The sequence below is a fragment of the Salimicrobium humidisoli genome (assembly GCF_002295105.1).
Taxonomy (GTDB): domain Bacteria; phylum Bacillota; class Bacilli; order Bacillales; family Halobacillaceae; genus Salimicrobium; species Salimicrobium humidisoli.
In genome coordinates this window covers 57672-114921 of the sequence record NZ_NSGH01000003.1, presented here as the reverse complement: position 1 = coordinate 114921, position 57250 = coordinate 57672, and the positions used below count along the sequence as shown (strand labels likewise).

The window sequence follows — 57250 nt, the reverse complement described above, 5'->3', positions numbered from 1 at the left end:
TCAATAATGTCAGCATTCTCCGGTATTACAAGATCCTTTAAAGCTATCACCTGTTTAATTCTATTGTCTTCTATAACTACCGACATTCCTTTTTGCGGTTCTTTACCTTTTCCGTCGATCAACACACCGTTTTTTATCACCGTGATACTCATATTCCTCTCCTCCTTCTTTTATTTAAGAAATTATAAAGTTCCTACTAAAATACTGGCGACGACTATTGAACCTACCGTAACGGAAGTGAATCCTCCAATCAGCATAGGCGCCACGAGTTCATCCATGATCCGCTTCCGTTCTTCTTCGTTTCTTCCGACACTTCTGCTTACCTCCTCGACGATAAGATAATCTCCCGGAAACCCATAAAGTGCTGTCAATACTACCGGAATGGACTTGGTCGGTTTCCAGTTGAATATTTTTCCTCCAATAAGTCCGCCGAGCATCAGCCCCGCCGTTCCGATAATTATAGTTACGATTACAGCCAGTAAGGAAGAGACTACCTGGTCCCACGTAATTCCCACGAGCGAACTGATGACGACGACAATTAAAGCTACCATCGCAAGACCGGTACTGTTGGCTTTATCCAAAGCCCGGTCCGGATAGAATCGGAGCGCTGACCCGGTAACCCCGATGGCAAGAGACCATAAGCTGTAGTTGATCCCCGTCACATCTCCAAGCCACGTAGCAGCCACTCCCCCTATGAACAGCAAAAACAAAATAAAGAAGTCACTTTGCATGATCCGGTCAGGAAAAATCAGTTTTTTCGTTTTAGTACTCATCATCGGATCGGAAGACTCTCCACTTTCTTCCGCACCGTTTTGAGACAGATCATCGCGGATGGTTACAGCGTATTTACTCAGCAGAATCGATGTCAGAGGCATACCGACAAGGTTCTGAAGAGCGAAAACCACTACAGGAATAGCTGCCAGTGTAGTGAATCCGGCCTCCGTCAGTCCTTCAGCGGTAACAATGTATGCTATGATTCCGCCTGTGAGCGGGCCCGCTCCCGCTACTGCTGTATTGTAATCGAAGATCAACGTAATAAGCGTGAGCATGGTAACTACCGAAATAACAAGTCCGATAAGTGTAATGAGTACGGCTTTGTACTGTTTTTTCAGCACAGAAAGGGGAATAAGTGTGCCTAAATGTACAATCAGCACCGGTACGAGTACACTTCCGGCAGCCACAAAGGTGGACGCTTCAATATATGACTCCGGTAATACTCCTGTCTGAAGAAGTATGAAGACTGTACCTATAACTACGAGCAAAGTAGGTATTTTCGCTTTTGAAGTAATAGACAAAATTTCACCGAGGGCAATAATGGCCGTCAGTATTCCCATAATATAAATAGCTTCCATGTATTCACCTCTTTTTTAGTTATTGTCAAAATTATAAGATAATTTTAAATAATAAAAAATATAGGAAACCGACAAAAACAAAACGAAATTTTTGTCGGTTTCCTATAACTTCATTCATTCAAATAGTCATTTATTCGAAAAGCCAGCTGCAATTCAAAGGTTTTTTTTCCTGAAAGACTTTTGATATCGAGAATTTTATAAATTGTTGCCAGGCGATATTTAATAGTATTCACGTGAAGAAACAGCCGTCGTCCACTCTCCGCCATATTCTGATTAGTATCCAGATATATCTTCAGCGTATCCAGAAGCTCCGACCCATATTTTTCGTCATGTTCGATTATCGGAAGAAGAATTTCGCTTCTGTAGTTCCACAATTCATCCCGTTCCATTTTCAAAAAAAGCCGATACGGACCCAGCTGCCGGTAATTCATTATATACCTTTCCTGATAAGTGGACTGCAGGAATTCCACACATCTCTTAGCGTCGTAATAGGAATAGTGTACTTCGTTCAGTTTTGTGACTGTTCTTCCGAGTCCTATGCTTCCGCTTATCCCGGCATATGCAGCAGAATAACCCATTATCTTATTGAATATACGTCCCAGTTTTTCGTATACGGCCGTCTCCGACAGATACCCCGGAACCGTAAACATGACGTTGACTTCCAGATTCCGGTCATATACGAGAGTCCTGTATGGTAGTCTTGAGAATTCTCGGTAAAACATCCTCATTATTTTCTGCTTCTTCTCAGTCATTTTTTCGAAAGACAGCAATGGATCCCTGAAGTACAACTGAGCTATGCAATAATTGTGGTAATCATGCTCCGGGAAATTCATCTCTGTTAAATTCAGCGAGGATAGATCTTCGTATGGATGATGGATGATTCTCTCGAGAATAGAACCGGAATAATTGAAGTGCTCCTCCACGAGTCTTTCCTGACGATCGATTTCCATGGCAAAAACCGTCACCGCCTGTTCTACGGCAAATTGATCCAGTGGATCCACATCCGTACCATTCATTATGGGTACAGCCAGCAATCCGAAAAAACGCGTATCAGCAGCTATCGGGAAAAAATAGACGAGTCGTTCCTCCCCGTTTAATGATACTTGTTCAGAGAGCGTTTCCGTTTCAAAAACAGGACGCTCCGCCCCCTGTATGGTCTCCTCCTTCAACTCGAGGGATATTGAATCCAATTCTTTATCGGACGTTGCTATTATATCCATCATTTCATTATAAACAATCACCGGTTCATCAATAAGTTTCGACAGGGTGGAGGTGATATCTGCCAGTCCTCCTTTCGCCAGTGAAACTTTAGAAAGTTCCTCATGAATTCTTTTGTTTCTTTCATTCTGTGAAAATAATGTTGCATTCTCAATCGCTATAGACGCCTGATTCGCAAATGTTTCCAGCAGTCGAAGATCTTCCTGCTCGAATTGCACATCATCTTCATACACATCGACGGTCAGAACACCGATACACTTTCCGTCAGAAATGAGAGGTACACAAATAGCACTTACCGGATACTCCATCCGCCCGAGCGAATGAGAGTAAATATTTCTGATATCCTCCGAAATGTCGGACATGCCCTCCACCGTGTCTTCTAAAGAAGAAAATATACGACCTTTTTCATCGAGAAATGTTTTTCCACTCATCCCTTCCCCGGGCTTTAGGCGGATCTCCTTCATGTACGTCATGTCAAATCCAACCGCTGTTTTCGCGTAAAGTATGTCTGCCTTATCATCATACAGAAACAGTACGCTCTTGTTCGCTCCTCCAACAACATTCAATACTTCCTGAATCAATTGCTCCAGCACTTCCGGCAAGTCCCGTGTAGAGTTTAATACGTTCACGGAATTGATCAGACTCATCTGTTTCTTCTCATTATCCATTGAGGTTCTCCTTTCTGGACGAATTTCACTGCACTCAATAAAAAAACAGCTCAACAGAGGGACCGTTCCCCCTTTTTTGAGCTGTCCGTATATTTTTAAATTCTCCGGTCTACGAAACGCTTGATCCGTCTCATCGCTTCGTCGAGCTGTTTGAGAGAAGTGGCATAGGAACAGCGCACAAATCCCTCCCCGCTCTCTCCGAAGACGTTTCCGGGTACTACGGCTACCTGTTCTTCCTGAAGTAATTCTTCCGCAAAGTCAGCCGAACTTAGTCCCGTCTCCCTTATGGACGGAAACGCATAGAAAGCACCACCCGGATTCGGGCAGGAAAGCCCCATTTCGTTCAGACTGCTCACGATGAAGTTACGTCTCTGTTCGTAGCTTTTGATCATGTAGTCGACGCTCGATTTCCCGTTCTTCATAGCTTCAAGTGCCGCATGCTGGGCGATGGTCGGTGCACACATCATCGTAAACTGATGGATTTTCACCATAGTCTGGATAATTTCCTCCGGTCCTGTTGCATAACCGAGCCGCCAGCCGGTCATAGCGAAAGCTTTCGAGAAACCGCTGATCAGAACGGTCCGTTCCTTCATGTTTTTAATGGCAGGAAAACTCGTATGCACGTCTTCATACGTAAGCTCTGCATAAATTTCATCTGAAAGTACGAGCAGGTCGTGCTTTTCGACGACTTCCGCCACTTTCACCAGTTCATTTCCCGTTAACGCAGCGCCTGTCGGATTATTCGGATTGCAGAGTATAATCGCTTTCGTTCTCGGGGTGATCGCAGCTTCCAGAAGTTCCGGTGTAAGTTTGAAATCATCCTCCGGTCTTGTCTGAATCGTAACGGGCGTACCCCCGGCGAGACTCACTGTCGGCACGTAGGCAACAAACCCCGGTTCCACGACGAGCACTTCCTCCCCCGGGTTCACTGTAGCTCTCAATGCCAGATCAATAGCTTGACTGGCTCCGACCGTAACGATGATTTCTTTTTCGGCATCGTAATTCACCCCGAAACTTCCGAGCAGATAGTTACTGATTTCTTCGCGCAGATCGAGCATCCCCGCGTTTTCCGTGTAGGAAGTGTATCCCTGTTCGAGAGCGTGGAAGCTGTGCTCGATGAAGCTCCACGGAGTGACGAAATCCGGTTCCCCCACGCCGAGAGAAATGACGTCCTCCATCTGTGCTGCCAGATCGAAGAAACGGCGGATGCCGGACGGTTGCAGACTGTCGGCCTGCTTCGACAAAAAAGACGTTTTCTTCATGGTGTCACCACCATTCTTTTATCGTTATCGTCCTCGTCATCCAAAATGATTCCGTCATGCTTATATCGTTTCAGTACGAAATGTGTCGTCGTCGAAAGAACAGAATCAAGAGCCGAGAGTTTCTCGGAGATAAACCGGCCTATTTCCATCATCGTTTTTCCTTCGACGGAAACAGAAAGGTCGTAAGCTCCGGACATCAGATAAACGGCTTTTACTTCCGGAAAGCGGTAAATCCTTTCTGCGACTTTATCGAAACCGCTGCCTCTCGCCGGCTGCACTTTCACATCCACCATTGCGGTCACTTCTTCTTTCTGGACCACTTTTGCCCAGTCAATCAAAGTCGAATAACCGAGAATCGCTTTTTTCTCCTCGAGACTACGGAGAAGTTCGCGCACTTCTTCTTCCGATACAGCCATCAGCTTCGCAATTTTGGATGGTTCCAGATTGGCATTTTTTTCAATCAATTGTAACAGTTCTACTTCCTGTTCCTGCATACTCTCACCTGCTTTTCAAGATTCCTATTGTGTATTAAAGGTTTGATTTATCCATTATAACTCATTTCTTTCATTTGAGAACGGTTATAATGATAGTTTTTTAAATAATTAAATTTTTTACGGAATTTCAGAACCATAATTGAAAAATGATCCGTCTGACATGGTACCGCAGAAAAAAAGACAGGAGCCCCTGTCTTTTTGCCTGTTTCTTATAACTGCTCATAGATGACGTCTTCATATAGAATAGCCATCTCTTTCATCAGCGACTTCGCCTCCAGCTCCTTTTCCGTTTCTTCAAAATCTGCAAATCGCAGCAGCCGGTCTTCCATTCCGTCAATTCTTTTCTCCATTTCATCAGTGGATTTCTCCCTCAGCATTTTGATGAATAATTTATGGGCTTCATATTTATTTATAAGTCGAAGAAGTTCGAGCGCCAGTATGTTCGCCGTTCCTTCCCACACGGTCAGCACCTGGGCATCGCGCAGCAGTCGTGGCGTGACAAAATCTTCGATGTATCCATTTCCCCCGTGCATTTCTATCGCTTCATGAGCAAACTCAATCGATTTCTCTGCCGTTTCTTTTTTCATGATAGCAATCAAAAGACGATTCAGAGCTTCCTCTTCAAAAGAAGCAGTTCCGTTCGTAACTTTTTCATAGAGCTGCACCATTTCAAAAACTGCTGCCGTTTCTTTTTCGAGTTTCATCCCAAGCTCCGAAAGAGTCTGCTGAATCATCGGAAAATCGGCCAGTCGGCGTCCGAAAGCATTTCTTCCTTTGGCGTACAGAAGGGCTTCCGTATAACTCCGCCTCATGATTCCGAGTGAAGCGACTGCGTTACAGATCCGCGATAGATTAAGAGCTTCCATCATGTAGTAGAAACCGCGGTCCGCTTCCCCGACGAGATAAGCTTTCGTTCCTGTGAATTCCACCTCGGCAGAAGGTACCGCACGAACTCCGAGTTTATCTTTCAGCCGGCGGATCCTTATGTTGTCTCCTTCCCAGGGGACGAGGAACAGGGAGAGCCCCCGCGAACCTTCCTTTGCGTCTTCCATACGGGCCAGAACCATTGCCACCCCGCACATACCTGCATTCGAAGCGAAATACTTTTCCCCGTACAAGTAGTAGTCTTCCCCGACAGACACGGCTTTGACCACGTTCGCCCCCACATCCGAACCACCCTGCCTCTCGGTCAGAAAAGTGGCTCCTTCATACAGCTCCGTATCTCCGGTAGCCAGGACGTGAGGAAGATACGTTTCTTTCAGTTTTTCATCACCAAAATGATCGAGCAGATATGCCGTAGCCATCGTCAGAGTGACCGGGCAATAAAAGCCTGGTTCAGCCTGGGAGAGAAGGTACCCTTGAGCAAAACTGTACGTGTAGGTCCCTTTTTCACCCAGCTCAGGGATATTCTTGTGTACGTAACCGACGATCCCCGTTTCATACGTTTCTTTTACCGTCTGTTTATACCCTTCGTTCACCCATACCCGGGAAACCTCTTCCCCGTACTTGTCGTACCGTTCGAGTCTCGGCCGTCCTTCTCTGTCCGTATGGACGGCACGTTCATCTATTGGTCCTGCCGCCCGTTGCCCGAATTCTCTCAGGTTCTTATCCGCATAGCTGAACATATCGGATGTCATATACTTTTTTAATATTTTCTGCAAAAACTCGTCTTCTTCATAAAAGTTATGCTGTTCGTATTTTTCTGTCAGTACTTTCATGATTCCCCTCCTTTGAGGGCCTGTTTGAGGATTTTACCCGAAGCATTTCTCGGCAGTTCTGTCACTTGTTCATATATTCTTGGTACTTTGTAAGAAGCTATCCGTTTCTCAAGGACGCTTCTCACTTTCTCTTCCTCCGCAGCTCCTGCATAAACGGCTTTCACCGTCTCTCCCCATTCCGGATGAGGGATACCGATAACGGCTGCTTCATTCACGCCTTCGATTTCAAGCATTACATTTTCTATCTCTTTCGGATAAATATTCACTCCCCCTGAGATGATCATGTCTTTTTTACGATCAATTACCCAGTAATACCCGTCCTCATCCTGCATCGCGAGATCTCCGGTCCGGAGCCATTCCCCTGCGAATACTTCTTCCGTCTCGTGAGTCTTACGATAATATTCACGCATATTTCCCTCACCCCGAAGCGCTATTTCTCCTACCTCTCCCTGACTGACGCTACCGCCCGTTTCATCAATGAGACGTATTTCTGTACCCCAGGGAGCGCGATGACCGATGCTCCCGGCTTTTTCTTTATGTTCTTCATCGAATAATAGTGTGCCACTCGGCCCCGCTTCCGTAAGACCGTAAACACAAGTAAGATTACCGGAAGGGAAAGCCTGCTTTATGGCGTGCACTTCTTTCGGTGATAAAGGTGCTCCGCCATAGACCCACCATTCCATCGAAGAAAGATCCCGTTCCCGAGGATCCGCCATCTGCATCGTCGTAAGATAAGCGACCGGGGCACCGAAGAAATGAGTGGCCCTTTCTCTTTCTATCGTATCCAGAAATAGATCAGGGGCGAACGTCGGGGTCAGCACCAGGGCAGAACCCGTCATTAGCCCCGCCATGAAGAACAAGTGCAGAGGTGCCGAGTGACTGAGAGGCATACTGAGAAGAATACGGCTTTCCGGTTTCACTTCCATTTCAATATTGATCATTGTAGCTACGTTCAGAATGCTCCGGTACGTAAAAAGAACTCCTTTCGGTTTCCCGGTGGTGCCCGACGTATATAAAATAGTCGAAAGATCATCTTCCTTCAGGTGACATTCAATAGGAGTGTCTTTCTGCTCCTCCAGCAATTCCCAAAATGAGTCCCACTCCCCCGTTTTTCCTCCGGTCTTCATTTTCAGCACCGGGCTTTCAATATTCCTTACCGACTCGATCACCATTTCATGAGCAATCAGCATTTTAGCTCCGCTGTCCTCAAGAATATAAAGCACTTCTTCGCCGGTCAGTTTTACATTTACGGGAACTACGATGGCTCCGATACGCTGTACAGCCAGGTAGGCTACTGCAAATTCAGGAGTGTTCGGTAAAAACAGGGCCACTTTATCTTCTGCATGGATCCCCTTTTGTCTTAAAGCACTGCCGAATTTATTAACTAATTTATCCAGCAGGGAATAAGTAATCCGATCCCCCTGAAAGGCAACTGCATCCTGTTTTGGATATTTACGGGCATTTCGGGCAAGCAGTTCAGATGTATTCATGATTCTTCCTCCTCCAATTTTTGTTTGAAGTTCACAAGTAAATCTTCCATTTCTTCCTTTAGCAGCTGGAATTCCCGAATGGAACGTTCAATCTCTTCTACCCGTTTTTCTCCGTATTCGATGGAACGCTCCAGTTGTTTTCGTCCTGAACGGTCTTCGTCAAACAGAAGCACCATCTCCCTGATCTGCTCCAGCGAAAATCCATATTTCTTCCCGCGGAGGATCAATTTCAGCTTGGCTGCGTCCTGACTGGAATATACGCGCTGGTTTCCGGAGGAGCGACCGGGTGTAAGCAATCCGAACTCTTCATAATAGCGCAGCGTCCGGGTGGAAACTCCGAATAATGCAGCCGTTTCCTGAATCGATTTCACCACAGCTTCCCTCCTTAGTAACTTCATTTTATCATTGACGTTAACGTTAACTACAATATCATTTTAAATTTTCTGATATTTATCAGTTTAAAATTCCCCGTTTTTTTCGTTATCCTGGATAAAGAAGTAATGGAGCTAAAATAAAAAGAAGACAAAGGACTTTCCCTTCGTCTTCTTTATGTTTCCTTAATTATTCTCGCAGGGTTCCCGCCGACCAGTGTATCAGCGGGTACATCCTTGACCACAACCGCCCCGGAGGCCACCACGGCTCGGTTACCGATACTTACACCAGGGTTGATGACCGCCCTCCCGCCAATCCAGACATCATTACCGATGGTTACCGGTTTACCGTATTCCTTCCCCGTGGCGCGTTCTCTTGCATCGAGCGGGTGAGTTGCTGTGTAAATATGTACACCCGGCGCCACCTGGCAGCGATCACCAAACTGTATTTTTGTGACATCCAGAAACACGCAGTCAAAATTCATGAAAAAGTCTTCACCTACGTGGATATTTTCTCCGTAATCACAGCGGAAATTCGGCTCTATGTGCAGTGATTTTCCGGAACCGAACAGATTATGGACAAGTTCACTACGTTTTTCCTGATTTATCTCTGCATTGATTCGATGTATTTTTTCCCGCGCCGACTTACGCAATTCCACAAGTTCTTCATCAGAAGGATCATAAGCGAGTCCTGCCAGCATTTTTTCTTTTTCAGTCATTTTTTACCTCCCGCCGCCGCTAATTGCCCAACAATTGAAGCACTCGAAGAATCAGTGACAGAATCGGTACTGCAATGAGTACTCCAATCAGAAGTGCTCTGACCGTATCCATTACCGCCTGAAAAGGGGTGACTTCATCTTTTTGTTCTTCCAGCAGACGGTTCTTTTCTTAAGTTCCTTCAAAATCTTGTCTTCTTTAACCATACCACGGTCTCCTTAGACTGTACCCGAAAGAGAAAACAGGGTCATCAGCAACAGGGACAGGACAGCCAAACCATCATAATAGTAGCTGTGGTCCCCGGGCTCCCGTCTTCTGGCTTCTATCACCTGGGAAAGAAAGTACGCTGCCAGCAGCAAAGGGACGACGAAAAACATCCCATCTGCTCCGCCCGTCAGGAACAGGAAGGTAAAACCCGCAATAAGCAGAATTACTTCCAGGGTGACAAAACGTTTGTCCCGCCCGACCCAGGTCATTCCTGTTCTGTTCGGTTCAATTCCCCATTTGCGCTTAAGTACCACTTCGCTGACCGTAATGTGAAAAATAACGACCAGCACGACACCTAGAACCGCTATCACTTATTCTTCCTCCTCGGGTAACTTTTTAATATGGACCCGGCGTATCATACGGCCTTCGATTTCCAGCACCTGAAATTGGAGACGTTCCCGTTCAATCACTTCTCCCAGTTCAGGGAAATCGTTGCATTCCCGCAGAATATACCCGGCCAGAACGTCCTCTTCTTCAGGTATATCCGTATCGAAAATACTGTTCAGACGACTTAGCGTTATTTTCCCGTCACAGATGATTTCATCTTCACCGAGGTGTTCAATGAGCGGATCGCTGTCGTCGTCCCATTCATCTTCAATTTCCATGCCGATCATCGCTTCTATCGCATCTTCATGTGTCAGAATACCTTCTGTACCACCGTACTCATCAAGAACGACAGCCAGGTGTTTTTTATTGATCATCATCTTCTTGAAAGCCGACTCCATCGACTGGAATTCGTATACGAGGAGGGGTTCTGCATCATAATAGGAAGAGAAGCGGTCTTCCGGATGCTCGTACCATGCGAATAAGAACTTGGAGTGGAACACAGCTACGATGTTGTCTATTTCTTCGTCGTACACAGGATAGCGTGTATAGGAATTGTTGACGACCACATCCCGTACTTCTTCGAAAGTCGCGTCTTTATCCAGAGCCACCAGATCCACACGCGGCGTCTTCATGACATCTTTTACGTTTAAATTGTAGAAATCAAGCACGCCCTTGATCCGGTATGATTCCTCTTCGTTAAACTGTCCCTCGGAGTCCGCTACGTCGACCATCGTACGAAGTTCCTCTTTGGATACCTGTACGTCCTGCGGCTGTCCTTTGGAGAGAAGTTTGTTCAAATTGTCCGTGAACCAGTTCAGCACAGTGGTCAGCGGTTTGAACAAAATGACGAAAAACCAGATCACCGGGTACACGATCATCGCGATACGGTCAGGAAACGTGGCGGCCACTGATTTCGGTATGACTTCCGCAAAAAGGATGATGACGACTGTCAGAATCGCAGAGGCCATTCCTACGCTGAATCCGTATTCGATCGCAAGTGTGGTTACCAGAGTCGGCAGCAGGATATTGGCTATATTGTTACCTATCAGTATAGTCGTAATAAATTCGCCCGGTCTGGAAACGAGACGAAGTAGTTTATCAGCCTTTTTGTTTCCTTTATCGACTTGAGACTGCAGGCGCATTTTGTTTGTCGCCGTCAGTGCTGTTTCACTGCCCGAGAAGAACAGGGAAACAAAAATCAGTACGATTATCGCTATTATCAAAACAGCTTCCTCCTTAAAAAACTCCATAAAAAATATAGCTGACCTGATGCCTCTGTTTCTTAAGGCTGCTTATGTTCACATCTGGCCGAAATTACATTTCTTTCACTATACCCTAAATGAAGAGCAGTGAAAAGAAAGAATATCTCCTCACTAATGGAATAATCTCCCTGCCCACATTCCTGCCCAGGCAAGAGCGATTCCGCCTGTATAGCTTATAAATTGATATAGAAGAAACTTCTTTCTTTCGTTCCTTTTATAAAAAGTGATTCCTTCCAGCTGCATAGTAGAGAAGGTGGTCAACGCTCCTGCCAGTCCAGTGCCCGCAAAAAGGAATGGATGTCCGGAAAACCCGGCGCCGATAAGTGCTCCTAAAAAAAAGCTTCCGAACCAGTTGACGGCCAGCGTGCCTGAAGGGAATGATGCGCTGTTCCATTTTTCACTGAAGAAAAAACGCAGCAGGGCGCCGACACTCCCTCCCAGACCGACGAGAATGATAGAGAGAATCGTCACACTCCTCCCTCCTTCCCCGGTCCCGCTTTACTGCCCGCGATAGCCGCCATGGTACCGCCTGCGAAACTAAGAGATATGTATAAAAAGGCGACAGCGTACAACTCTCTCTGCAACAGCGATACTGTTTCCGCGCTCAAAGTGGAAAAAGTGGTGAAAGACCCGAGCACACCGGTGCCGATCGCTTTTTTTAACTGGGCGGATATAGGTAGCGTATGAAACATCAGCCACGAAAGCAGGAAACTGCCCACTAAATTGATAAAGAGTGTCGCAAAAGGAAATATCGTGTCCGGCCTGAATAAAACTTCCCCTGTGATGTAACGGAGCACTGCTCCGACAAACCCTGCAACTGCTATAAATATATATATCATGTCATCTCTCCACCTGCATAGAATTACGTTTCCAGTCGATACTCTCCTCCGCTGTTTCTTCATCACCCATACTATCACAAATCATTCCTGCGTCCTTCAAAGCTTTCCGCTTGACTTTATGAAACATATATCTTGTAACTGTTTCCCCTATCCCTTACTATGGGAATAGCGAATTTTAGACAACGAGGAGCGTATTTATGAAAACATCTATTTACGGACTGACGTTCGAACAGCTGACGGACTGGCTCGTAGACCACGGCGAGAAAAAGTTCCGTTCGAAACAGGTGTGGGAATGGCTCTATCAGAAACGGGTCACGGACTTCGACGATATGAAAAACGTGAACCAGTCCTGCATAGACGTACTTAAGGAAAACTTCACCATCGAAACATTGTCCGAAGAAATCAAACAGGAATCCGAAGACGGAACTGTCAAATATCTGTTTAAACTTCATGACGGAAATATTATTGAAACGGTGCTGATGCGTTTTAACTACGGACTGTCCGTATGTGTAACGACGCAGGTCGGCTGCAATATCGGCTGCTCTTTCTGCGCCAGCGGTGTTCTCAGGAAAAACCGCGACCTTACAGGAGGAGAAATCACCGAACAGATTATGAAAGTCCAGCATGACCTCGACGGAAAACAAAAAGGCGAGCGCGTCAGTCATATCGTAGTGATGGGAATCGGGGAACCGTTCGATAACTACGACAACCTGATCGACTTCCTCAACGTCGTCAATGATAAAAAAGGTCTCTCCATCGGAGCCCGTCACATTACCGTTTCTACAAGCGGAATTGCTCCGAAAATGTATGAGTTTGCAGATGAAGGCATCCAGATCAACCTGGCCCTCTCCATCCATGCTCCGAACAACGAACTGAGAACCCAGATTATGAAGATTAACCGGGCCTATCCTTTAGAGAAACTGATGCCTGCCATCGATTACTATCTGGAAAAGACGAACCGGCGTATCACGTTCGAATACATTCTGTTAAAAGATGTCAATGACCACGTGAAAGAAGCGCATCAGCTGGCGGACCTGCTTATGGATAAGAAACATTTGTCTTACGTCAACCTTATCCCTTACAACCCTGTCGCCGACAACCCTTATGAGCGGAGTGACAAAGAAGCTATATTGAACTTCTACCAGACTCTGATGGACAGGGGAATCAAGTGCGGGGTCCGTACTGAACACGGTACCGATATCGATGCCGCCTGCGGCCAGCTCAGAAGTAAACAGATCGAAAAAGAAAAAGCCCGTAAAAAAGGAAAGAAAGAAAAAGCGGGAGTCTAAGCGGAAGAAATCGTCTCACTCTATACAGGGGAGGCGATTTTTTTATTAAAAAAATAAGCCGGCATACGATTCACGTATGCCGGTGCCTCCGTCAGAAGTATTTAGTATATTCCGGATCCTCCGCCTTACTGACCGCCCCATGCTCGCGATAAAATTCTTCCACAGTCTCTTCGTTATCATAGTGACTGTAGGAATCATTTTTGTTCTTCTTATCGAAAACAGCAGTAAGTGCAATCAGTCCTCCAAGCACCGACATTCCAATGGTAAACCACCACACGGACCCCACCTCCTTCTTACTAATATTGTTCCCTTTTATGAACGGAACTAACCCAAAAAATACAATTGTAACCGGTTTGACACAATTGTCATAAGGGTAAGGTAAAACACCGGCACTGAGCGTTAAACTTTTATATAAATTTGCAAAAATGTCAATTTTTATTTAGTATAAGTAACTGTTCTTACTCCGGGAAGTTTTTATACTAAATTACATAAGGAGCGGTTTTATGAAAAAGGTATCTTCGGTATTCTGGTATGGTATTATCGTATGTTTGATATTCGTGATCTGGGGCGTAATCGGTCCTGAAAATCTGAAAACGGTGACTGCTGAAACCACCTCATTCATCTCGACCAGGTTCGGTTGGTATTACCTGCTTATTGTTATGATAATGCTCGCCTTCTGTGTGTACCTCATTTTTTCACGTTTTTCCCACATAAAACTCGGAAAGCAGGATGAAAAACCGGAATTCGGGCTGGCCTCCTGGTTCGCCATGCTTTTCAGTGCCGGTATGGGGATGGGGCTTGTGTTCTGGACAACGGCCGAGCCGATATCCCACGCTTTCAATAACAGCCCGACCGCAGAACCCGGAAGTGAACAGGCAATCATGGATTCCCTCCGCTTTTCATTTTTCCACTGGGGGCTGCATGCCTGGGCGATTTATGCGCTCGTGGCCCTAGTGCTTGCCTATTTCAAGTTCCACAAAGATTATCCTGGATTAATCAGCGCCACTCTGACACCGATTTTCGGTGAGGACAGGATGAAAGGAACTCTTGGAAAAGTCATCGATACGCTGGCGATTGTTGCTACTGTCACAGGCGTGGCTGCAACTCTCGGTTTCGGTACGGCACAGATAAACCAGGGACTTGCTTTTCTGTTCGACGCTCCCGGTAATTACTGGGTGCAGCTGATCATACTTGTAGTCGCTACAGTACTTTTCATATTTTCTGCCTGGTCCGGCGTGAGTAAAGGTATTAAATACTTGAGTAATATCAATATGATCCTGGGTGTCGCCCTTATGATCCTCCTGTTGATTATAGGTCCGACCCTTTACATCATGAATATGTTCACCGCTTCCATCGGAGGCTACGTAGCCAACTTCTTCGACATGAGTTTCCGCATTGCCCCGATGAATGAAGAAAACAGAACGTGGATCGACAGCTGGACGATTTTCTACTGGGCATGGTGGATCTCCTGGTCCCCATTTGTAGGGATTTTCATTGCCCGGATTTCGCGCGGCCGTACCATTAAAGAATTCATGCTCGGAGTTCTGTTCGTTCCGTCCATCATCTGCTTCGTGTTCTTCACTGTTTTCGGTGTCTCTGCACTCGAAGTGGAACAGAGCGGCCTTGCGACTATTTCGGACTATCCGATGGAAACTGCTACGTTTGCGACGCTTGCCGAGTATCCGCTCGGATTCTTCATGTCGCTTATTACACTGGTCGTTATCGCCATCTTTTTCATTACGTCGGCAGACTCGGCTACCTTCGTTCTCGGCATGCTTTCATCCGAAGGCTCCCTTGAACCCGGCGGACGTGTGAAAATCGTATGGGGTCTCACACTTTCTGCCATGGCTGCGATTATCACCTACTTCGGAGGGACCCAGGGTCTGCAGAACGTTCTCATTATAGCTGCCTTCCCTTTTTCCATCGTTGTACTTATGATGGGATATTCCTTCTATAAAGCTGCCAGCCGGGAAGTTTCCCCAAAAAGAAAGAGAAAGAAAGAAAATAAAGCTGTCTGATAAGGAAAACATGCCTGATCTCCCGCCGCAAAAGCGAAGGTCAGGCATGTTTTATGACGACTGTGATACAATTTTACATAAAACTTGGAGAAAACAGGTGAATCTATGGATATCAGACATCTTACGTACTTTATTGAAGTCACCCGGTTCGAAAGCTTCACACGCGCTGCGGAGCATCTGTACGTGACTCAGCCCACCATCAGTAAAATGATCAAAAACCTTGAAATGGAACTGGGCGTCGAATTGTTTGACCGGTCCCGCAAACAGCTGGTACTTACTGATGCCGGACGGGCCATTTATGACAAAGCAAAAACGATAGTAAAAGCTTCCGAAAACCTGCAGACGGAACTCGATGACCTGATAGGTCTGCAGAAAGGGCATATAAGAATCGGCCTCCCTCCGATTCTTGATGCAGAATTATTCATCGGAATCCTCGGAGAGTTCCATCAGGTGCACCCGCACATCACTTTCGAGCTGATTGAAAATGGCACGAAAAAAATCGAAGAGGATATCCTAAATGAGCACCTCGATGCAGGTATAGCCGTCCTTCCCCCGGAGGAAGAGGAATTCGACACTTTCTCTTTTATCAAAGAAGAGTTGAAAGCGGTTCTTCCCGCTTCCCACCCTCTGGCCGGGAGGAAAAGAATAGACCTGGAGGAACTGAAGGATGACGATTTCATCACTTTCAACAGAGATTTCGCCCTGTATGAGCGTATCCACGAAGCATGCCTGTCAGCAGGGTTTGTTCCGAAAACGATTTCGGAGACGTCCCAATGGGATTTCATCGGTAAAATGATCACTTCGGGTCTCGGTATTTCCATATTGCCCTACAGTGTCGCTAATTTACTGAAGGAAGACCTCCGGCTCGTCAAGATACGCAATCCTTCCCTCGAGTGGAACGTCGGTCTAATATGGAGAAAGAACCACTATTTATCTTACGCTACCAGAGAGTGGCTCCGTTTCACTCAGGAAAGACTTATCGAGAACTCCTCCTGAAACACGGTACATCTGACGGACAGGACAGACATCGAATCGATTTCTCTCCTGTCCGTTTTTTTGTGCTCTAATTCATGGCTCGCATTCCTGACACGCATGGATGAAAACATTTTCATAGACATTATCTATGTAACAGATGATATATTTCTATTTCACTTTCCCCCGGAAACGGGCGTACACTTGGTTTATCAACGAATTGACCAAACAGGAAAGAAGGAATGAATCATATGGAAACGAAACATCCAAAAGAAAGTTTAATCGTAAATACCGATCAGGTGATGATCAATGACCTGAATAACTATAATACACTTTTCGGCGGGACTCTTATGAAAAAATTGGACAATAACGCAACACTCTCCGCCCGCAGATATGCCCGGGCTAAAGAATGTGTCACTGCCTCGACGGATTCCATCGACTTTCTTCACCCGATACATCAGACGGACTCTGTCTGTGTCGAATCATACGTTTCTTATACAGGTAACAAGTCGATGGAAATCTTCTGTAAAGTCATTGCGGAAGATATGATTACCGGAGAGCGTCGCATGGCGGCAACGGCATTCCTTACTTTCGTTGCCCTCGACGACAATAAAAAACCGATAACCGTGCCCCGTCTCGTTCCGGAAACCGAAGAAGAAAAGTTTCTTTATGAATCCGGGAAAGAAAGAGCGGAGCGCCGCCGTATAAGGAAACAGCACAGTAAGGAACTCACTGAAATCATCGGTCTCGAGAAACCATGGGAAAAAGGGGTGCACGTATAATGACACACATGGTGGCAGGATTGAACCAGTTATATAAAGTGAAAAGAGATGTTGACGACCTCCAGCGGGCCTATCCCGATCTTGGTGAACAGCTCGTACACGTAGTCAGCCTGACAAGACAACTGCAGTTGAAATACGGTTATATGGCATCTCTCATAAAGAATGAAGAACTGCCGAAATATGCGCCTAAATTTCTCCGCACTTCCGTACTGAGTCTGTATCAGGAGGAAGTGCAGAAACTGAAGGAGCATCCTGACATCGACGAACTGAAACAGCTGCTGAAAAAATACGAAAACATCAGTGATTCCACTGTCTTCCTAATGATTCTCGGTGCCAAACCCGAACTGCTGCAGGGTTCTGTCATTATGAATTGATCTCCACCTGAAAAGGCCGGTTCTCTCCTTGAGATCCGGCCTTTTCGACATTCATTTTGTTTTATTTTTGGCAGGGACGCCGAAATCGAATTTGATATTGTAATCCTCATCCAGCGTCAGTGCTGTACTGAACGTTTTCTTATTTTTGCTTTTGAACCCTTTCAGCACTTTCGTCTTTTTCTTTTCACACAACGTTTTTATCATGTTTTCCGTAAGCGTTTTTCCGGCAAGACGTTTCGGGAAAGTTACGTTGCATCCATCTTTATAACCGGAACAGGCATAAAACTTATAACGGTCCACGATTGCCCCGGTCTTACAGGACGGGCAGGTGACGATGGGTTCGTTCCATTTCTTCTTCCTTTCCCCGATATCTCTCAGCTGTACTTTTTCAAGGGAGGAAGGTGCTTCTTTCATCAGCTTTCTGATGAACTTCTCCGTATTATCTATGAAGGTCTGTTTCGAACCTTCCCCCTCACCGATTTTCCGTAAGTACGCTTCCCATTTTGCGGTCATGGACGGACTGGATAGAAGCGTCCCTTCGATGGCCTCACACAGCATAATTCCTTTATCAGTAATGGCCACGTTGTTTTTCGTAACGGAAATATAATTCTGTTTCTTAATCGTCTCGATAATACCCGACCTGGTCGCTTCTGTACCCAGTCCTTCCACTTCTTTCAATATTTCCACATCTCCCTCATCCTCCACTGTCTTTCCGGCAGTTTTCATCATCGTGATCAGCTGTCCTTCGGTATACGGTTTTGGCGGCTGAGTCATACTTTCTTTTATATGGACTTCGGCTTCCGGTTCTTCCCCTTCTTTCACCTCCGGCAGCATTTCTTCTTTTCTCTTCTGTTTCGGAAACAGCTCTTTCCAGCCTGCATCCACTTCCCTTTTGCCTGTGGAAAAGAACACGAGCCCATGAACATCTGTATGAATTTTCGTTTCTTCATATACATGATTTCTATGAAACATCCCGAGTGTCACTGCGAGCACTTCGTTGTAGATGTTCCTTTCTTCCCGGCTGAGTCCTTCCAGTTTCTTCGCCGTAGGGGTCGTTCTGGTGGGGATGATTGCGTAGTGTTCTTCTACTTTCGCCCCGTTCACGTACCGTTTATCGGGCTTTAATGTAGCCGGTGTGAAGCTGGTTCCGAGTACCTGCTGATAATCATCCACCTTCTTCACTAAGTAATTGAACTCGCCCATTGTGATGAAATTACAGTCCGTTCTCGGGTAGGACAACAGTTTTTTCTCGTAAAGCTGCTGGGCGATTTTCAGTACTTTGGCAGGAGGGTATTTCCACATACGGTTCGCTACGCTTTGAAGGGTGGATAAAGAATGAAGTTTAGGCGACCTGATACGCTTTTCCTTCTTCTCCACTTTCCGCACTGTACCTCTGTACGTATCTTCTTTAAGATTGTGCTCCTTCATGAGCGCCTGCACTTTCGCTTTGTCTTTTTCTTTTATTTTGGCAAGGCCTTTGTACGACCCTTTTTCCGCCTGGAACAATCCTTCTATCTGGTAGAAAGGTTCGGGGACGAATTGTTCGATTTCTTTATGCCGCTGGTAAATGAGGTAGACGGTCGGAGACTGGACCCGGCCGATGGATAAATGGCTGCCGAACCCTTTCTTCTGAAGATGCAGCGTAAATAGCCGGCTTGCGTTCATTCCGACGAGCCAGTCACTGATTTGTCTCGCTTTCGCTTCTTCAAACATACGTCTGTCTTTCTCATTATTCTGCAACTGACGGAACCCTTCCCTCACTTCGTCTTTCTCGAGGGAGTTGATCCACAGACGTTTCACAGGCTTTTTCACACCTGTCAGTTTGTAGATACTGTAAAAGATATTCGATCCTTCCCGGTCCACATCGGCAGCGTTCACAATGACATCCGCCTGCTTAAACAGCCGTTTCACCGCCTGGAACTGTTCCCACTTTCCTTTCGCCACTTTCTCCTGGAATATTTCCGGTACTATCGGAAGCTCCTCAAGCTTCCATTTCTTCCATTCTTTCCTGTAATCCTGCGGTTCTTTCAGTTCCACAAGATGGCCCACTCCCCACGTAATGGTCGCACCCTCCGGAAAAATGGGATCCGGTTTAAGCTGGATATGTGTTTTCGTTTTAGTTTGAACAGAAAAAGCTTCCGCGTACGCTTTCGCCTGGGAAGGTTTTTCCGCTAAAATGACGACTTTGGTCATCGGCCGGTCACGTCCTTTCTTTTTTAAAGATATCTTCTTTCCGTTAAAAAATCAAGAACGTACGTTTGCAGGAATATTGGTTGGACGGGCCGAAATAAAAAAACTTGCCGGGATGATCCGGCAAGCTCATTATAGTGACCCGCTTCTATATACATCCGCGACCAGATCGGCCTGAGGGTAGTCGTTTTCATAAAGTTTATTCACTGCTTCTTCAACGTCATAAGAAACTTTACGGAGTTCCATACTGTTTTCGCTCACTATCAGATAAGAAGCACGTGGATCGTTATCGAACGGTAAGCCGACACTGCCGGTATTCGCAATCACTTTTCCCTCGAGAGGACGTACATAAGGCAAGTGAATATGGCCATACAGATAAACATCGGCTTCTTTCTTATCGAAATATTCTTCTTTCACCTGCTCTTCGGGAGTATCGGGTTTCACTACATCAAACAGGCTGTCCGGAGTTGCGTGCACACCGTATACCTTCTTCTCACCGATGGTTTCCGTTACACTCTCCGGCAAATTTTTAAGATAGGAGATATCATCTTCCGTAAGCATATCCGCAACCCATTCTCTTTCTTCCCTCATCATTTTAATATTCTTCTCCGGCACTTCTCCGTCCCGCACGCCGCGGGTAATCCAGGCGTCTGCATTACCTTTGATGACCGGAGCATCGAGATTTCGTATATGATCCAGTGACTTCTTCGGTTCCGGGCCCCGGTAACAGAGATCTCCGAGGACTACCACTCGGTCTGCCTCCTGACGCTTTATATCGTCCAGTACCGCCTGCAGTGCTGTAGCATTTCCGTGAATGTCCGCAATGAATGCTGTTTTCATAAGTAACTCCTTTCAAATTAAGTTCTATATAGTTGTTTCCCTGTATTTGAAAGAAAAAATCGTTTTACTCTTAACTGTATTGAGATAATTACACAGCTTATTAAGCGCTGGTGTTCGTCCGCGGAAAACAGTCGGTATTCGCTTACAAGAATTGCACAAAAAAACTTGTAGAGAAAAACGGAGATTCTCTACAAGCTGAGATGCTGAAAATGTTCCTTTTTTAGATTTAAGTTAATAAATCAATTCCGGCATTACGACCTTGTTTTTATAGATTCTGCAAACTTAGACAGGTATACAATCCCTCTATCGTGATGAGAGATTTCCACAACTCATTAGTATTTAACTTCTTCAACCACTAATAGTCGAAACATTTATGGTTTTGATTCGCAGATTTTATGCTCTCTCCCTTTTTGCCCGGGCGTGTTTCTCTCCCCACTCATGCATCGACTCCAGAATCGGTTGCAATTCTATACCATAATCCGTAATCGAATACTCCACTTTCGGCGGAACCTCCGGATAGACTTTCCTGCCCACAATCCCTTCCGCTTCCAATTCTCTCAACTGCTTCGTCAGCATCTTCTGAGTAATCTCGGGGATTTCCCTTTTCAATTCACTGAACCGCTGTGTTCCTTCTTTCATCAGATGAAGCAGAATAATCGGTTTCCATTTACCCACCAATATCCCGATAGCTTCCTGGACCTGACATTGATCCGGTTTAATATGTTCGTTCATCGTTGTCCCCTCCATAGGTATCATCAATGATACTATCTTACTTGAAAGTACGTACTTCTCATTCATTCTGTTATGCCTCATACTAACATTAGAAACATGAAAAGAGAAAGGTGAGTTTTTGATGAAATATGGATTGGACCCTTCGAATGGATTAGAATTCGGACTTTATACCCTTGGCGATCATTTGCCGAACCCATCGACCGGCGAGCGCATCCCGGCGTCTCAGCGACTCAAAGAAATCATTGAATTATCACAGCTTGCCGAACAGGCTGGCATCGACTTTTTCAGTGTCGGAGAGAGTCACCAGGACTATTTCACGACCCAGGCACACTCCGTAGTGCTCGGCGCCATCGCTCAGGCAACGGAAAAAATAAAAATAGCCAGTTCCTCCACGATTATAAGTACCCTCGATCCGGTGCGCGTTTTCGAAGATTTCGCAACAATCGACTTGATCTCAGGTGGACGTACCGAATTGATCGCGGGGAGAGCCTCCCGGACCGGAAACTTCGAGCTCCTCGGCTACAGCCTGAAAGATTACGAAGAACTTTACGAAGAAAAATTCGATCTTCTTCGTCAAATCAATGAACAGGAAGTGCTTAACTGGAGCGGGAATTTCCGTGCCCCACTTAGAGATGCACACATCCTTCCCCGCCCGATGCACGGGGAGCTTCCAATCTGGCGTGCCGTCGGCGGTCACCCTGCAAGTGCGATGAAAGCCGGATACGAAGGCGTGCCGATGTTCTTTGCCGCACTCGGAGGTCCTGTCTCCACTTTCAAAAACACCGTGGACACCTTCCGACAGGCAGCGGCTCAGGGGGGCCACAACTCGGATGAACTTCCGGTCTCTATGGCAGGGTTTTTCTATCCTGGCGAAACGACGCAGGAAGCGCTGCGCGAGTCATACCCATTTTTCAATGAAGGTATGAAGAAAACGAATGGGCACGGTTTTTCGAAGCAGATGTTCGCTCAAGGTGCGGATTCCAGAAGCGTTATGAACGTCGGAAGTCCGCAGCAAATCATCGAAAAAATCCTTTACCAGCACGAAACATTCGGTCATCAGCGTTACATTGCTCAGATGGACTTCGGCGGCGTTCCATTTGAGAAATTGAAGAAAAATATCGACATGATTGGTGAAAAGATTCTGCCGGAAGTGAAGAAGCATACGAAAAAATAAGGAGGGACTCGGATGCGAATTGCAGGTCTCGCCGGCTCCAGGGTCGGCTCCAAAACGAGAACAGCGATGAATTATGTGAAAGAATCAGTGGAACGTCAGTATCCGGAGCATACGTTCACCCTGATTGATCTCGGTGATTACGATGTCGAGTTCAGTGACGGAAGAAACTATCTGGACTATAAAGGAGACACAGGATACGTCGCGCAAACGATTATGGAAGCGGACGCTGTCCTCATCGGCACTCCTATCTTTCAGGCGTCGATTCCGGCCACACTTAAAAACATTTTCGACCTTCTTCCTCAGGACGGACTGGAAGGAAAAATCGTCAGCATATATGCTACCGCAGGATCGGACAAACATTTTCTGATTCCGGAACAGCAGCTGAAGCCGATTCTTGGCTATATGAAAGCGCAGATTGTTCAGACATACGTATTCCTGAACGACGAAGATTTTCTCAATAAGAAAATTATCAATGATGATGTTTTCTTCCGGCTCGACCGGCTTGTCGAAGATACCATGGTGCTGACAGAAACATACCGCCAAATCAGGGAAGCGGAAGATGCAAAATACGATTTTTGAATAGGAAAAACGACCAGACGCTTAGCCTGGTCGTTTTTTATCCTGATTCAGAGGAAAGTTCAATCATTATTCAGAAGAAACGGCTCCTCCTCTAAACTATTCTTCACCTGAACTGTCCGAGCTGTTCTCTCCCTCGGAAGAGCCGTCATTCCCCCCGTTATTCTGATTCTCGGGGTTCTGCTGCCCGGCTCCACCGGAGTTCTGGGAGCTTTGAAGCTTGGACTGTATTTCTTCCATGATACGCCCTGCTTCTTCGTAATTCCCGTCGGACATCTGCTGCTGGTACTGACCGAAAAGGTCCGAGATTTCTTGCAGCGTTTCGTTCGTTTCCAACCCGGAGGACTGACCTTCTCCCTGACTGTCTTCTCCACCCTCTTCCGGCGCTTCGACTTCCGGATCGATGCGGGAGAGGAGGACTTCCAGAGCCTTATCGAAGGTAGGTTCCATAACGATCTGATCCTGGTAAGCGACAATGACCTGCTTCACTTCAGGCAGGGACGTCTCGTTGGAGGATTCGATATATACAGGTTCTGCATAAAGTACTGTATCTTCAATCGGCAGAACCAGCAGGTTCCCCCTGATTACCTCCGAGCCGCCCTGGGACCACAGATTCAGTTGCTGGGAAATGTTACTGTCCTGATTAATCCGGTTCTCGATCTGTTGCGGACCGTATACATTTTCCTGCTTCGGAAACTCATACACGACTTTCTCCCCGTAGTGCTCACCATCATTACGAACGCCCATCCAGGCGATCATATTCTGACGGTTCCTCGGCGTAAACGGAGTCATTAGAACAAATTCCTCTTCTTCCGCCTCAGGCAGACGCATCGTAACGTAATAAGGTTCCATCGTTATATCTTCGTTGAAGTATTTCTCCGTAGGTATTTCCCAGTAATCCTCACGGTTATAAAATACTTCCAGATTCGTCATATGGTACGTCTGATACATTTGTGCCTGGATTTTGAAGAGATCGATCGGATAACGGAAATGGCTTTTCACATCTTCAGGTACCTTTTCAGTGAACAGATCCGGGAAGATCTGCTGGTATGTGCGAAGGAGAGGCTCCTCGGGATTTACCGCATAAAAGTCCACTTCCCCGGTATAGGCATCCACCGTCACCTTGACGGAATTTCTTATATAACTATTATCTTCGGAGTACGGTTCCGAATAAGGATAGTTCTCTTCTGTGACATAGGCGTCGATCATCCAGTCCATCGTTCCATCTTCACGTATGAAAATGTAAGGGTCTTCGTCATAAGTGAGGAACGGAGCAATACGTTCCACCCTGTCCATAATGTTACGGGTCTGGAGTATTTTGGAGTCTCCTGTCACCTGATCGGAGACGAACATCCGGAAGGACCCTTCATTAATCGCAAACAGAGCCCGGTTGATGCCGGAGAGCGGCACTCCGCTGTCCGCTTCAAACGTATTGGACATATTCTCATCCCCTGCAGGGTAGTCGAATTCCTCGACGCCACTGTTGACGATGACGGAATCATAGTCCTCTTCCCCGAAATACACCTGAGGACGTTCCACTTCCGGTTTTCCTTCAGGCGGGAGGTTTTCCACCATATATTCCGGTTGTCCCTGCGGCGTGATTTCATTGACGTTACTCATGGAAATACCGTAACCGTGGGTGTAACGTAAGTTCTGGTTGACCCACGTCTTCGCCTGGGAAGGCAGATCTTCCGTATTCAGCTCCCGGGCTCCGAGGAACACCTGTTCATACTCCCCGTCCACGTTGTACCTGTCTATATCAATATCATTGAACTCGTAATAAGTACGGAACGTCTGAAGCTGATTATATACACTCAATATCGGCCGGGCATCATTGATCCGTACGTTATTTATCGTGTCCTGATTTCTCTCCACCATGGACTGATCCAGAGAATCGGCTCCAGGGTGCTGATCTTCAGTCATATTGTCAAGATCATAAGCCGTTCTCGTCATCGACAGACTCTCTTCCAGATAAGGACTTTCTTTCGAAAACTCGTTTGGTGAAACGACGAAGTTCTGTACGATCATGGAAGCTCCCTGAGCGAGAACTCCTACGGCTATATAAAGGATGATCGGCGCTACCATCGATTTCCATCTTCCCCGGAACAGAGCTACGATGACCCAAATCGTTCCGAGGAGCGCGACTCCCGCCATCACGTAGGACGCAGGATTGTTGACGACATCATCCGTGTAACTCAGTCCGTGCACCACACTCTCCTGAACTACGTTCACCTGGTTGGTGAGAAGGGAACGGAAAGGTTCAAGCACGTGCTGGAAGGCAAGAAGAATACCGATGATCGCCAGCGTGATTCCCATATGCATCTGCGCTTTCCTGTTCATCCGGTACATGTTGTAGACGGAATAGAACCCAATCTCCACGAGGAAGAAAAAGATTGCAAGTCCCAAAACGATAGAAAGAACAAATTCGATGAATGGTAATACGAACATATAGAAAGATACATCCCGGTCAAAATGGGGATCTTTCACTCCGAATGATTCGTAGTTGAGAAACTTCAGCCACGGTTCCCAGCCTACACCCTGTACAAGCACACTTCCGAGCAGACCGACGATAATCGCAATTACAAGCGTCAGAAGGCGGCTCTGCTTTTTATTGTTGATGAAAGGCGGAAGCTGGCCCGCGGTGAAATGTCCGACATAGACGTTACGTATCCAGCTCAACGTCATGTAGGTAAATATAGCAAATAAAATGAAACCGACGACTCCAAGCATCAGCTTACTCGTCAGAATTGTCATGTAGGAATCCTGGTACCCCACGCTCCCCATCCATATGTAATCGGTGATCCAGTTAAAAGATATAAGTACAATAAACGCAAGGATGAACAGGACTGTGAAGATCTTCCCGAGCCATCCACCGGCTTTGTTCAGTTTCTGTTTTTGTGCAGCCGTCAGATTCTTCGTCTTTTTCGGTTTAATATCCAATAATAACTCCTCCTTTCTTCTACTGTATATCTACGCCCTTTACGTACAAAAAGTTTCACGAAAAAGGGCACTTCTGATAAAAATAGTTCGGTGAATCCATTCTGTCTTCAAAACTCTGATGAAAAATGGGGGTTGTCGCAGGCGACACCGGGGGATTCAGCCATGTCCAGTCCCCTGTAACCTGCCGCTCCTGTTTATGTTCATTCCTCTGGAAGACCTGAAACTGCTGGGCCGCCGTATGATGATCAACGAGAGAGACCCCGTCCTGCTGGAAAGAGTACAGTACAGCCTGATTCAACTCCAGAAGCGCCCGGTCCTTCCACAAAGAAGAATTCCGATTTGTATCAAGGCCCATCTTTTCAGCTACGACAGGAAGAAGATTGTAACGGAATTCATCCGCAAAGTTTCTTGCTCCGATCTCCGTTTCCATATACCAGCCGTTAAACGGGGCACATGTGTAATCGACCCCTCCTATCTCAAGCCGCATATCAGAGATTATCGGCACAGCATACCAATGCAGGCCCAGTTCCCGAAACCACTCGTATTCCGGATGCCTGAGCGGTATCTCTAAAATAATGTCTTCAGGTACATCATACCACACAGGCTCGCGGTCATCGATGTGCAGGATGTGGGGTAAAATATCGAAAGAAGTCCCTGCTCCTTTCCACCCCATGTCCAGTGCCTTTTTCGTAAGTGCCACCGAATCCGGATCCCCGATGATGCCGCCGTCCGTTTCGTATCCGGCATAGCGAAGCAGCTGGTGGTTCCAGATTTTCACTTCGCCGCCTGCTACGGTTTTCGGTTTAAAAATACTGATTGTGGACTGAATCCTACCTCCGTTGGTGGCTTCGTGAATATGCTCCCGGAGCGCACCCGCCACTTCTTCTTCGGTATCAAGGTGTCTTTGATCCTTCACTTCGAGACGGTTCCAGAACAGCCGTCCGATACATCGATTGCTGTTGCGCCAGGCCATCTTCGCCCCGTACTCCAATTCTTCATATGTATGAGTGTAAGAGCCGGTATCTTCTATTTCTTTTGTCACTGCTCCGGTCCGTTCCCGTAATTCCGTTTCCGTTTTTCCTAACTCTTTATAGCACTGCTCCAAAAATTGTTCAGCCTGTTTTATCATGATGACCGCCCTCTCTTTCCTGTTGATTTTATCACAGGAGAGGTGCCTAGAGCGGTGACGAAGCTGTGAAGCCTGTATTGTTATATAAAAAACCGGACCCCGGAGGGCTTCCGGAATCCAGGTCTCGCCTTATTTCTTGAGATTTTGTTTTAAGAGAAAAGCTGACTGATGCGGGTGATTGTCGCCTGATCCAGTGTAACATCTGCTGCTTTGTTGTTATGAAGCACCTGATCTTTTCTCTTCGCACCCGGAATTACAGCATCGATTGCTTCCTGATGAATGTAATAAGCGAGCACGAGCTGAGCGGTATCAAGACCGTATGAATCCGCGATCGGTTTCAGTTCGTTGATTTTCCGGACGTTTTCTTTAAACTTCTCCCCCTGAAACTCGGGTTTCTGATGGCGGAGATCCCCTCCGGGGAAAGTCGTGTCCTCTTCATACTTGCCGGCCAGTAGTCCGGAGGCGAATGGGAAGAACGGTACGAAACCGATCCCCTGTTCTTTCACGTAAGGGAAATATGTCTCCTCTGCTTCCCGCTCAAAAAGATTATAGTGTTCCTGTATAACATCGACGTATCCGTCCTGATTCGCTTCTTTCAATTGATCCATCGAAAAGTTGGAAACACCTACAGCCCGTATCTTTCCGGCTTCTTTCAATTCCTGAAGCGCACCGACTGCTTCATACTTCGGTGTATCTTCATCCGGAAAATGAATATAGTAAAGGTCGATATAATCGAGACCCAGACGCTTAAGGCTGTTATCAACCGCCTGTTTCAAAAATTCCGGACGGTTGCTTTTACTGCCGTCATCTGTGTGAGCACCTTTCGTAGCAAGAACGACTTCCTGACGTTTGCCGGATTCCGCAATCGCCTGACCAACGAGTTCCTCGGAACGTCCGTTACCGTAGGCATAGGCCGTATCAAGAAAATCCACGCCTCTATCGATAGCCGCTTTCACCATGTCCACGCCCTGCTGCTCATCAAGATTCGGGTATATGTTGTGTCCTCCGACCGCATTTGTGCCAAGTCCGATCGGGTTGATGGATAAATCTGTTTTGCCGAGAGTTACCTTGCTTACCATAATCATCCCTCCTGCCCCACTATTTCCACATTTCTTTCAGTCTTAACCGTCATATAGCCAGAAGCCAAACAAAAAATGGCCCGAAAAAAGAACCGATGATGGCAGCCAGACTCATTGCCACAGAACTCATTGATACAGTCTCTTCCCCGTACTCCACAGCTTTTGAAGTACCGAGCCCGTGAGCAGCCGTGCCCAGTGCTATCCCCTTTCCTGAGTTACCGAAAGGAATATATTTAAAAAACAAAGGGGAGGTCAATATGGCGGTAAATCCTGCAATCATCGTGAAAGCTACTGCCATCGAAGGAATGCCGCCTATTTCGGAAGCTACCGGCACCGCAATCGGTGTAGTCAGAGACTTCGGAAGAATGGTAAGGAGCAGTTCACGCTCCAGCCCGAGAGCCGTCGCCATCGCATATCCCGAACCGAAAGCCGTAATGACGCCGACGATGACACTAACGACAATCGGGAGGAAGTGTTTCTTCAGGACAGCCCGCTGCCGGTACATCGGGTAAGCCAGCGCCACGACGGCAGGCCCCAGCATGCGGTCAATCCACACTGCCCCCTCCATATATGTCTCGTACGAAACCCCGGTTATAAGAAGTACGGCAACCATCACAGCTACAGTAGTAAGCACCGGAGTGAGCAGGGGTGTGCGGTATTCAGAATAAATTTTGCCCATTAATAAAAAGGTGAGAATCGTAAGCAGAAGCATTATAAAAGCCATTACGCTCCTCCTTTTTTCGACAGTTTTTCACTCGTAAAGCCGGCGATGAACATCGTCAGCCACGTCCCCGTAATCGTCATTATAATCATAACGATACCCGTACCGCTAAGCAGCACGGGGTACTCGATGATTCCCACCGTAACCGGCACAAAGAACAATGGCAGGTACGCCAGCATAAAACCTGCACCGTGATCGACCCAACCGGCCGGGAGCACACCGGTCAGGAGCAGAGTCAGAAGAAGCAGAAGACCGATTATACTTCCGGGCACCGGGAGCCCGCTCCACTCCTGGAGTTTGCTTCCTATGTAGTATAAAACGAATAGTCCTGCCACCTGCAGAATAATCTTTCCTCCGAGTCGCATACACACTCCCCTTTCTTCGTTCCGGTACGATCGTTTCTCCCTATATTATCATATTATTGGTGGATTTTTCCCGTACTTCCATCGTTATGAAGGCTCCTTTGAAAAAACAGGACGGATGAGCAGTTCCATTATTCATGTTACTCTTTAAGTTGGAAGTATGTACTTAAATGAAGGAGGAATTACGTATGGGACAAGACATTAAGGGCAAAGTTGCATACATTACCGGGGCCGGCAGCGGTATCGGTAAAGCGACAGCTATCGAATTCGCCCGGGAAGGCGTTCATGTCGGGCTCATTGCCCGTACCGAGACGAAACTTCAGCAGGTGAAAGAAGAGGTAGAGAAACACGTCGTAAAAGCGGAGTACGCCGCCGTGGACATCTCTGATCTTGAAGAGACGGAGAAGGCAGTTTCCGGTCTGAGAGAGAAACTGGGCAAAGCCGACATTCTTATCAATAACGCAGGGGTCGGCCTGCACGGGAACTTCCTGGACACGGACCCTGACGACTGGAAGCGGACAGTGGAAATCAACCTGTTCGGTATGTATCACATCACCCGTGCTGTACTTCCGGACATGATCGAGAAAAACGGTGGAGATATGATCAACATCTCCTCGAGTAACGGTCTGAAAGGTACTGCGGGTTCCACTTCGTACAGTGCTTCCAAATTTGCTGTTCAGGGAATGACCGAAGCACTGATGCAGGAAGTGCGTCCGCATAATATCCGCGTCTTTACCATGAACCCGAGTCTGGTAGCAACTGAACTCGCATTCGGTGATAATCCTGATAAAAATGATGAACAGAAATTTATGCAGCCGGAGGATCTGGCTGAGTACATGGTGGCGCAGCTGAAGCTTCACCCGCGTATCTTCATTAAACAGTCTCTCCAGTGGGCAACCAATCCTTTCTGATATTTTTACAAAAAAGCCTTTCCCTCCTTAACGGGGAAAGGCTTTATATATAGGTCAGCCATCTGTATCCCTGTCCACGCCTGTTTCCGGACGGGGCACTCGTTCTTCGAGCACCTTTTTCAGGCGTTCTTTATAAGCGGCTTCAACGAGGATGTAGAGGAAATCCCCTTCCTTGATTTCTGTTTCCCCGTACGGCGTGATGACCCGGTTCTCCCGGATGATCGCGCTTATATTGGCCTGGTTGGGAAAAGAGATTTCATGCAGTTTCTTCCCGACGACAGCCGATTCCCTGTTCGTCTGGAACTGTATCATTTCCGCCTGGGCTTTCCCCATTGAAATCAATTCGATGGAGTGGTGCGGTACATCCTTCTTCTTTCCCACCAGTTCGAGCTTGTTTGCGAAATTCGAAATCGTCGACCCCTGGACAAGTGCGGAGGAGAGGACGATAAAGAAGACGATGTTGAAGATATCGCGACTTGCCTCCAGCCCCTCAACAATCGGGAATGTGGCCAGTACGATCGGCACGGCTCCGCGGAGGCCGGCCCAGGAAATGAAGATTTTCTCTTTCACAGTATAGTTCATTTTAATGAGGGAAAGAAATACGGCAATGGGCCGCGCAACGATAATGAGGATAAAGGCGAGAAGGAACCCGTTCCCCATAATCTCTGCGGTAAACAACTGTCCGGGATAGACGAGCAGTCCGAGAATAATAAACATCAGAATCTGCGCCATCCATGCAAACCCTTCATTGAATTGAAAAATCGAATACCGGTAAGTCAGCTCACTGTTTCCGATAACGAGAGCTGCCACATATACTGCAAGAAATCCGCTGCCCCCTGCGAACGCAGTGATACTGTATGTAATCAGAGCAAATGCCACGGAAAGAATCGGATAAAGAGCACTTGAATCGAGCCTTATATTGTTGATTGACAGAGAACCGATTTTTCCGACCGCCAGGCCAAAGAGAAGACCGAGTCCCATCTGCACAAAAAAGGTCGGGATCATAGCCCATATACTGCCATCGTTAGCGGCGATAAGCTCAATAAGGGACAGAGTGAGAAACACTGCCATCGGATCGTTCGTCCCTGATTCAGCTTCAAGCGTCGCTCCCATTTTAGCCTTGATGTTCCTTTCTTTTAAAGCGGCAAAGACAGCGGCCGCATCGGTTGAACCGACGATCGCTCCGAGCAGCATACCTTCAAGAAGCGAAAAGTTGAAAAGGAAATAAGCACTGAACCCGATGAGTAAAGAGGTGATCAGCACACCGAGAGTTGCGAGGGAGAGAGAAGGAAGCGCTACAGACTTAACGGTCGCCCATTTTGTGTGCAGGCCACCCTCAAACAAAATGATGACGAGAGCGAAGACACCGATGATCTGCGCAGTACCTGCATCATGGAAGTAAACCAGCCCCAGCCCGTCACTGCCCGTCACCATCCCGACCATTATAAACAGAATCAGGGAAGGGATGCCCCAGCGACTGGAGAACTTGGCAACAATGATGCCGCTGAATAATAGAAACGCCGCTAATAGTAAGAAACCGTTTGTGCCAAACGAGTTAAGGAACATAGATAGATTGGATTCTCCTTTTGAAAGTTAATATAAATCCCTACTTTAAGATTATAGGAATTTTATATTAAAATCAAAATTTCATTAAAGACTCCCCCACCTCAACTGCTGGCAGAGAAGCGCGATTATCATCCGGTTTTATTTTCAGGTGACCGGAAGAACCCTGAATTCGGAAGCGAGTCTGAAAACTTCTTCCGTTTCACGCGATTCGGTCATCGTTACTATCACCCGATATACTCCCGGTTCAAAATCGGATTCTATTTCATCAAGCACAACAGCAGATTCGAAACTCTCTCCCGGCTTCACTTCTTTGGCCCGTTCCCGAAATGGAATTTCTTCATCGAACGGCAGTTCTTTCCACGTTCCGTCCGTTTCTTTTTCTATTTTATACCCCATATCATAAAAAACGGGGGCCTCACTTGCATTGATGATGTAAAAGTGCACTCCGTTTTCCCCATTATCGACTTCCGATTCCGCTTTAAAGGTAACTTCGTTTTCCGTATGCGGGAGTTGACCATACTCACTCGTCGGATAACCTGATTGACAGCCTGCAAGCAAAACCATACATATCACAATCACCGCTCTATTCAACGCCGCTCCCCCCTGAATCAGTAAAACTTCACCGGTACCTGAGCTTCATTTTCCAGCACATTACATCCCTGCCATAATTATAACAATTCTGACAATTCAAAGGATAGAGGAATATTTTCCAATTATCAACCAATCTTATCGTGCACCCGCTCCCCTCAATTTGCCGCGAGCTGTATTTATTCGGGCGGAGTGGCGAGACCGGAGATGTCATCCCATCCATAGATCAGCTCATTCAGCGTTTTTCCGTCTATCCCGATCTTTATTTTATCAAGCAGTTTTGCGCCAAGCGCTTCGTAAAAATATCTGGATTCATTTTCAGCCAGAACGTATACGAGCATCGAAGACCGTCCGCCTTCCATAAGCTCATTCACGACGGGGGTAAGTAGTTTTCTGCCAATCCCCTTCCCCTGGTCCTCTTCTCTTATATAAATGGCGTACAGCTCCGCTTCATGCGGATGAAGTTGAGGAGATCGGCTCGGACCTCCGCTTGCAAATCCCACAATCTCCTCTTCCTCATTCACCGCCACGTAAACCATACCTTTTTCGATAATCTTCTCCCATTTCTCTCTTCTGTTCTCCGGGGTCATCCGGTTAAGATATCCCTCCGGTACAATCCCCCGGTACGTCGTCTTCCAGGTTTCCACCTGAACTTTCGCAACGCCGGGCGCGTCTTCCGGACATGCACTTCTTATTTCCATACAATTTCTCCTTCCTCGCAGCTGAAACAGTTATATGAACCTTCTGTCGTTCAGCCATCTCCCCACTTTCGAAAACATCAGCCTCTCCTGTTTGTGTGACCGGTCATGAGGACGGCAGAAAGCATGGTAATCCACCTGATCGATGAAAACGGCCAATCTTACCATAGCGAACAGGAAGGAGGCTGTTGAGCCTATGGAGAAGCTGAGCCCGTATCCCTCGTATCCGAGAGGCAAAAACACGAGAGACAGAATCAGGTTCAGACTGAAGAACATGATTGATGTATACATGGCTCCCCGCCGGTCCTCAAAGTAAAGAAGTATAAGAGTAACTATGAGCACCATAGCGTTTGAAAATGCTCCGACTGCCGTAAATCGGAAGATGGAAATGATTTCGTCGTCGAAACTGAGAAAAGCTGTCAGGTAACCGATGAACAAGATGACGAAAAGGGAAAAAACCCCCTGACTACGGAACAGACGCTCCAGCTCCTGTCTCAATACACGCTGCATTTTCTCTTTAGCTTTCCTGATTTCATCGAGTGTTCCGCCTTCGTTGACATTCCCGTAAAAAATCCGGTACCTTTCATAAAAACGTGTTTCCACGGAAACCACGAAAATGATAAGAGCAGGGATGATTGTCAGATAAGAAAGAAAAACGGCCGTATCGTATATTCTATGGTATAGGAAAGTATCAAAAAGGGAGGAGCCCCCTGGCCCGAACCATATTACCCAGTTACACACCCATACCCCTGCGTTATACAGAAAGCCGGTCCAGAATAGAGACGGGTACTTATCAAAATAACTTAAGTAACTGAACTGGCCTTCCACCGTTTTCTCCCCAAAAGTCATAAGCATAGAAAGCAGGAGACCAAACAATGTTACAATCATCCCGCTCGTAAAACCGAGAAGCAGAAAGAAGCTGAGACTGTGCTCTGCGAATGTGAACATTTGCACATTAAACCCCATCCAGACGATAAGGGCGATTGAAATGACGGCACCGCTCAGAAAACTGTAGGCCACGGCCTGGTAAAACTTAGCCGCACTCAGGAATAAAAACATTACCCAAATCAGGTTAATAGTAACAAGCAATGCCAGTATCAGAACATTGAAGTGAAAAGGAAGCTCGGAGAACCAGAGGAACAGCAACCAGGAGACCGATGCGATTGCCAGAGTCAGCTTCGTCATTCCTATGAACGTTGCAAATATTTCTTTCGAACGGTTTTCAAATATCAGGTCTGCAAGATACCGCGTAACGACCAGCTGCTGAATACCGAAAATCACCTGGGAAAAAATGAAGCAGTACGCTACCGACAGCGTGAACAGTTCATTTTCCTGCCGGCTTATATCGATGAATTGAGTGGTGAGCCACTGGATCAGGGTGATGGTAACGATAACGATGAGCCATGGACCTGCCGTCACCAATCCTGCGAAGACATATGCTTTGAAACGGGAAGAAAAGTAATCCTCCTGGAACAGTTTCTGTAATCTAAACCCGATGCCTGCCATAAGCTTCCTCCCTCCTCTGATACAATTCTCTGTACTGTTCAATCAACTGGTTCAATTGATAATACGTCTCCACACGTTTTTTACCGTTCCAGCCGAACTTTGCTGTCTCCTCCGGATGAGCATACATCCACTCACACTTTTCCGCTACCTGCAGCGGTTTCACCGGTGGTACGACAAACCCGGCAGGTCCGTACGGATCACCTTCACCTCCGAGAATCAGCTCGGAACAGGACCCCACGTCTGTAACTACCCACGGGACTCCGGCAGCCATTCCTTCCAGAACTGCGAGCGGCTGGCCCTCGGAAATACTGGTAAGTAAGCACACATCAAACGTCGGCAGATAATCACTTATATTCACTTTGCCTGTCAGGAAGACGGAATTCTCGAGTTCCAGCTGATTGATAAGGCGCCTGCATTCCTCTGCATAATCTTCTTCTTCATCGAGCGGGCCCATTATGTACATTTCAAATGGAATGGACTTCTCGGCCAGCAGCTTAGCGGCCTGGATCATCGTCTTAATATCTTTGATCGGAACTACCCGTACGATAGCGCCAATAATCAACGTATCTTTTCCTTTTTCGGATTTTTGGATAGCACCCAGCCGCTCATAGTCTATTCCGTTAGGTACGACATGTAACTTCCCGGCAGGTGCCCCAAGCGTCTCCTGCAGTTCACTGTTTCTTTCAAACAGCGTAATCACATCATCCGCTTCCATATACGCCTGCAGGGACAAATGATGGAAGAATTTCACCCAGCGCTCTTTATAATAATCGGCGATCCATGCCGCCTGCAGAATTTCTTCCTCACGCTCCCGGGAGTAGATACCGTGCTCTGTCAAAATAAAAGGAATGTCCTGCTGTTGTTTCATGGCGGCTCCTATCAGCCCGGCGTAACCGGTGGAAACGGACTGGACCAGATCCACTTCCGGAAAATCGAACTGCAGCAGTTCAATAACCGGCGAGAACATTCCTTTCCACATAAAAAGATATTCAATAAAAGAAGCCGACTGCTTTTCTTCTTCATAGCTGTTCTGAACAATATGCCAGAACAGCCGGCTCGAGAAGAACTCGGCAGGGTCCCCAAGTCTTCCGCTCAGCATATTCAGCGCCGTATCACTGGTCTTCCGGAACATCATCCATTCAGTCAGTGCTTCCTCCTCTTCTGCAGAAAGCCTTCGCTTCTTCATTTTCTTCTTTTGGTTCATGTTCAAAGGAAGGTTGGTTACGCCGGTTACGTTCTCCGGCAAAGTGTATCGATAGTCTTTTTCCGTCATCAGTTTCGGTGTAATAGCCACAATTTCAAATTCATGTTCCGGCATTCTCTGAATCATCATCTGCACCCAGTTCGCCACTCCCCCGCTGACGTAGGGATAACTCCCTTCCACGATCATACCTATTTTCATTTGCTACGCTCCTTAATAAGGATCTCAGCTTCCGGCTCTTTAACAGTCACCCGGTATAATCCTTCACTTAATTTGTCCACACTGCCATAAGAATATTTTCCTTCATTGAGGAACTTGCCATTCTCCAGCCTGATGAGAAACTCACTCGGTTTCAGGATTTCATCTCCTGTAATAACGATCCGGTCTTCTTCATAGGATACCGTCAGTTCCGATTCCTGATAACTTTTCATTTTTTTCGCAGCATTCGACTGGGTCATAGCTTCCAGGTAAGAGTAGTTCTCTTCAATGTGCTCTCCCATATCCTGTAACCTGGAACGCATCTGGCTCCAGCTTCTGCCTTTCGCCCTGTAGGAATCCAGTACGTCATCCGGGTGGACGAAGTGGGAGAAAACGCCAAAGTTAGCAATAACGTCTGTCTGTAGGAACTGGTCTTCCGGGCTTTCTGCATACCCGCTCGTCATTCGCGGAAAGTAATAAAGGTTGTTCTTAACGTCGCTCGGCCCGAATTCCTGTTCAAGACTCCCTTTGTCTCCCCCGATATACAATGAACTGATTGTCTTTAATTCAGGAAGCGACTGTTCCAGCGCTTTAATTCCGGTCGTGTTGATTACGTTGGAAGGAGGGACGTAGGATTTGATCTCTTCGTCAGGAAAATAGTATTTGAAAACATCTTCCACTTCCTTGATCGCCTCCACCATCTGCCGGTTATTCTTCCACGGTACATATCCGAACGTTTCATCTATCGGTTCGGAAGGGGTGACCAGGGACTGGTGATTATACCCGTGCAGACCGAGTTCTCCGCCTTCGCTCAATAGATCACGTCCGAAGTAGAGCATAGGATAACGGAGAATTTCCCTAAGGTCTTCCCCTTTCAATTCCGTATCATCCCTGTACGTGCCTATTACGTAACCCGTGTACGTGAAGTCAAGGTTCTCTCCGATTTCTTTCATATCCTTCCACCATACGTCCGTATAGAAATCACGTATTGATTTATCATATTCCTGATTTATTTTCTCCGGAGTTTCAAAAGGTATGGGGGACGGGAAATCGTCGATATGAAAAACTTTAATGGAGGCCTGGGCACTGACGAAAGCAGGCGGAAGCATGGAGAGTGATTGAAGCAGCATCCCCCTCGTGGTTTTATCCACAGTGATAGTTGAATTCCAGAACATTACCTTCCCTTCACCCTTTTCATGGAGCCACATAAGCGGCTCTTCTTCGACTGTAAGAGGTACCGCTGCCTCTTCCTTCAGTTCAACATCGGCGATACTGTGGGAAAAAAGGTTAGAGGACGCATCAAGATCCACGTAACCGGGAAACAGTTCCTCTTCGAAAGAAATACCGTGCAGATCGCCTTTGTACCCCTCCACTTTCTTAATACCAAGAAGGTCGTTCCACTCCGAATCGACAAAACGGCCGGCGATCATCACCCGTCCGCCTTCTTCCACAAACTCGGTGATAACGTCCCTCGGCCACTCTTTGGAATGTTCTCCGGCAAGAACTATAATCGAATAAGGGGAAGGAGCAATATTTTTGATCTCCTCCCTCTCTACCTGTTCATATGGCACTTTTGCATACTCGAGGGCCTGTTTCATATTTCCGATGGCTCCCTCGGACAGATCACTCTCATTCTGGTGAAGAAATACCCGAATCTCTTTCTCCCCCTTCTTCGGCTCTTCCGCAGTCATTACGGGGAACTCATTCTCCGGAGAGGAGTTGGGAGGAAACCACTGCTGGAACGTCTCCATCCTGATGAGCTGTAGAACAATCACCATGCCGATCAGCAGTACAGCGAAAGTTATACTCAGTTGAATTGTATTTTTTTTCATAGTTCTTCCCCCAACAAATGTTCAACGATGAAACGTCTGGATTCCGGGATATTGGTCTCCGGAACGTTTTCTTTCAAGGAACTCAGCACGCTGCATATCTGGTTCCAGTCTTTTCTTCCGTAATAATAACGGAGAAGGACCAGGTACCCTTCGGCCTGAAGAGGATGCTTTTCATTCATACTCTCGAGTATTTCTACTCCGGTGGAAGGATCACCCCGATACAGATGAAACTCTCCAAGTCTTTCAAGGAGTAAAGGGCGGTCATTGCCGGAAGCAAGTTCCTCCTCCATGAAACCTTTGTACTCCTTCTCGAGCCTTGAAAGGGACGGTCCTTCCAGCAGCTCACTTTTCAGAAATCGTTCATAGGCTGATAACAGCGTCTTTAACCTGGTCGGATCAGCTGGAATGTATTCCAATTTTGCGAGCTGAATTTCTTTTTCGTGTGTATCTATCAGCAAGTTCCGGGTCGTAGCCGCATAGTGGACCATTTCCGAATTCCGGTTTGTTAATCCGAGATTTACGTAATGTCCTTTCCTGGAGACGTCCGAATTGATCAGCCTCATAATCACATCCTGTTTGGATTTTGTTTCAAAATTTGTAAGTGTCTCGGAGAACGGCTGCATATCGTAGCTTGCTCTTGCTTCATATCTGATCTGCTCCAGCATCGGCGGCTTATAAGTAACGTACTCCTCGTATGATTCCAGAATGTCATTGCTGCCGAAGCGTCTGGCCATATACCAGACCACTCCTCCAAGAACTTCTCCGATTACGGGGAGAAATAAGCTTACAGTAAAAATCCACAGCACTACTCCCTGTTCTTCTTCTTCCGTTCTTTTCTGAAGAAAAAGCAGCAACAGAAAAGCCAGAATACCGTGAATAAAATAAAATGTGAGTATCCATACCGGTTGTGTGAAGTTATTGAACATACTGCACAACCTTCTCATCCATAACTTTCTGTAGACGATCCCTTACGATGCCGGCATTCTCCGGACTGGTTCCCGGAAGCAGGAAATAAAACACTCCGCTGCCTTCCTCAAAACCGACTATGTCCACTTCCCGGAGGTAAGAACGCAAAATGATTTCCATTTCAACTTTCGACACCGCTCCGGCGTTGACGTATGGCACCTCTATCACACTATAATCGACATCGAACTTCTCTTTACGGTCCTGCTGCTCGATGACTTTTTCTTCGAAAGCTTCCTTGAAATAAATACATGTCCCCGGATACATTTTCTTCTCTTCTTCTTTCTGCATAGACGCCCGGGATTTATCAATCCGGTCCGAAAGCCAATCCAGCAGAACGGAAAGAATCTGTATTTCATAATTCGTCAACCGTTCAAAATCGAGATCGTTGATGATCAGCACTTCCTGTACTTTGCCGTTTTGAATAATCGGACCTGCCAGCACCGGAGCGTCTTCATCGTCTTCAACAGAACGGATCGTCACCGTTTTATTCGAAAATAATCTCTGAAGCATCGAATCTTCTCCGGAAACGAAAACGGTTTGCGGAAACGCTTCGGGTCCGCCTCTTTTCACACTGAGCCGCATCGCACTGAATGATGCGTCCACATGATAGATGGCTACTTCCCGGGACTGGAATAAATCCGAAATGATCTCAATCGCTTCGTTCCGTATGAGATAAGGGGTCGGCTGATCAAGCGCTTTTCCTACCTGGTAAATTCTGGTCAGGGTATATTCGCTTTCCAGAACGCGGTTTTGCATCGCTTTCATCGACTCTTCCACGGACTGGATGACCTCTTTCACGTTTTCATTCTCTTCGTAAAGTTCGGAGTTACGGTCGCTGAGAGACTCATATCTTTCCCGGAAACTTGTGCCGTACATCCCTCCGATGACGGCAACCAGGAGCAGTAGCGCGACATTAATAAATCGGTCGAAGCTGTAGAACACAAGGAATATGTCCCCTCCCCCGATCACCATATCCACCAGATAGTAAACCAGCACCAGAAGGAAACTGCTTATACCAATCGTCAAACCGTATCTGAGTGAAAATAAAAGCACCGTTATAAGAAAAGGGTTCAATGTCCATTCTCTCATTTCCAACCCGAATATTTGATCAATCATCCCCAACCCTGCAATGACCAGAATCAGTTCAATGGATTTTCTGACTAAGCTTGACTGCCTGTAAATCATCTCATCACCCCTTTTTGGTTCGTTCGGAATACTTTCGAAATAAGTGTATTTAATTGTCGCAATTGTATATAATAGTAATTACAAAAAAATACTATTTTACAGGAGGAATTTTCTTTGAAAAGAAAAAATCGAGTTCCCGTCTATCTTCTGACTTCCCTGCTGTTCGCTTTCTCCGCTTTTCTGGTCTCGGATCGTCTCAGCGCTTCAAAAGAGTCTCCACTCTCTCACGTAGAAAGTTACAAAATCTATTATGATGCTCCGACCCCTGCGATTATAGACGAGATGAGCGAGTATGATGCAATGGTTATTGAACCTTTCTACTACACCAGTGAACAGATAGAGGAAATCCGTAAGAACGGCACACTCGTGTATGGGTATATCAATACCATGGAAGCCGACCAGTGGAACAAACCACTCTTCCGGAAATTAAAAGAAGAAGATTTCTTCGTTCGCAATAGTAAACGAGTTTACTACGAAGAATGGGACTCCTACCTGACCGACATAACTTCTCCTCACTATCAGCAAGTTATGGCAGACGAGGTCCAGAAGCAGATTATCGATAAAGGACTGGATGGAGCTTTTCTCGATACTGTAGGAAACATCGATAATGAGCATGGCGGTGATCCTCAGGTTCTTCACGAACAGCGGGAAGGATTGACGGACTGGCTGACTCTTCTCAAAGACAGGCACCCGGATCTTTCTCTGATACAGAACTGGGGATTCGATACGCTGGCCACCGCCTCCTCTCCGTACGTAGATGGTATTATGTGGGAAGGTTTCCACTTCAGCGATGTCGTATACGATGAGTGGGCACAGGACCAGATCTATAAATTGCGGAAAGTCCGGGAAACGGATGGGGTTGAAGTACTGACAGTATCACATCAGCAGCCCGGGGAAAGCAAAGGACTGTCTACTGCAAACCGCTTCAAACATTACCATGAACCGACAAATTATAACGAATGGTAGAATAATGCCACCATTCCCGACTCCCTTCAGTTACGGGAAACTGGAACTTTCCGAAAAGAACTCAGTTAAGTTTATGTAGTTCTATATTATCAGATTTCGGTTGTTTTTACTTCTTCATTCATGTAATTTTATGGATAAGAATAGAAAACAGGAGGGCAGTCTATGATTCTTATTACAGGAGGCGCAGGTTTCATAGGAAGTCATATATGCGTGGACCTTTTGAATGAAGGGTACGACGTTGCGGTCATCGACAACCTGTCGAACAGTCGGAAAGAGTCCCTGACGAGAGTCGAGGAAATTACCGGCGGAACGATAACATTCTACGAAAACAACCTGCTGGACCGGAGTGCCCTCGAGGAGATTTTCTCGAAGCACACGATCGAAGCTGTTATACACATGGCAGGCCTTAAATCGGTGAATGATTCGGTCTCCCTTCCTCTCACGTACTACAAAAATAATTTGACGGCCACTTTCGTTCTGCTGGAAGTCATGGCCGAATTCAATGTGAAAACCATCATATTTTCTTCTTCCGCTACGGTCTACGGGAAACCGGCATCCAACCCGATAACGGAGGACTTCCCGGTGTCCGCCATCAATCCTTATGGAAGAACGAAACTGATGATTGAAGAGGTTCTGGCAGATCTTTGGAACGCTGATTCCGAATGGAGCATTTCCATTCTTCGCTATTTCAACCCGATCGGTGCCCACCCGAGCGGAAAAATCGGTGAGTCACCGAATGGAACTCCGAATAATCTCATGCCTTATGTTGCAAAAGTAGCTCTGGGACAATATGAAAAGCTCACCGTTTACGGCGATGATTATCCGACCGTTGACGGAACGGGGGTACGGGACTATATCCACGTAACGGACCTTGCTCTCGGCCATGTGAAAGCATTGAGTAAAGCGATGCAGGGGTCGGGTCACGAGATCTATAATCTCGGCACCGGGGAAGGTTACAGCGTACTTCAGCTCGTCCGGGCTTTCGAATCAGCTTCCGGGCGTTCTGTACCCTATGAAGTGACCGGCCGCCGCGAAGGTGACGTAGCCTCCTGCTATGCAAACCCTTCAAAAGCCGAGGAAAAGCTGGGGTGGAAAGCGGAAAAAACCATCACTGATATGTGTGAGGACACCTGGAGATGGCGCAGCCACAACCCGTACGGATATGCTTCAGGGGAATAATCCCGAAAAAAATTGAACAGCATCAGAACCGCGGGTCAGATTGCTGCAAACGTTTCCAGAAAACGCCTATAGCAATTTGACCTATTACCTTTGCCCGATGTTTACAGAAAAACCTTATATGCATTTACGTATCGAATTTTGTTATGTATAATAAACAGATACAGTCGATACATAATAGAGGATCGTTCAGTGAAGGTGAGAGTTATTCCTCTTTGCGGAACGACTCATCTGCACGCACTTATCACTCGTCCGAGCTTCTTAGACTGTCTTATCCTTCTGCCCAGGTGGAAGGATTTTTTGTTTCTGCATTTATATATCGATCTTAAAACACAAAACCACTCCGGTCACTGCAGCAGTGACCGGAGTGGTTTTGCTATAATAATCGCTGCACACCGCTGACAGGGTCTTCGTTACTTGCGATAGCGGAAATCACGCTTATCCCGGCTCCGGTCTCTCTCACTTTCTGTACGTTACCTTCGTGTATACCTCCTATGGCGACTACCGGCAACCCGGCTCTGTTTTGAATCGCCCGAAGCCCTTCTATTCCTATTACGTCTTTCGCATCCTCCTTCGACGAAGTTTTGAACACGGGCCCCACTCCGAGATAATCTGCCAGCTCGTACCGGCTCTGCTCCAGCTCTTCCGGGGTGGATACGGACAACCCGATTATAAGATCCGGGAAACGATCTCTCACTTTTTCTATTTCCGTATCTTCCTGCCCGATGTGAACACCGTCCGCTTTCCATTCACTTACCAGCTCAATATCATCATTTACGAAAAAAGGGATTCCATGCTCACGGCATTCTTCCCGCAGACGGTGGCCAAGCTTCACTTTTTCGGCACCCGTCAATGATCCTTCTCCCTTTTCCCTGAACTGAAAAGCGGTGATCCCACCCCTGATGGCTCGCCGCAGAGTTTCCACAGGGTCTTTTTTACAGTTTTGGCTTCCCATAATGAAATAGGTGTGAAGATAATCAATCATACATCTTTCCCCAATTCATCAAGAAGAGAAACGGCGAATGATCCCGGACCATGGGAGTTCGCTTCCGCCCTCTCCGCAGCTTTATTATAAAATTCCACTGCAAAAAGTACCGCTTTCTCCTTATCATCCTCAACGGTGAGACAGGCGGCAATCAGCGTCCCGAGAAGACACCCCGATCCTGTAACCTGCTTAAGCAGGGGAGAACCGTAGGAAGATGTTTTATAATTACCGTCTTCCGCTACTATATCTGTTGCTCCTGTCACTACTACGCAGGTGTTCAGTTTCTCCGAAGCTTTCAGGGCGATAGCTGCAGAGTCCCCGCTTTCTTCCGAATCCACACCTTTCACTTTCAACGGTACGTCCGCGAGAGCGGCGATTTCGCCGGCATTCCCTTTCACGACGGCTACGTCCAGCTCTTTTGTTATTTTCCTGACTGCATTTTTCCGGAAGGTACTCGCTCCTGCCCCCACCGGGTCCAGCAGTACAGGGACGCCCTGCTCATTAGCTGCTTTTCCTGCTGCTATCATCGTTTCCACATCACTGCTCCGGAGCGTGCCGATATTCAATACAAGAGCATCGGCCGCCCCTGCTATGTCTGCGACTTCTTCTCTTTCTTTCGCCATAACCGGGCTTCCTCCGAAAGCCAGGAGGCCGTTCGCAGAGAAATTCATCACTACTTCATTCGTAATATGATGAATCAATGGTCTCTTGTCTCTTACACGCTCTGTTATCATTTTATCTCTCCTATTCTTCCGGCCCAGTGATTCGTCGGACCGCTTCCTGAACCGAGGTCGAAAGAATGACGGATAGCTTCGGTAATAAAATGTTTAGATTTCTCTACAGCTGCCGGAAGCGTCCGTCCCCTCGCCAGATTCGCCGCGATAGCCGAAGCATACGTGCAGCCTGTGCCATGGGTATTATCCGTTTTAATCCGCGCTTCCCTGTATGTCCTCATAATTTCTCCGTCATACAGTACATCGACGGCTTCTCCTTCCAGATGCCCGCCTTTAATGAGCGCACCGCGACTGCCGAGTTTTTCTACAAACAGTCCTGCCGCTTCTTCCATATCAGCTTCTGTCTTAATAGACATCCCAAGGAGCGTTTCCGCTTCCGGAATATTCGGAGTGACGACATCAGCATGAGGAAAAAGATATTCGGAAAGCGCCTCCCTCGTCTCCTCCTCCATAAGAGGATGACCGCTCGCAGTTACCATGACGGGGTCACAGACGTATGGTTTCCGCCGGGCCCCGATCCATTCCCCTACTGTACGTGCAGCTTCTTTCGATGAAATCATTCCGGTTTTGATAGCATCCACCGGCAGATCCTCTTCAATACTTTTAAGCTGAGCAGTAAGGAATGGAACAGGTACGTGATGGACCTCCCGGACTCCCATAGTGTTCTGGGCGGTCAATGAAGTCAGTACAGACATCCCGTACACCTGCCATTCTTCCATTGTCTTGATATCCGCCTGGATTCCGGCTCCGCCTCCGGAATCGGAACCTGCGATTGTCAGTGCTGTATATGGTCTCATCTAGCCGCCTCCTTTCCTTCAGGCCACTCTTCCAGTGAATAGGACATTTCCCAGAAAGCGAGTTCCAACTGACAGCTTTTCCGGAAAGCCTCCTTCATTTTCCGCCTGTCTTCCGGTGAGGCCTGTTCCGCTTCCTCATCCAGACGTTTCATCATGTAGCCGGTCGTTTCGGCAATAGAATCATCGGCATAGAACTCGATCCACTCATAGAAAGGATGGTCCGGTTCCGGCGAGTAACGCCGTTTCAATTCTTTCCCGATTTCATCGTAAGTCCACGGGCAGGGAAGCATAGCGGCAATTGTTTTTCCGAGCAGACCTTCTGTGGCCACACTCTTCATGTGAGCACGATAATGATCCGCTGTAGGTGGCATCGGATAACCCTGAAGGTTTTCGTACGGAGTGCCTGCATACTCGCTTAAATTGCGGTGGGGGTGCATCTCATCCCCGAGCACAAAGGCGATCTGATTATGAAAAAATGATATATCCTCCCGACTGTCGGATTGGGAAATGGCCGTGCCATACAGGGTAAGGAACGTATTCAAGTATTCATAGTCCGCTTTTACGTAGTGGGCCACCGCTTCTTTCGGCAGTTCACCTTCCCCAAGCCCCCGTACAAACGGGTGATCGAAAATCGCCTGAAATACATCTTCATTTTCTCTTCTTAATTCTTTCGTAAATGACATAAAAATAGCCTCCTCATTTAGTATACAGGAAGCCTCTATGTACAGAGTGCTTCCCTTCGGCGGCATGACCCGCATCAGGTTCAAAGGGACTAAGGCAAAGCCTTATCTCAGCGGTATCCGCGCCCCCAGCAGTTCAAATAATTAAATTGTCGCGATGGCTGTCTGCTTCAGTCGGGTGGCGACCATCCACCCTATCAGCGCCCCGGTCACGGTACTTACAGCGAATGACGGTACAAAAGCGAAGACTCCAGCGCCTGTACCCATCAATAGATTGGCGATCGGTACGGAAGCAAGAGAGCCGAGCAGGCCTGTGCCGATGATTTCACCGGTCACCGCTCCCCCGACACGCTTCGTATAGTGATAGGTCAATCCCGACACCAAAGCCCCGATCATGCCTCCGGGAAACGCCAGCAGAGTGCCGAGACCCAACAGATTCCGCAGTAAAGCTATCAGGAAAGCTATCGTCACCGCCGGCAGCGGTCCAAGCGTAACGGCAGCAACGACGTTGACGGCATGCTGGACCGGATAAGCTTTTGCTATCCCGGCCGGAAACCACAGCATCTGTGCCCCGAGTGTTCCGAGTGCAGTCAGTACAGCCATTGTCGTAAGAAGTTTTGTGCGATTCATATTTTCTCCCCCCCTTTATCCCAGGCAGAAGAAGAAGCAAAAAACCGGCTCCTGAATTACAGGACCCGGTTCGTCAATGGTATGTTGACTACTTCCCCACGCTGGTATGATCCAGATCAGGTCCAGAGAGTCGGAAAGTCATTCTTTCCTCTCAGTCCGTTCCACGGACACCCCTAGTAGTTGATTACTTATTCACTTGGATGACATCAGTATAACAAAAATCAGAATCTTTTGCACCCCCTGCACAGATTTTTTGAATATACTGGTATAATTTCCATAAGGAAGCATTGACAATCCCGGAGAGAGTAATAGAATTTAGAAAAAGCAGTCTTTTGCTACAGAAAGGGGTGGAAGCAATGATTCGCATCGACAATCTTACCCGGCAGTTTCCGAATGGCAAAGGGATTTTCAACGTCTCTTTTGAAGTACAGGAAGGGGAAGTGTTCGGGTTTCTCGGACCTAACGGGTCTGGCAAATCCACGACTATCCGTCATCTCCTCGGGTATATGAAACCTCAAAAGGGTAGTGCTGTAATTGACGGTTATGATACGTGGAAAGATCAGGCGAAAGCACGGGGAAGAATCGGTTATTTACCGGGGTAGATCGCTTTTCTCGAAGGAATGAAAGGGAGCGACTTCCTCGATATGATGGCTGGGATGCAGGGCGTCACGGACCAGAGCAGACGGAACAGCCTGATTCAGCGTCTGCAGTTTGATCCCGATACTCCTATCCGGAAGATGTCCAAAGGGATGAAGCAGAAGGTGGGAATCGTTGCGACATTTATGCACGACCCCGATGTATATATTCTGGATGAACCCACCTCCGGACTGGACCCCCTTATGCAAAAGCTTTTCGTCGAGATCGTGCTGGAAGAGAAGGAAAAGGGAAAAACCTTTCTGATTTCCTCCCACAGCTTTTCGGAGATCGAACGAACGTGCGATCGTGCAGCTATCATCCGGAACGGAGAGATTGTTACGGTCAAGGACATACACGAACTGCAATCCATGCAGCGTAAAGTCTTCGATGTCACACTGACCCGGCCCGAAGATGTCGAAGCTATGAAGGACTCCAGGCTTTCCATAAAAAAAACGGAGGGGTTATTCGTACGGGTCGAAGTCCAGGGGGATTTTGATGATTTTGTCCACGAATTATCGAAGTACAGCGTCAAAAATATAAGCGCCGGCACCCAGAGTCTGGAGCAGATATTTATGGATTACTATGATGCAGAGGAGGCCGGGTCATGAATTTTCCGCTTTATAAACAAATGATGAAATCGAATATTAAATTATTCCTCGGCTTCGGTCTCGTTTCCGCTATTTATGTAGTTCTTATGACGTCGCTGTTCCCCCTCTTTGCGGACAATCTCGATGAAATGGAAAGCATGATGGAACTGTTCCCTGATTCTCTATTAAGAGCTCTCGGACTGGAAGCTTTCGGCAACTATGGCCAGTTTATTTCAGCGGAATACTACGGATTATTCTACCTGCTTATTTTGGGTGTGTTCAGCGTAATGAGTGCGGTACAGCTACTTGCGAAACTTGTGGACCGGGGCTCCATGGCTTATCTTCTTTCCACCAGAATCTCCAGATTTCAGATCACCTTTACTCAGATGATGGTTCTGCTGAGCGGTCTTATCATTATACATGTCCTGAATTTCGGCGGCGGGCTGGCTGCCGGCGAACTGCTGATAGATGAGCAGAATGCGATAGCTATGAAAGATTTTTTTCAGATCAACTTCGTCGGTTTTTTGTTATTTTTTGCAGTAGGGGGGTATTCTTTCCTCGTGTCTTCTCTGCTGAACGATGAGAGGTCGGCGTTAGCGACAGCAGGCGGGGTGACCTTCCTTTTTTACGGAATGAATATGATCGGAAAGATTGTGACCGATGTCGACTGGTTACGGAACATCACTCCGTTTTCCCTTTATGAACCGGGAAAAATCGCCGGAGGAGATGCGGAAGTATGGACATCTTCTCTCATACTTACGGGTATCGGAATCCTTGCTTATACCCTGGCGATCCTTCTGTTCAGGCATCGGAACCTCCCGTTGTAAACGTCTACCATGAAGAATCGATACCCGGGTTCAAAAGGAATCAGTTCCCGGATATGTTTCTTTCATCCGTTTTCCGGATACACGACAATCCCGTCTTTCTCGATGATAGGCATAGCTCCCCACCGGCCCTGTTCGTGTTTTACCAGGGAAATTCCACCCTTTTCGTCTAAAATATGATAGACGTCCCACCCGTTCGCTTCCAGCCAGTTACTGACAAGTAATCTGTGACAGCGGGACGGGTGTCTTTCCGCACAGAAATACGCAACATCCTTCTCACCGGCCAGTGCTTCGAGCCCGACTATTCCTTCTCTGAACTCTTCCGTCAGTGTATAGTCTGCATAATTGTGAAAGGACTGGTTCTCCCAGGCTCCGTTCACCTCCGGCTGCACGTGGCCTGCTTTATTACGCCGTCCTGCAAGGAAAGGGTGGTGGGAGTATGAAAACCCTCCCCCCGCCAGCCACTTCTTCATGTTCTCCTGATTGAAATGGGGGAACTTACGACTCGCCGGAAATGCCCGTACATCTGCCACCGCATTCACTTTCGCCTCTTTCAGCATAGAAAGAAAGAACTGTTTCGAGTGGGAAGAGTGTCCGATTGTATATATATAAGGTTTCCTCATTACCGGGTTCCCTGCTTTAACCGGCGAACCTCTTCTTCCAGTCTGGTTATTTTTTTTGCGTTGATCTCGGCTACTGCGTAAACAATCCCTATTACAAAGCCGAGGACCGCTCCTCTCCACCCGAGAGTGATCAGTCCGACAAACGCCGCCATCAGTATGTAAAAAAATATCATTATTTTCCTCCTCTTCTGGATTCTCCTGAGTTTCTCTCCACTGAAAATCAGAGAGCACTCCTCATACGTTAAAGGATTTTCGTTATGCTTGCCGATTTATTCCCTATTTCCCGTTTGAAGTCCCGAACGTCCTCTTCCGAAAGATTTTCCTTTTCCACCAGTGCCTCTCTGCGCTTTTTTCCGTATTCAATGACGAGTTCTTCTTCTCTTTCCACAAGTCGTGTCATGTCCCCGAGAAGCACTTCTTTTTTATTGAAAAGCGGGCCGTTGCGTATGAGTACAGCCTGATCATCGACTGTTATATATTCTTTTCCCGGTCTCGTAAAAAAGTAAAAAATGTTTATTACCCCGGAAATAATGATGACTCCTGTCACAATTTGGATGAAACTGACAAGCAGAGGGGAAGGGTCCATCGAGGCCATAGTAAAAATGTTGGCTGCAACAGCAGCCACTGTCTGCCACAGATATTTCAGGCCCTCACGCCTCCACTTCCTGGAATCTTTATAACGATACTCCATGGACACCCTCCAATCAAGATACCGATTATAACAGAGACTGTAGATCGGTGAATGTTTCAATCGTCTGCTCGGCTCTGTCCACCTCACCAAATCCATAGGATGCATAGTAGAATGGAAGACCTGCATTTTGAGCGGCTTCTTTATCTCCCGAGGTGTCCCCTACATAAATCGGGCTGTTAAGATCATTTCTTTTCATCACGAGCTGAATGTTCTCTCCTTTGGAGAGGCCCGTACGTCCGGGATTTTCAAAGTCCTTAAAATATTTCTCCAGCTGATGGGCCTGAAGAAACGCTTCAATATAGCCGTCCTGGCAATTACTTACAATAAACAGAGGATAGTTGTTATAAAGGTGCTGCAGAGTACGTTCCACCCCTTCGTATAATTCTCCGCCCTGTTTTTTGATTACTCCGATCTCCGCTTCAAAACAATTGTGGATAATCTTTTCGCCCTCGTCCTGATCAAGATGCGGGAATAACTTCTCCACTACTCCTTCTGTCTGGAGTCCCATTATGGACTCCATATCCTTCCGGCTCAGTTCTTTTTCTTCGGGACGATGTGCCTGAATTGTCTCATTCCAGGCATCTTTCACCGTGGAAATGGGATCCCATAGAGTCCCGTCTAAATCAAAGATAATACTGTCCATGAATCATCACTCCTTTTCGTGGCCCCTGAACTTACAACCGTTCGGACCTGAACAGCCAGTGAGCCATCTGTTGTCTTCATAATCTTCCCAGCATCCTATATGGACGAAACCCCGTGGAAAGAGAGCGATTCCGCCTCCCTCTGTGCATCTTGTTTGTCAGTCGGCGAACATTAAGTCCCCCTGTCTCAACTGTTTTGAAATCTCCTCCGGGTCGGGACAGACAGTGGGCTGGAAATCAATCAGAATCATCGAACGCTCCCCTTTCCTTTCTTCTTTCCCTTTCGTTACGGGAGCAACATAATGACTGACTATCGGATCGAACACTCCATATGATTCGAGAGGAGAAGTCAGCGTCATCTGCTTCAGCAGTTGTGTCTCATTCACATTTTCCGGTATTTCTCCCGCTGCATGAGGAGTGCCTATAGCATTACCGCCCCCTTCTGCGTTCTGACGGTGCACAAGATGGGCGAACGTGAATGGTTCCCCGTCCTGATGGAGATGGTTCGGAGAAGACACTGCAATCTCCTGTTCATTATCCACTTCCAGTTTCACAAAATGAACCCCGGCATGAATAGGAAGAAGAAGATCTTCCTCTCTCCAGAACGTCTGTCTGTAATCGAACAGAATGATATCATTAAGAAGACGGTTCTCCCGCATTTTTTCGGAAATAGCCGGAAAATCACGGGCGCTGTCCGTATATTCAGGGTTGAAGCTTCCCTGGAAATACTTATACATTTCCCCCTCTTCGGTTCGAACGGAAGGCAGCCACTGGACATGGCCTGTGCCCGGTATAATCACCGCTCGTCCGTATCTTCTGTATCTGTTCAGTTCCCTGGCATACGAGTCTGCCGGCAGCGTAGCGAACTCCTGTTTAATTTCCGTCAGCTCTTCTTCGAGATGACGGGTCTTCAGTATATTTTTCAGATCATAATATTCATACCCGTTACGTTTCAAAAAACTCACTTTTGTCTCCTCCTGTTGCTCAATATAATACTTTGCTTTCCGTGTAAAATACCGCCTGTCAATAATGGCTGATTCAAGTTAAAAACCGGTACGTGCGAATCACGGAATCGTCATTTTCTGTTATTGATAGTGTGAAAAATGATAAACGTGATCAGAAAGAAGAATACGAGACCGGCGCCGATCAGCATATCAATTACAAATTCCAATCCCCTCTCCCTCCTTTCCCGTACAGTAAGGCAGTATCAAACACATACTCTCACATCTGAAGTTATTTTATCATAGAAAAAAAACCTCTGCTTTAAGCAGAGGGGGAGACAGGAGTCATACCGGCAATGGAGCTTTTTCTGAAATGAAGCCTTTCGATATCAGTTCTTTCCAGAAATCTTTTGGAATCTCTTCCTGTAGCAGACGCAAATCTTCCTCAACGTGCTCCGCTTTTGTAGACCCTGGAATAACGGCGGAGACAGCCGGGTGGGCTGAAGAAAACTGGAGACCGGCGGCTTTCAGTGAGACATTGTATTCGTCAGCAATTTGTTTTAGCTGACGAACGTGATTCAAAACGTTTGCATCAGCCGCTTCGTAATCAAAATAACTCCCTCCTAAAAGAGCACCTGAATTATACGGACTCCCCACTACCATCTCCACCTGTTTTTCTTCAGCGAGCGGCATGATTTCCTGGAGGGCATGCTCATGCTGCAGCAGTGTGTATTGTGTCGCAGTCAGGAAAATATCCGGGATGAGCTCTCCCATTTCCAGAGCAAGTTTTATGGGACTGATGGTATTGACTCCCAGCCCCCATCCTTTGATCGTACCTTTCTTTTTCATTTCTTCGAGTACATGAAAGGCTCCACTTCGGGCCTGCTCGAATTTTTCCGTCCACGCGTCTCCGTGGAAGTCAGGAGATACGTCGTGGACAAATACTACATCCAACCGATCTGTCTGAAGACGCTCAAGGCTCTGCTCGATGGATATTCTTGTCGATTCTCCGCTGTAGTCAGTTACTACTTCATTCTGACGTCCGTACTTAAATAACCCTTCCTTCTCTTCGGTCGAATCTTTCATGTATCGGCCGACTTTCGTACTCAGAAAAAAATCGTCCCGCGGTTTATCCGCAAGAGCTTTGCCGAGGCGTATTTCTGCAAGACCTGCCCCGTAATGAGGAGCAGTATCAAAGTACCTGATTCCCATATTCCACGCACTCTGAATGGTTCCAAAAGCCTCTTCTTCGGAGACATCCCTGTACATATTGCCGAGCGGAGCAGTTCCGAGTCCTGCCCCATGTTTTACAGCTTTGTTTAATAGCTTCATATTAATCTCTCCTTTCTTTTGTAATTACCTTACAAAAGAAAAGAAAAACATCCTGGCCTTCATTCAAAATCTTGTCAAAAATTATTCTTTTGTTGCATAGACAAGGATTTCTTTCCCATCTATAATGTGGGTATGCTCTTATACAGAGCATTCATGTGATAAAGATCTCCCAACCTCCGGGAGAAAGACTCATCTGCACATGTTAATTCAGAAACATCGAACAACGCTCCTTCCACCCGCCGGTGGGAGGAGCGCCTTTTTGAGTTTGCCGATCACTCTTCCAGAAGCGTTACGCTTACACTTACGTCGAGGTTCTGGCCTCCTCCGCGATATACCCCCTGAAGCGGACTTACGTCTGCATAGTCCCGCCCTGTTCCGATTCGTATATGATTCTCCAGCGCTTCTACATTGTTCGTCGGATCGAGTCCGGTCCAGCCGACACCAGGCACCATGACTTCCACCCAGGCATGAGTGGCGGCGTCCCCGACGAGAGCTGAATCTTCCCCGATATACAAATATCCGCTGGCGTACCGGGCCGGTATCCCGTTCCCTCTTAACACTGCAATCATAATATGAGCAAAATCCTGACATACTCCTCCCTGCAAAGGCCATGCTTCATATGCTTTCGTATTCACATCCGTCGTGGATGTATTGTAAAACAGCGTATTATGCACGTATTTCATCAGGTCGATAGAAAACTGGATCGGGTCCTCCGGGTCTCCCGCATTTTTAGTGATCATATCGATCTGTTCTTTGTACATGAACGTATAGGGAGTTTCGTTCAGGTAGGAAAGATAGTGATTACGAAAAAGATCGGAATGAAATATCTGTTTCATTTCGTCCGAATAGTAGATCATATCGATAAAAGGGCTTTTCTGGATACTGACTGTTGAAATCGTTTTGACTGTCAGATGCTCATGTTTTTCGGGGATAAAAAATGTTTCCACATGATTCCCCCACACATCGACGTGCTCTTTTATTACAGAGACAGGCGAGATCTCAGAACGGTAGGCCAGCACCCTCTGGCATTCATCGGAACGCGGTTTCAGCCTTATGTGGTTCATGCTTTGATCTACGAATGTTTCGTAGTGGAACTTATTTGTGTGCTCAATTAGGTATTTCATAAAAACGTTTGCTCCTTCTTATGTTGAGGATGTCGGTACAGAAAGATAGTAGGTTTCCATAAACAGACTGCTTAAAGCGATGCACTGCTTCTGAAAATGGTCGAGAAACCTCATAAGTTCTTCCATATTCATGTCTTTAATGACGGTATCGCTTATCTCCGCAAGAATCACATCTGTAAGCTGAAACAGCTCTTCCGAATAGTGATGCACCTGCCCGCCTTCTAAATCCATTATCGCTTCTTTAATGTGCGTCATACAGTAGTTTATCGACCTCGGAAATTTTTCTTCTTTCACAAGAAAATCAAGGACGTATGCAGAGTCCATGGTCGGCGGATGTTCTTTGATGAACGAATCGTATCCGTTCAGGAATCTGAGAGCGGCCAGCCAGTAGTAATAATTGTTCGTTGTGTGCTGAAGCGGTTCCCGTCTTTGTTTCTCACAGACGACGTTCAAAATGCGGGCTGTCTTCTCCGCACGCTCAAGCCACTTGCCAACCTTGATGAACGTATAGGGGACCCCTCTGGTCATTGAAGACTCTATTACCCCTTGTGCAGTCATGGAGGTACGGGTGACTGTTTTCAAATAGTCTTTCGTCCGTGCCAGCGTTCCGATATTTTCTCCGCTGTCCTGATGATCGAGATGAAATTCGTTGAGGATTTCCCATAACTCGCCAGGGATGGTATCGCGCGTGGTCTTAGTATTCTCTCTCGCGACTTTCATACAGTTCTCGATGGAATTGGGATTAACCGGGTTCATTGTCAAATACTCGATCATAGTCCCTCTTTCCATTCTCGAATAATGATTGATATAGTCCCGGTAGGAAGCGCAAATCTCGAGCACTTCTTCCCAGTCCCTGTCCAGCACATGCTGATCAGCCGCTTCGAGCATATTTATAAGCTGAACATTCAGTACCCGGGCGTTGTTTTCGGAACGCTCCAGGTTCCTCGCCATCCAGTATAAAGCGTCTGCCGTCCTACTAAGCATCTGTTTCGCCTCCTCCCGACAAAATCCACGTATCCTTGCCGCCTCCTCCCTGGGAGGAGTTGACGACGAGTGACCCTTCTTTCAAAGCGACCCTCGATAACCCTCCGGGAAGCACATTCATCTTTGTTCCGTTCATGACGAAAACCCGCAAATCCACGTGACACGGGTAAACATTCCCGCCTTGAAAAGCCGGAGCCCGCGACAGTTTGATAGTAGGCTGGGCAATGTACTGATTCGGCTGTTCTATCACTTTTTCGCGAAAAAGCGCTCTTTCTTCTTCCGTGGACTGAGGTCCGATCAGCATGTCGTAGCCCCCGGAAGCTCCGACGTTTTTAATAACCAGTTCGCTCATATTATCCAGGACATATTGGAGCCGTTCCGGATCACTGAGAAAATATGTTTCCACGTTCGGAATAAGGGGTTCTTCTCCGAGATAAAAACGGATCATTTCAGGGACGTATACGTACATCGCTTTATCATCCGCAACACCATTCCCTATTCCGTTAAGGATGGCTACGTTACCTTTCCTATATGCCTCCAGAAGTCCGTTCACTCCGAGAGCCGAATCCGGCCGGAAAGCTTCCGGGTCCAGAAAATCATCATCAATCCGTCGATAAATGATGTCGACGCGTTTCAGACCACGTATCGTTTTCATATAGACGACTCCGTCCTGAACGAGGAGGTCCCTCCCCTCCACGAGCTCGATTCCCATCTGCTGAGCCAGAAACATGTGATCATAATATGCGGAATTGTAACTCCCCGGAGTCAGAAGCACCACGTTCGCCTCTCCTTCACATCCGGACGGTTTGTGGTCGCAGACCGCCTGGTGCAGTTTCGAGAACTCGTGCTCAAGGGTACGGATGGAATGATTGAAAAACAGTTCCGGATACACTTGTCTCATAACGTAGCGGTTTTGAAACACGTAGGACATTCCGGAAGGGTTACGTAAATTATCTTCCAGCACACGATACTGACCATGTTCGTCACGGATAAGATCCACGCCGGAGAGAAAGATATGGTTATCAAGAGGTATATCGACACCCTGTACCTGTTTCCGGTAATAATAAGGATTATTGTCCACAAGTTCCCGCGGTATGACACCTTCTTCAATAATTCTGCGTTCATGATAAATATCTTCCAGAAACTTGTTCAGAGCCGTCATTCTCTGTTTCATGCCTGTTTCGATCATCGTCCATTCCGACTCCGGAATAATGATCGGAATAAAATCGAATGGCATCGTCCTCTCAGTCTGGCCTTCATTATTGTAAACGGTAAACGTTATACCCTGACGAAGAAAACTCAGTTGCGCGGTCTCGTGCTTTTCATCCAGTTCCCGTGCCGAAAAACGTTCCACCAGTTTATAAAACCATTCGTAATGAGGTTTCGGTGTTGCATCACTATTCATCATTTCATCGAAAAAAGTTCCGGTCTGATAATTTTTGAGCATCGGTTCTCCCCCTGACGCAGAATAATTTTACCAATATTCTGAATACTGATTATGTATATACCCTACTGCGGAAGTTATAAGCCGGCATCCGAGAAAAATATTTGGATCGCAGTGATAAGGGAAAACAATGCCACAATAAAAGAAAACAGACTCCAATATTTCCTCCCTTTTTCATAATCATCTATTCCGATAATCGCGAGCACCCCTGAAAGGCCGAGAAGCATCAGGTACTGGTAGCTGAAGTCCCCTGTAACCAGTCCATAAAGAGCAAGTCCGGGAGTAGCGGTGAAAAACACTCCCCGTATCACCTTCTCCAATATTCCGCCTTTCCCCATCTCCATACACCTCCCGACTTTTGGTAAAAAGTTTTTTCATCTTAAAAAAGGTCAACAACGACGAGCGACAGAAAAACGAGAAGTATCACTACTTTCACGGTACCGAGAATCTTTCGTCCCTCGGAAAAATCAAGTACAGCATTCAGCGTGAACAGGATCGGTATCGCAATAACAAGAAACAACGGCGACATCGATACATCGGTAAACATCGATATGAAGAAATACACAAGAAAAATAATACCGACCCCGAGACTGACCAGATTAATGACTTTTAATTTATCCACTTCCGCTCCTCCTCTCCGGGTATACTCTGCCACCCTATTATTCTACAGCATATATCCCAATCGTATCACATCCGTTTTCTTTCCTGCAGTTTCTTATGATTGTCATTTTAGTTATAATGTTTGTAAGCGGTTACTAAAAGGAGGAAATTGTATTGACTACATATGAAGACGTATGGATTCCATCAGAAGAAAAAATGAAGGAAACGCGACTTTATCAATGGATGAAACGGCTGGGATATGAAGACTATGAGCAGTTCCACCAGGCCACTGTTTCGGATATTTCCTGGTTCTGGGACGAAGCGGTAAAGGAAATCGATTTCGAATGGTTCGACAGTTACCAGAAAACATTAGACCTTTCCAGAGGTGCGCCTCATCCCGACTGGTTCCAGGGCGGAACGACCAACGCTACACTGAATGCCCTGGATAAATGGACAAAAGATGAAGATAAGAAAAATGATATTGCCCTGTACTGGGAAGGGGATAATGGCGACCGGGTGAAGTATACGTTCACTGAACTCGACGAAGAGGTGAATGCTGTCGCCGCAGGTCTCAAAAAACTCGGCATCACTGAAGGAGATATCATCACCATTTACCTCCCCATGCTTCCGGAAACGCTTATCAGCATGCTTGCCATCTCTAAAATAGGTGCTATTTTCTCCCCCGCCTTTTCCGGCTATAAAGCGGATGCAGTAAAAACAAGGGTCAACGCATGTGAAGCAAAGGCTATTATCACCGCTGATGGTTTCTTCCGGAGAGGGAAAACTGTCAATATGAAAGAAGAAGCGGATAAAGCTGCGGAAGTTTGCGATTCCCTGGAACACGTTATCGTAGTGGAACGCGCCGGCGTTTCATTTGAAAAGAAACCGAAAGACGTCCTGTTCAACGAAATGAAAGAACCTAATGCTTCTGTGGAAACGATGGAGAAACACGCGGATGATCCATTTATGCTCATTTATACTTCCGGGACGACAGGTACCCCGAAAGGAGCGGTACATACCCATGCCGGTTTCCCTGTAAAA

Annotated in this window: 59 protein-coding genes, 1 pseudogene and 2 riboswitches (2 of these 62 only partly in view); of the genes and pseudogenes, 13 read left to right on the top strand and 47 right to left on the bottom strand. The window is 46.9% G+C overall.

The genetic code is table 11. The features are described 5' to 3' along the window. The 14 genes from CKW00_RS02930 to CKW00_RS13875 all read right to left on the bottom strand — a co-directional run. A protein-coding gene (locus tag CKW00_RS02930; protein WP_095821301.1) for a metal-dependent hydrolase family protein crosses the window boundary here: on the bottom strand, window positions 1-152 show its start. It extends 1090 nt beyond the left edge of the window; 152 of the gene's 1242 nt are visible here — the first part of the coding sequence; it begins with the start codon at window positions 150-152; its stop codon lies off the left edge, out of view. 30 nt (window positions 153-182) lie between these two features. Next, on the bottom strand, window positions 183-1352 hold the full coding sequence (locus tag CKW00_RS02925; protein WP_095821300.1) for a hypothetical protein: 1170 nt from the start codon (window positions 1350-1352) through the stop codon (window positions 183-185). A 110-nt stretch (window positions 1353-1462) separates the two neighbouring features. Then, on the bottom strand, window positions 1463-3238 hold the full coding sequence (locus CKW00_RS02920) for a helix-turn-helix domain-containing protein (RefSeq protein WP_095821299.1): 1776 nt from the start codon (window positions 3236-3238) through the stop codon (window positions 1463-1465). A gap of 95 nt (window positions 3239-3333) precedes the next feature. After that, the gene (locus CKW00_RS02915) at window positions 3334-4500 is read right to left on the bottom strand and encodes an aminotransferase (RefSeq protein WP_095821298.1); all 1167 of its coding nucleotides are present in this window, start codon (window positions 4498-4500) and stop codon (window positions 3334-3336) included. Continuing rightward, window positions 4497-4994, bottom strand: coding sequence for an Lrp/AsnC family transcriptional regulator (locus tag CKW00_RS02910; RefSeq protein ID WP_095821297.1), 498 nt, complete (start codon window positions 4992-4994; stop codon window positions 4497-4499). Before CKW00_RS02910 ends, CKW00_RS02915 begins: the two co-directional genes overlap by 4 nt. 209 nt (window positions 4995-5203) lie before the next feature. Beyond that, window positions 5204-6712: an acyl-CoA dehydrogenase family protein gene (locus CKW00_RS02905; protein ID WP_095821296.1), complete on the bottom strand. Its 1509-nt coding sequence runs from the start codon at window positions 6710-6712 to the stop codon at window positions 5204-5206. Continuing rightward, window positions 6709-8202 (bottom strand): class I adenylate-forming enzyme family protein, encoded by a 1494-nt coding sequence (locus CKW00_RS02900; protein ID WP_095821295.1) that lies wholly within the window; start codon window positions 8200-8202, stop codon window positions 6709-6711. Before CKW00_RS02900 ends, CKW00_RS02905 begins: the two co-directional genes overlap by 4 nt. After that, window positions 8199-8576, bottom strand: a complete 378-nt coding sequence (locus CKW00_RS02895; protein ID WP_332889029.1) for a MerR family transcriptional regulator — start codon at window positions 8574-8576, stop codon at window positions 8199-8201. Before CKW00_RS02895 ends, CKW00_RS02900 begins: the two co-directional genes overlap by 4 nt. A 173-nt stretch (window positions 8577-8749) precedes the next feature. Then, complete coding sequence (locus CKW00_RS02890; RefSeq protein WP_095821293.1) at window positions 8750-9292, bottom strand: maltose acetyltransferase domain-containing protein; 543 nt, start codon at window positions 9290-9292, stop codon at window positions 8750-8752. 216 nt (window positions 9293-9508) lie between these two features. Next, window positions 9509-9868, bottom strand: a complete 360-nt coding sequence (locus CKW00_RS02885) for a hypothetical protein (protein WP_095821292.1) — start codon at window positions 9866-9868, stop codon at window positions 9509-9511. Continuing rightward, window positions 9869-11107, bottom strand: a complete 1239-nt coding sequence (locus tag CKW00_RS02880) for a hemolysin family protein (protein WP_095821291.1) — start codon at window positions 11105-11107, stop codon at window positions 9869-9871. A gap of 150 nt (window positions 11108-11257) precedes the next feature. Next, window positions 11258-11617 carry a fluoride efflux transporter FluC gene (locus CKW00_RS02875; protein WP_233129693.1) on the bottom strand — a complete coding sequence of 120 codons (360 nt, stop codon included), beginning with the start codon at window positions 11615-11617 and terminating at the stop codon, window positions 11258-11260. Next, window positions 11614-11985: a fluoride efflux transporter FluC gene (locus CKW00_RS02870; protein WP_095821290.1), complete on the bottom strand. Its 372-nt coding sequence runs from the start codon at window positions 11983-11985 to the stop codon at window positions 11614-11616. The genes CKW00_RS02875 and CKW00_RS02870 overlap by 4 nt, the downstream gene beginning before the upstream one ends. Before the next feature lies 1 nt (window position 11986). Then, the gene (locus CKW00_RS13875) at window positions 11987-12112 is read right to left on the bottom strand and encodes a hypothetical protein (RefSeq protein ID WP_257997860.1); all 126 of its coding nucleotides are present in this window, start codon (window positions 12110-12112) and stop codon (window positions 11987-11989) included. A 70-nt stretch (window positions 12113-12182) separates the two neighbouring features. On the opposite strand from CKW00_RS13875, the gene rlmN reads away from it, so the two are divergent. Beyond that, window positions 12183-13274, top strand: a complete 1092-nt coding sequence (gene rlmN, locus CKW00_RS02865; protein WP_008592289.1) for a 23S rRNA (adenine(2503)-C(2))-methyltransferase RlmN — start codon at window positions 12183-12185, stop codon at window positions 13272-13274. A 91-nt stretch (window positions 13275-13365) separates the two neighbouring features. Here rlmN and CKW00_RS02860 read toward each other — a convergent pair whose 3' ends face one another. Continuing rightward, window positions 13366-13551 (bottom strand): hypothetical protein, encoded by a 186-nt coding sequence (locus tag CKW00_RS02860; protein ID WP_095821289.1) that lies wholly within the window; start codon window positions 13549-13551, stop codon window positions 13366-13368. A gap of 226 nt (window positions 13552-13777) precedes the next feature. Between CKW00_RS02860 and CKW00_RS02855 the strand changes: the two genes are divergently transcribed. The 4 genes from CKW00_RS02855 to CKW00_RS02840 all read left to right on the top strand — a co-directional run bounded on the left by CKW00_RS02855 (window position 13778) and on the right by CKW00_RS02840 (window position 17420). Then, window positions 13778-15292 carry a BCCT family transporter gene (locus CKW00_RS02855; protein ID WP_095821288.1) on the top strand — a complete coding sequence of 505 codons (1515 nt, stop codon included), beginning with the start codon at window positions 13778-13780 and terminating at the stop codon, window positions 15290-15292. Between the two features lie 105 nt (window positions 15293-15397). Continuing rightward, window positions 15398-16288: a LysR family transcriptional regulator gene (locus CKW00_RS02850; protein ID WP_095821287.1), complete on the top strand. Its 891-nt coding sequence runs from the start codon at window positions 15398-15400 to the stop codon at window positions 16286-16288. Between the two features lie 227 nt (window positions 16289-16515). Continuing rightward, entirely contained in the window at window positions 16516-17046 is a 531-nt protein-coding gene (locus CKW00_RS02845; RefSeq protein WP_095821357.1) for an acyl-CoA thioesterase, read from the top strand. Next, complete coding sequence (locus CKW00_RS02840; RefSeq protein ID WP_095821286.1) at window positions 17046-17420, top strand: hypothetical protein; 375 nt, start codon at window positions 17046-17048, stop codon at window positions 17418-17420. The genes CKW00_RS02845 and CKW00_RS02840 overlap by 1 nt, the downstream gene beginning before the upstream one ends. A 51-nt stretch (window positions 17421-17471) precedes the next feature. Here CKW00_RS02840 and CKW00_RS02835 read toward each other — a convergent pair whose 3' ends face one another. The 3 genes from CKW00_RS02835 to CKW00_RS02825 all read right to left on the bottom strand — a co-directional run bounded on the left by CKW00_RS02835 (window position 17472) and on the right by CKW00_RS02825 (window position 21182). Further along, entirely contained in the window at window positions 17472-19613 is a 2142-nt protein-coding gene (locus tag CKW00_RS02835) for a type IA DNA topoisomerase (protein ID WP_095821285.1), read from the bottom strand. A gap of 129 nt (window positions 19614-19742) precedes the next feature. Next, a complete protein-coding gene (locus CKW00_RS02830) occupies window positions 19743-20450 on the bottom strand; it encodes a metallophosphoesterase family protein (RefSeq protein ID WP_095821284.1) in 708 nt (235 codons plus the stop codon). 393 nt (window positions 20451-20843) lie between these two features. Then, a complete protein-coding gene (locus CKW00_RS02825; RefSeq protein WP_095821283.1) occupies window positions 20844-21182 on the bottom strand; it encodes a winged helix-turn-helix transcriptional regulator in 339 nt (112 codons plus the stop codon). 121 nt (window positions 21183-21303) lie between these two features. Between CKW00_RS02825 and CKW00_RS02820 the strand changes: the two genes are divergently transcribed. Together CKW00_RS02820 and CKW00_RS02815 are read left to right on the top strand one after the other, a co-directional pair. Beyond that, window positions 21304-22356, top strand: coding sequence for an LLM class flavin-dependent oxidoreductase (locus CKW00_RS02820; protein ID WP_408640529.1), 1053 nt, complete (start codon window positions 21304-21306; stop codon window positions 22354-22356). Window positions 22357-22368: 12 nt separating this feature from the next. After that, window positions 22369-22935 carry an NADPH-dependent FMN reductase gene (locus CKW00_RS02815; protein WP_095821281.1) on the top strand — a complete coding sequence of 189 codons (567 nt, stop codon included), beginning with the start codon at window positions 22369-22371 and terminating at the stop codon, window positions 22933-22935. A gap of 96 nt (window positions 22936-23031) precedes the next feature. On the opposite strand, the gene CKW00_RS02810 is transcribed toward CKW00_RS02815, so the two are convergent. The 5 genes from CKW00_RS02810 to CKW00_RS02790 all read right to left on the bottom strand — a co-directional run bounded on the left by CKW00_RS02810 (window position 23032) and on the right by CKW00_RS02790 (window position 29166). Then, the gene (locus CKW00_RS02810; protein ID WP_095821280.1) at window positions 23032-25872 is read right to left on the bottom strand and encodes a UPF0182 family membrane protein; all 2841 of its coding nucleotides are present in this window, start codon (window positions 25870-25872) and stop codon (window positions 23032-23034) included. Between the two features lie 55 nt (window positions 25873-25927). Further along, window positions 25928-27001, bottom strand: coding sequence for a nitric oxide synthase oxygenase (locus CKW00_RS02805; RefSeq protein ID WP_095821279.1), 1074 nt, complete (start codon window positions 26999-27001; stop codon window positions 25928-25930). A 149-nt stretch (window positions 27002-27150) separates the two neighbouring features. Next, complete coding sequence (locus CKW00_RS02800) at window positions 27151-28080, bottom strand: aldo/keto reductase (RefSeq protein WP_095821278.1); 930 nt, start codon at window positions 28078-28080, stop codon at window positions 27151-27153. 49 nt (window positions 28081-28129) lie between these two features. Further along, window positions 28130-28804 carry an LrgB family protein gene (locus CKW00_RS02795; protein WP_095821277.1) on the bottom strand — a complete coding sequence of 225 codons (675 nt, stop codon included), beginning with the start codon at window positions 28802-28804 and terminating at the stop codon, window positions 28130-28132. After that, a complete protein-coding gene (locus CKW00_RS02790; protein ID WP_095821276.1) occupies window positions 28804-29166 on the bottom strand; it encodes a CidA/LrgA family protein in 363 nt (120 codons plus the stop codon). The genes CKW00_RS02795 and CKW00_RS02790 overlap by 1 nt, the downstream gene beginning before the upstream one ends. Window positions 29167-29351: 185 nt before the next feature. Here CKW00_RS02790 and CKW00_RS02785 point away from each other — a divergent pair, with 185 nt between their 5' ends. After that, on the top strand, window positions 29352-30074 hold the full coding sequence (locus CKW00_RS02785; RefSeq protein ID WP_095821275.1) for a 3-ketoacyl-ACP reductase: 723 nt from the start codon (window positions 29352-29354) through the stop codon (window positions 30072-30074). Window positions 30075-30128: 54 nt separating this feature from the next. Here CKW00_RS02785 and CKW00_RS02780 read toward each other — a convergent pair whose 3' ends face one another. The 8 genes from CKW00_RS02780 to CKW00_RS02745 all read right to left on the bottom strand — a co-directional run bounded on the left by CKW00_RS02780 (window position 30129) and on the right by CKW00_RS02745 (window position 39814). Beyond that, entirely contained in the window at window positions 30129-31640 is a 1512-nt protein-coding gene (locus CKW00_RS02780) for a potassium/proton antiporter (protein ID WP_095821274.1), read from the bottom strand. A 144-nt stretch (window positions 31641-31784) separates the two neighbouring features. After that, window positions 31785-32231: an immunoglobulin-like domain-containing protein gene (locus tag CKW00_RS02775; RefSeq protein ID WP_095821273.1), complete on the bottom strand. Its 447-nt coding sequence runs from the start codon at window positions 32229-32231 to the stop codon at window positions 31785-31787. A 176-nt stretch (window positions 32232-32407) separates the two neighbouring features. Then, complete coding sequence (locus CKW00_RS02770) at window positions 32408-32929, bottom strand: GNAT family N-acetyltransferase (RefSeq protein ID WP_095821272.1); 522 nt, start codon at window positions 32927-32929, stop codon at window positions 32408-32410. Between the two features lie 30 nt (window positions 32930-32959). Then, window positions 32960-34432: an exopolysaccharide Pel transporter PelG gene (gene pelG / locus CKW00_RS02765; RefSeq protein WP_095821271.1), complete on the bottom strand. Its 1473-nt coding sequence runs from the start codon at window positions 34430-34432 to the stop codon at window positions 32960-32962. Then, window positions 34413-35834 (bottom strand): GT4 family glycosyltransferase PelF, encoded by a 1422-nt coding sequence (pelF, locus tag CKW00_RS02760; protein WP_095821270.1) that lies wholly within the window; start codon window positions 35832-35834, stop codon window positions 34413-34415. The genes pelG and pelF overlap by 20 nt, the downstream gene beginning before the upstream one ends. Further along, window positions 35831-37663: a DUF2194 domain-containing protein gene (locus CKW00_RS02755; protein WP_095821269.1), complete on the bottom strand. Its 1833-nt coding sequence runs from the start codon at window positions 37661-37663 to the stop codon at window positions 35831-35833. Before CKW00_RS02755 ends, pelF begins: the two co-directional genes overlap by 4 nt. Beyond that, the gene (locus CKW00_RS02750) at window positions 37660-38589 is read right to left on the bottom strand and encodes a hypothetical protein (RefSeq protein ID WP_095821268.1); all 930 of its coding nucleotides are present in this window, start codon (window positions 38587-38589) and stop codon (window positions 37660-37662) included. Before CKW00_RS02750 ends, CKW00_RS02755 begins: the two co-directional genes overlap by 4 nt. Beyond that, window positions 38579-39814, bottom strand: coding sequence for a hypothetical protein (locus tag CKW00_RS02745; protein WP_095821267.1), 1236 nt, complete (start codon window positions 39812-39814; stop codon window positions 38579-38581). The genes CKW00_RS02750 and CKW00_RS02745 overlap by 11 nt, the downstream gene beginning before the upstream one ends. 114 nt (window positions 39815-39928) lie before the next feature. On the opposite strand from CKW00_RS02745, the gene CKW00_RS02740 reads away from it, so the two are divergent. Next, the gene (locus CKW00_RS02740; RefSeq protein ID WP_095821266.1) at window positions 39929-40780 is read left to right on the top strand and encodes a putative glycoside hydrolase; all 852 of its coding nucleotides are present in this window, start codon (window positions 39929-39931) and stop codon (window positions 40778-40780) included. A gap of 162 nt (window positions 40781-40942) precedes the next feature. After that, window positions 40943-41959 carry a UDP-glucose 4-epimerase GalE gene (galE, locus tag CKW00_RS02735; RefSeq protein WP_095821265.1) on the top strand — a complete coding sequence of 339 codons (1017 nt, stop codon included), beginning with the start codon at window positions 40943-40945 and terminating at the stop codon, window positions 41957-41959. 373 nt (window positions 41960-42332) lie between these two features. On the opposite strand, the gene thiE is transcribed toward galE, so the two are convergent. From thiE to thiW, 5 genes are all read right to left on the bottom strand, one after another. Further along, entirely contained in the window at window positions 42333-42941 is a 609-nt protein-coding gene (gene thiE, locus CKW00_RS02730; RefSeq protein WP_095821264.1) for a thiamine phosphate synthase, read from the bottom strand. After that, window positions 42938-43675 (bottom strand): hydroxyethylthiazole kinase, encoded by a 738-nt coding sequence (gene thiM / locus CKW00_RS02725; protein WP_095821263.1) that lies wholly within the window; start codon window positions 43673-43675, stop codon window positions 42938-42940. The genes thiE and thiM overlap by 4 nt, the downstream gene beginning before the upstream one ends. Further along, window positions 43672-44472, bottom strand: a complete 801-nt coding sequence (gene thiD, locus CKW00_RS02720) for a bifunctional hydroxymethylpyrimidine kinase/phosphomethylpyrimidine kinase (RefSeq protein ID WP_095821262.1) — start codon at window positions 44470-44472, stop codon at window positions 43672-43674. Before thiD ends, thiM begins: the two co-directional genes overlap by 4 nt. Next, a complete protein-coding gene (tenA, locus tag CKW00_RS02715; protein ID WP_095821261.1) occupies window positions 44469-45155 on the bottom strand; it encodes a thiaminase II in 687 nt (228 codons plus the stop codon). Before tenA ends, thiD begins: the two co-directional genes overlap by 4 nt. Window positions 45156-45189: 34 nt before the next feature. Then, window positions 45190-45292: riboswitch (TPP riboswitch) on the bottom strand. Between the two features lie 4 nt (window positions 45293-45296). Then, the gene (gene thiW / locus CKW00_RS02710; RefSeq protein ID WP_095821260.1) at window positions 45297-45782 is read right to left on the bottom strand and encodes an energy coupling factor transporter S component ThiW; all 486 of its coding nucleotides are present in this window, start codon (window positions 45780-45782) and stop codon (window positions 45297-45299) included. A gap of 76 nt (window positions 45783-45858) precedes the next feature. Next, a riboswitch (TPP riboswitch) is annotated at window positions 45859-45967 on the bottom strand. Window positions 45968-46138: 171 nt separating this feature from the next. On the opposite strand from thiW, the pseudogene CKW00_RS02705 reads away from it, so the two are divergent. Together CKW00_RS02705 and CKW00_RS02700 are read left to right on the top strand one after the other, a co-directional pair. Beyond that, window positions 46139-47026 (top strand): annotated as a pseudogene (locus CKW00_RS02705) (ABC transporter ATP-binding protein). After that, window positions 47023-47832, top strand: a complete 810-nt coding sequence (locus CKW00_RS02700) for an ABC transporter permease subunit (RefSeq protein ID WP_095821259.1) — start codon at window positions 47023-47025, stop codon at window positions 47830-47832. The pseudogene CKW00_RS02705 and the gene CKW00_RS02700 overlap by 4 nt, the downstream one beginning before the upstream one ends. A gap of 62 nt (window positions 47833-47894) precedes the next feature. On the opposite strand, the gene CKW00_RS02695 is transcribed toward CKW00_RS02700, so the two are convergent. From CKW00_RS02695 to CKW00_RS02650, 11 genes are all read right to left on the bottom strand, one after another. Beyond that, window positions 47895-48452: a DUF488 domain-containing protein gene (locus CKW00_RS02695; protein WP_095821258.1), complete on the bottom strand. Its 558-nt coding sequence runs from the start codon at window positions 48450-48452 to the stop codon at window positions 47895-47897. Next, a complete protein-coding gene (locus CKW00_RS13650; protein ID WP_158221265.1) occupies window positions 48452-48625 on the bottom strand; it encodes a hypothetical protein in 174 nt (57 codons plus the stop codon). The genes CKW00_RS02695 and CKW00_RS13650 overlap by 1 nt, the downstream gene beginning before the upstream one ends. A 68-nt stretch (window positions 48626-48693) precedes the next feature. Next, window positions 48694-49143, bottom strand: coding sequence for a hypothetical protein (locus CKW00_RS02690; protein ID WP_095821257.1), 450 nt, complete (start codon window positions 49141-49143; stop codon window positions 48694-48696). Window positions 49144-49168: 25 nt separating this feature from the next. Further along, window positions 49169-49786 (bottom strand): HAD family hydrolase, encoded by a 618-nt coding sequence (locus CKW00_RS02685; RefSeq protein WP_095821256.1) that lies wholly within the window; start codon window positions 49784-49786, stop codon window positions 49169-49171. 156 nt (window positions 49787-49942) lie between these two features. Further along, complete coding sequence (locus tag CKW00_RS02680) at window positions 49943-50749, bottom strand: 2OG-Fe dioxygenase family protein (protein WP_095821255.1); 807 nt, start codon at window positions 50747-50749, stop codon at window positions 49943-49945. Between the two features lie 321 nt (window positions 50750-51070). Further along, complete coding sequence (locus CKW00_RS02675; protein WP_095821254.1) at window positions 51071-52057, bottom strand: aldo/keto reductase; 987 nt, start codon at window positions 52055-52057, stop codon at window positions 51071-51073. A 272-nt stretch (window positions 52058-52329) separates the two neighbouring features. Then, entirely contained in the window at window positions 52330-53181 is an 852-nt protein-coding gene (locus CKW00_RS02670; RefSeq protein WP_095821253.1) for a transglutaminase family protein, read from the bottom strand. Between the two features lie 18 nt (window positions 53182-53199). Continuing rightward, on the bottom strand, window positions 53200-54165 hold the full coding sequence (locus tag CKW00_RS02665; protein WP_095821252.1) for an alpha-E domain-containing protein: 966 nt from the start codon (window positions 54163-54165) through the stop codon (window positions 53200-53202). Continuing rightward, window positions 54158-55612, bottom strand: coding sequence for a circularly permuted type 2 ATP-grasp protein (locus CKW00_RS02660; protein WP_095821251.1), 1455 nt, complete (start codon window positions 55610-55612; stop codon window positions 54158-54160). The genes CKW00_RS02665 and CKW00_RS02660 overlap by 8 nt, the downstream gene beginning before the upstream one ends. A 74-nt stretch (window positions 55613-55686) precedes the next feature. Beyond that, a complete protein-coding gene (locus CKW00_RS02655; protein ID WP_095821250.1) occupies window positions 55687-55947 on the bottom strand; it encodes a hypothetical protein in 261 nt (86 codons plus the stop codon). A gap of 41 nt (window positions 55948-55988) precedes the next feature. Next, on the bottom strand, window positions 55989-56231 hold the full coding sequence (locus CKW00_RS02650; RefSeq protein WP_095821249.1) for a hypothetical protein: 243 nt from the start codon (window positions 56229-56231) through the stop codon (window positions 55989-55991). A 152-nt stretch (window positions 56232-56383) separates the two neighbouring features. On the opposite strand from CKW00_RS02650, the gene CKW00_RS02645 reads away from it, so the two are divergent. Further along, window positions 56384-57250 carry the 5' end (the start) of an AMP-binding protein gene (locus tag CKW00_RS02645; protein ID WP_095821248.1) on the top strand. 1077 nt of this gene lie beyond the right edge of the window, so 867 of the gene's 1944 nt are visible here — the first part of the coding sequence; the start codon lies at window positions 56384-56386; the stop codon falls past the right edge of the window.

Excerpts from the sequence above, each read along its gene's own strand:
- CKW00_RS02925 (WP_095821300.1), bottom strand. The coding sequence starts at position 1,352 with ATGGAAGCTATTTATATTATGGGAATACTGACGGCCATTATTGCCCTC.
- CKW00_RS02920 (WP_095821299.1), bottom strand. The coding sequence starts at position 3,238 with ATGGATAATGAGAAGAAACAGATGAGTCTGATCAATTCCGTGAACGTA.
- CKW00_RS02915 (WP_095821298.1), bottom strand. The coding sequence starts at position 4,500 with ATGAAGAAAACGTCTTTTTTGTCGAAGCAGGCCGACAGTCTGCAACCG.
- CKW00_RS02910 (WP_095821297.1), bottom strand. The coding sequence starts at position 4,994 with ATGCAGGAACAGGAAGTAGAACTGTTACAATTGATTGAAAAAAATGCC.
- CKW00_RS02905 (WP_095821296.1), bottom strand. The coding sequence starts at position 6,712 with ATGAAAGTACTGACAGAAAAATACGAACAGCATAACTTTTATGAAGAA.
- CKW00_RS02900 (WP_095821295.1), bottom strand. The coding sequence starts at position 8,202 with ATGAATACATCTGAACTGCTTGCCCGAAATGCCCGTAAATATCCAAAA.
- CKW00_RS02890 (WP_095821293.1), bottom strand. The coding sequence starts at position 9,292 with ATGACTGAAAAAGAAAAAATGCTGGCAGGACTCGCTTATGATCCTTCT.
- CKW00_RS02870 (WP_095821290.1), bottom strand. The coding sequence starts at position 11,985 with ATGATATATATATTTATAGCAGTTGCAGGGTTTGTCGGAGCAGTGCTC.
- CKW00_RS13875 (WP_257997860.1), bottom strand. The coding sequence starts at position 12,112 with ATGTTTCATAAAGTCAAGCGGAAAGCTTTGAAGGACGCAGGAATGATT.
- rlmN (WP_008592289.1), top strand. The coding sequence starts at position 12,183 with ATGAAAACATCTATTTACGGACTGACGTTCGAACAGCTGACGGACTGG.
- CKW00_RS02855 (WP_095821288.1), top strand. The coding sequence starts at position 13,778 with ATGAAAAAGGTATCTTCGGTATTCTGGTATGGTATTATCGTATGTTTG.
- CKW00_RS02850 (WP_095821287.1), top strand. The coding sequence starts at position 15,398 with ATGGATATCAGACATCTTACGTACTTTATTGAAGTCACCCGGTTCGAA.
- CKW00_RS02845 (WP_095821357.1), top strand. The coding sequence starts at position 16,516 with ATGGAAACGAAACATCCAAAAGAAAGTTTAATCGTAAATACCGATCAG.
- CKW00_RS02840 (WP_095821286.1), top strand. The coding sequence starts at position 17,046 with ATGACACACATGGTGGCAGGATTGAACCAGTTATATAAAGTGAAAAGA.
- CKW00_RS02835 (WP_095821285.1), bottom strand. The coding sequence starts at position 19,613 with ATGACCAAAGTCGTCATTTTAGCGGAAAAACCTTCCCAGGCGAAAGCG.
- CKW00_RS02830 (WP_095821284.1), bottom strand. The coding sequence starts at position 20,450 with ATGAAAACAGCATTCATTGCGGACATTCACGGAAATGCTACAGCACTG.
- CKW00_RS02825 (WP_095821283.1), bottom strand. The coding sequence starts at position 21,182 with ATGAACGAACATATTAAACCGGATCAATGTCAGGTCCAGGAAGCTATC.
- CKW00_RS02820 (WP_408640529.1), top strand. The coding sequence starts at position 21,304 with ATGAAATATGGATTGGACCCTTCGAATGGATTAGAATTCGGACTTTAT.
- CKW00_RS02815 (WP_095821281.1), top strand. The coding sequence starts at position 22,369 with ATGCGAATTGCAGGTCTCGCCGGCTCCAGGGTCGGCTCCAAAACGAGA.
- CKW00_RS02805 (WP_095821279.1), bottom strand. The coding sequence starts at position 27,001 with ATGATAAAACAGGCTGAACAATTTTTGGAGCAGTGCTATAAAGAGTTA.
- CKW00_RS02800 (WP_095821278.1), bottom strand. The coding sequence starts at position 28,080 with ATGGTAAGCAAGGTAACTCTCGGCAAAACAGATTTATCCATCAACCCG.
- CKW00_RS02795 (WP_095821277.1), bottom strand. The coding sequence starts at position 28,804 with ATGGCTTTTATAATGCTTCTGCTTACGATTCTCACCTTTTTATTAATG.
- CKW00_RS02790 (WP_095821276.1), bottom strand. The coding sequence starts at position 29,166 with ATGCGACTCGGAGGAAAGATTATTCTGCAGGTGGCAGGACTATTCGTT.
- CKW00_RS02785 (WP_095821275.1), top strand. The coding sequence starts at position 29,352 with ATGGGACAAGACATTAAGGGCAAAGTTGCATACATTACCGGGGCCGGC.
- CKW00_RS02780 (WP_095821274.1), bottom strand. The coding sequence starts at position 31,640 with ATGTTCCTTAACTCGTTTGGCACAAACGGTTTCTTACTATTAGCGGCG.
- CKW00_RS02770 (WP_095821272.1), bottom strand. The coding sequence starts at position 32,929 with ATGGAAATAAGAAGTGCATGTCCGGAAGACGCGCCCGGCGTTGCGAAA.
- pelG (WP_095821271.1), bottom strand. The coding sequence starts at position 34,432 with ATGGCAGGCATCGGGTTTAGATTACAGAAACTGTTCCAGGAGGATTAC.
- pelF (WP_095821270.1), bottom strand. The coding sequence starts at position 35,834 with ATGAAAATAGGTATGATCGTGGAAGGGAGTTATCCCTACGTCAGCGGG.
- CKW00_RS02755 (WP_095821269.1), bottom strand. The coding sequence starts at position 37,663 with ATGAAAAAAAATACAATTCAACTGAGTATAACTTTCGCTGTACTGCTG.
- CKW00_RS02750 (WP_095821268.1), bottom strand. The coding sequence starts at position 38,589 with ATGTTCAATAACTTCACACAACCGGTATGGATACTCACATTTTATTTT.
- CKW00_RS02745 (WP_095821267.1), bottom strand. The coding sequence starts at position 39,814 with ATGATTTACAGGCAGTCAAGCTTAGTCAGAAAATCCATTGAACTGATT.
- galE (WP_095821265.1), top strand. The coding sequence starts at position 40,943 with ATGATTCTTATTACAGGAGGCGCAGGTTTCATAGGAAGTCATATATGC.
- thiE (WP_095821264.1), bottom strand. The coding sequence starts at position 42,941 with ATGATTGATTATCTTCACACCTATTTCATTATGGGAAGCCAAAACTGT.
- thiM (WP_095821263.1), bottom strand. The coding sequence starts at position 43,675 with ATGATAACAGAGCGTGTAAGAGACAAGAGACCATTGATTCATCATATT.
- thiD (WP_095821262.1), bottom strand. The coding sequence starts at position 44,472 with ATGAGACCATATACAGCACTGACAATCGCAGGTTCCGATTCCGGAGGC.
- tenA (WP_095821261.1), bottom strand. The coding sequence starts at position 45,155 with ATGTCATTTACGAAAGAATTAAGAAGAGAAAATGAAGATGTATTTCAG.
- thiW (WP_095821260.1), bottom strand. The coding sequence starts at position 45,782 with ATGAATCGCACAAAACTTCTTACGACAATGGCTGTACTGACTGCACTC.
- CKW00_RS02700 (WP_095821259.1), top strand. The coding sequence starts at position 47,023 with ATGAATTTTCCGCTTTATAAACAAATGATGAAATCGAATATTAAATTA.
- CKW00_RS02695 (WP_095821258.1), bottom strand. The coding sequence starts at position 48,452 with ATGAGGAAACCTTATATATATACAATCGGACACTCTTCCCACTCGAAA.
- CKW00_RS13650 (WP_158221265.1), bottom strand. The coding sequence starts at position 48,625 with ATGATATTTTTTTACATACTGATGGCGGCGTTTGTCGGACTGATCACT.
- CKW00_RS02690 (WP_095821257.1), bottom strand. The coding sequence starts at position 49,143 with ATGGAGTATCGTTATAAAGATTCCAGGAAGTGGAGGCGTGAGGGCCTG.
- CKW00_RS02685 (WP_095821256.1), bottom strand. The coding sequence starts at position 49,786 with ATGGACAGTATTATCTTTGATTTAGACGGGACTCTATGGGATCCCATT.
- CKW00_RS02675 (WP_095821254.1), bottom strand. The coding sequence starts at position 52,057 with ATGAAGCTATTAAACAAAGCTGTAAAACATGGGGCAGGACTCGGAACT.
- CKW00_RS02670 (WP_095821253.1), bottom strand. The coding sequence starts at position 53,181 with ATGAAATACCTAATTGAGCACACAAATAAGTTCCACTACGAAACATTC.
- CKW00_RS02665 (WP_095821252.1), bottom strand. The coding sequence starts at position 54,165 with ATGCTTAGTAGGACGGCAGACGCTTTATACTGGATGGCGAGGAACCTG.
- CKW00_RS02660 (WP_095821251.1), bottom strand. The coding sequence starts at position 55,612 with ATGCTCAAAAATTATCAGACCGGAACTTTTTTCGATGAAATGATGAAT.
- CKW00_RS02655 (WP_095821250.1), bottom strand. The coding sequence starts at position 55,947 with ATGGGGAAAGGCGGAATATTGGAGAAGGTGATACGGGGAGTGTTTTTC.